41 protein-coding genes and 2 pseudogenes are annotated in these 42,826 nt (G+C 53.2%); 42 read left to right on the top strand and 1 reads right to left on the bottom strand.

Annotated elements, in window-relative coordinates; genetic code table 11:
• The 18 genes from AC13DJ_RS10765 to AC13DJ_RS10680 all read left to right on the top strand — a co-directional run.
• Positions 1–108: IS3 family transposase (locus AC13DJ_RS10765; protein ID WP_482932797.1), on the top strand; the 108-nt coding region annotated here is incomplete at its 5' end.
• Positions 109–172: 64 nt separating this feature from the next.
• Positions 173–652, top strand: coding sequence for a transcription/translation regulatory transformer protein RfaH (gene rfaH / locus AC13DJ_RS10760; protein WP_199456744.1), 480 nt, complete (start codon positions 173–175; stop codon positions 650–652).
• 482 nt (positions 653–1,134) lie between these two features.
• Positions 1,135–2,631, top strand: a complete 1,497-nt coding sequence (locus AC13DJ_RS10755; protein ID WP_482933738.1) for a capsule assembly Wzi family protein — start codon at positions 1,135–1,137, stop codon at positions 2,629–2,631.
• A gap of 28 nt (positions 2,632–2,659) precedes the next feature.
• Complete coding sequence (locus tag AC13DJ_RS10750; RefSeq protein WP_482933737.1) at positions 2,660–3,778, top strand: polysaccharide export protein; 1,119 nt, start codon at positions 2,660–2,662, stop codon at positions 3,776–3,778.
• 11 nt (positions 3,779–3,789) lie between these two features.
• The gene (locus AC13DJ_RS10745; protein WP_288370590.1) at positions 3,790–4,233 is read left to right on the top strand and encodes a low molecular weight protein-tyrosine-phosphatase; all 444 of its coding nucleotides are present in this window, start codon (positions 3,790–3,792) and stop codon (positions 4,231–4,233) included.
• A gap of 5 nt (positions 4,234–4,238) precedes the next feature.
• On the top strand, positions 4,239–6,440 hold the full coding sequence (locus tag AC13DJ_RS10740; protein WP_482933736.1) for a polysaccharide biosynthesis tyrosine autokinase: 2,202 nt from the start codon (positions 4,239–4,241) through the stop codon (positions 6,438–6,440).
• Between the two features lie 360 nt (positions 6,441–6,800).
• On the top strand, positions 6,801–8,111 hold the full coding sequence (gene wbpA, locus AC13DJ_RS10735; protein WP_482933735.1) for a UDP-N-acetyl-D-glucosamine 6-dehydrogenase: 1,311 nt from the start codon (positions 6,801–6,803) through the stop codon (positions 8,109–8,111).
• Positions 8,112–8,128: 17 nt separating this feature from the next.
• A complete protein-coding gene (locus AC13DJ_RS10730) occupies positions 8,129–9,079 on the top strand; it encodes a Gfo/Idh/MocA family oxidoreductase (protein ID WP_482933734.1) in 951 nt (316 codons plus the stop codon).
• A 175-nt stretch (positions 9,080–9,254) separates the two neighbouring features.
• On the top strand, positions 9,255–9,830 hold the full coding sequence (gene wbpD, locus AC13DJ_RS10725) for a UDP-2-acetamido-3-amino-2,3-dideoxy-D-glucuronate N-acetyltransferase (RefSeq protein ID WP_482933733.1): 576 nt from the start codon (positions 9,255–9,257) through the stop codon (positions 9,828–9,830).
• Between the two features lie 117 nt (positions 9,831–9,947).
• Positions 9,948–11,030, top strand: a complete 1,083-nt coding sequence (locus AC13DJ_RS10720) for a DegT/DnrJ/EryC1/StrS family aminotransferase (RefSeq protein WP_482933732.1) — start codon at positions 9,948–9,950, stop codon at positions 11,028–11,030.
• Between the two features lie 79 nt (positions 11,031–11,109).
• Positions 11,110–12,393, top strand: a complete 1,284-nt coding sequence (locus tag AC13DJ_RS10715) for a lipopolysaccharide biosynthesis protein (RefSeq protein ID WP_482933731.1) — start codon at positions 11,110–11,112, stop codon at positions 12,391–12,393.
• An 11-nt stretch (positions 12,394–12,404) separates the two neighbouring features.
• The gene (locus AC13DJ_RS10710; protein WP_482933730.1) at positions 12,405–13,595 is read left to right on the top strand and encodes a UDP-N-acetylglucosamine 4,6-dehydratase; all 1,191 of its coding nucleotides are present in this window, start codon (positions 12,405–12,407) and stop codon (positions 13,593–13,595) included.
• 7 nt (positions 13,596–13,602) lie between these two features.
• A complete protein-coding gene (locus AC13DJ_RS10705) occupies positions 13,603–14,751 on the top strand; it encodes a LegC family aminotransferase (RefSeq protein ID WP_482933729.1) in 1,149 nt (382 codons plus the stop codon).
• Positions 14,748–15,386: a PglD-related sugar-binding protein gene (locus tag AC13DJ_RS10700; RefSeq protein ID WP_482933728.1), complete on the top strand. Its 639-nt coding sequence runs from the start codon at positions 14,748–14,750 to the stop codon at positions 15,384–15,386. The genes AC13DJ_RS10705 and AC13DJ_RS10700 overlap by 4 nt, the downstream gene beginning before the upstream one ends.
• On the top strand, positions 15,383–16,387 hold the full coding sequence (neuB, locus tag AC13DJ_RS10695; RefSeq protein ID WP_482933727.1) for an N-acetylneuraminate synthase: 1,005 nt from the start codon (positions 15,383–15,385) through the stop codon (positions 16,385–16,387). Before AC13DJ_RS10700 ends, neuB begins: the two co-directional genes overlap by 4 nt.
• The gene (gene neuC / locus AC13DJ_RS10690) at positions 16,384–17,556 is read left to right on the top strand and encodes a UDP-N-acetylglucosamine 2-epimerase (protein ID WP_482933726.1); all 1,173 of its coding nucleotides are present in this window, start codon (positions 16,384–16,386) and stop codon (positions 17,554–17,556) included. Before neuB ends, neuC begins: the two co-directional genes overlap by 4 nt.
• Positions 17,557–17,574: 18 nt before the next feature.
• Positions 17,575–18,630, top strand: a complete 1,056-nt coding sequence (locus AC13DJ_RS10685) for a nucleotidyltransferase family protein (RefSeq protein ID WP_482933725.1) — start codon at positions 17,575–17,577, stop codon at positions 18,628–18,630.
• Positions 18,551–19,330, top strand: a complete 780-nt coding sequence (locus tag AC13DJ_RS10680; RefSeq protein ID WP_482933724.1) for an acylneuraminate cytidylyltransferase family protein — start codon at positions 18,551–18,553, stop codon at positions 19,328–19,330. The genes AC13DJ_RS10685 and AC13DJ_RS10680 overlap by 80 nt, the downstream gene beginning before the upstream one ends.
• 44 nt (positions 19,331–19,374) lie before the next feature.
• Here the strand turns inward: AC13DJ_RS10680 and AC13DJ_RS10675 are convergent.
• Positions 19,375–20,511 (bottom strand): annotated as a pseudogene (locus tag AC13DJ_RS10675) (IS3 family transposase).
• 300 nt (positions 20,512–20,811) lie between these two features.
• Here AC13DJ_RS10675 and AC13DJ_RS10670 point away from each other — a divergent pair.
• The 24 genes and pseudogenes from AC13DJ_RS10670 to AC13DJ_RS10555 form a co-directional block, all read left to right on the top strand.
• Positions 20,812–22,158 (top strand): hypothetical protein, encoded by a 1,347-nt coding sequence (locus AC13DJ_RS10670; protein ID WP_482933723.1) that lies wholly within the window; start codon positions 20,812–20,814, stop codon positions 22,156–22,158.
• Positions 22,155–23,423: a hypothetical protein gene (locus AC13DJ_RS10665; protein ID WP_482933722.1), complete on the top strand. Its 1,269-nt coding sequence runs from the start codon at positions 22,155–22,157 to the stop codon at positions 23,421–23,423. The genes AC13DJ_RS10670 and AC13DJ_RS10665 overlap by 4 nt, the downstream gene beginning before the upstream one ends.
• Positions 23,424–23,544: 121 nt before the next feature.
• Positions 23,545–24,489: an IS5 family transposase gene (locus AC13DJ_RS10660; RefSeq protein WP_482933721.1), complete on the top strand. Its 945-nt coding sequence runs from the start codon at positions 23,545–23,547 to the stop codon at positions 24,487–24,489.
• 235 nt (positions 24,490–24,724) lie between these two features.
• Positions 24,725–25,276, top strand: coding sequence for an adenine nucleotide alpha hydrolase family protein (locus AC13DJ_RS10655; protein ID WP_482933720.1), 552 nt, complete (start codon positions 24,725–24,727; stop codon positions 25,274–25,276).
• Positions 25,257–26,378, top strand: a complete 1,122-nt coding sequence (locus AC13DJ_RS10650; protein ID WP_482933719.1) for a glycosyltransferase family 4 protein — start codon at positions 25,257–25,259, stop codon at positions 26,376–26,378. Before AC13DJ_RS10655 ends, AC13DJ_RS10650 begins: the two co-directional genes overlap by 20 nt.
• A 6-nt stretch (positions 26,379–26,384) precedes the next feature.
• Positions 26,385–27,458, top strand: coding sequence for a non-hydrolyzing UDP-N-acetylglucosamine 2-epimerase (gene wecB / locus AC13DJ_RS10645; protein WP_482933718.1), 1,074 nt, complete (start codon positions 26,385–26,387; stop codon positions 27,456–27,458).
• On the top strand, positions 27,455–28,696 hold the full coding sequence (locus AC13DJ_RS10640; protein ID WP_482933717.1) for a glycosyltransferase family 4 protein: 1,242 nt from the start codon (positions 27,455–27,457) through the stop codon (positions 28,694–28,696). Before wecB ends, AC13DJ_RS10640 begins: the two co-directional genes overlap by 4 nt.
• 40 nt (positions 28,697–28,736) lie before the next feature.
• Positions 28,737–29,678 (top strand): UDP-glucose 4-epimerase family protein, encoded by a 942-nt coding sequence (locus tag AC13DJ_RS10635; RefSeq protein WP_482933716.1) that lies wholly within the window; start codon positions 28,737–28,739, stop codon positions 29,676–29,678.
• Positions 29,675–30,232, top strand: a complete 558-nt coding sequence (locus tag AC13DJ_RS10630; RefSeq protein WP_482933739.1) for a sugar transferase — start codon at positions 29,675–29,677, stop codon at positions 30,230–30,232. The genes AC13DJ_RS10635 and AC13DJ_RS10630 overlap by 4 nt, the downstream gene beginning before the upstream one ends.
• A 15-nt stretch (positions 30,233–30,247) precedes the next feature.
• Positions 30,248–31,414, top strand: a complete 1,167-nt coding sequence (locus AC13DJ_RS10625; RefSeq protein WP_482933715.1) for a nucleotide sugar dehydrogenase — start codon at positions 30,248–30,250, stop codon at positions 31,412–31,414.
• A 52-nt stretch (positions 31,415–31,466) separates the two neighbouring features.
• A complete protein-coding gene (locus tag AC13DJ_RS10620; protein ID WP_482933714.1) occupies positions 31,467–32,483 on the top strand; it encodes a DUF2235 domain-containing protein in 1,017 nt (338 codons plus the stop codon).
• 191 nt (positions 32,484–32,674) lie between these two features.
• On the top strand, positions 32,675–32,857 hold the full coding sequence (locus tag AC13DJ_RS10615) for a type II toxin-antitoxin system HicA family toxin (protein ID WP_476131134.1): 183 nt from the start codon (positions 32,675–32,677) through the stop codon (positions 32,855–32,857).
• A 39-nt stretch (positions 32,858–32,896) separates the two neighbouring features.
• The gene (locus tag AC13DJ_RS10610) at positions 32,897–33,322 is read left to right on the top strand and encodes a type II toxin-antitoxin system HicB family antitoxin (RefSeq protein WP_474540291.1); all 426 of its coding nucleotides are present in this window, start codon (positions 32,897–32,899) and stop codon (positions 33,320–33,322) included.
• Positions 33,323–33,444: 122 nt separating this feature from the next.
• Positions 33,445–34,572, top strand: a complete 1,128-nt coding sequence (locus AC13DJ_RS10605; RefSeq protein ID WP_482933713.1) for a Fic family protein — start codon at positions 33,445–33,447, stop codon at positions 34,570–34,572.
• A 133-nt stretch (positions 34,573–34,705) separates the two neighbouring features.
• Positions 34,706–34,969: a type II toxin-antitoxin system ParD family antitoxin gene (locus tag AC13DJ_RS10600; protein WP_474540264.1), complete on the top strand. Its 264-nt coding sequence runs from the start codon at positions 34,706–34,708 to the stop codon at positions 34,967–34,969.
• A gap of 59 nt (positions 34,970–35,028) precedes the next feature.
• Positions 35,029–35,148, top strand: a complete 120-nt coding sequence (locus tag AC13DJ_RS10595) for a type II toxin-antitoxin system mRNA interferase toxin, RelE/StbE family (RefSeq protein ID WP_474540290.1) — start codon at positions 35,029–35,031, stop codon at positions 35,146–35,148.
• A 45-nt stretch (positions 35,149–35,193) separates the two neighbouring features.
• Positions 35,194–35,418, top strand: coding sequence for a hypothetical protein (locus tag AC13DJ_RS10590; protein ID WP_474540263.1), 225 nt, complete (start codon positions 35,194–35,196; stop codon positions 35,416–35,418).
• Positions 35,408–35,779 carry a type II toxin-antitoxin system VapC family toxin gene (locus tag AC13DJ_RS10585; RefSeq protein WP_474540262.1) on the top strand — a complete coding sequence of 124 codons (372 nt, stop codon included), beginning with the start codon at positions 35,408–35,410 and terminating at the stop codon, positions 35,777–35,779. The genes AC13DJ_RS10590 and AC13DJ_RS10585 overlap by 11 nt, the downstream gene beginning before the upstream one ends.
• A 124-nt stretch (positions 35,780–35,903) precedes the next feature.
• Positions 35,904–36,269: a GxxExxY protein gene (locus AC13DJ_RS10580; protein ID WP_289103057.1), complete on the top strand. Its 366-nt coding sequence runs from the start codon at positions 35,904–35,906 to the stop codon at positions 36,267–36,269.
• 41 nt (positions 36,270–36,310) lie between these two features.
• Positions 36,311–37,927 (top strand): phosphoglucomutase (alpha-D-glucose-1,6-bisphosphate-dependent), encoded by a 1,617-nt coding sequence (gene pgm / locus AC13DJ_RS10575; RefSeq protein WP_482933712.1) that lies wholly within the window; start codon positions 36,311–36,313, stop codon positions 37,925–37,927.
• A gap of 300 nt (positions 37,928–38,227) precedes the next feature.
• Positions 38,228–40,228: a polysaccharide biosynthesis protein gene (locus tag AC13DJ_RS10570; protein WP_482933711.1), complete on the top strand. Its 2,001-nt coding sequence runs from the start codon at positions 38,228–38,230 to the stop codon at positions 40,226–40,228.
• Between the two features lie 60 nt (positions 40,229–40,288).
• Positions 40,289–41,740: an MBL fold metallo-hydrolase RNA specificity domain-containing protein gene (locus AC13DJ_RS10565; RefSeq protein WP_476131346.1), complete on the top strand. Its 1,452-nt coding sequence runs from the start codon at positions 40,289–40,291 to the stop codon at positions 41,738–41,740.
• A 57-nt stretch (positions 41,741–41,797) separates the two neighbouring features.
• Positions 41,798–42,439 carry a type IV toxin-antitoxin system AbiEi family antitoxin domain-containing protein gene (locus AC13DJ_RS10560; protein WP_476131344.1) on the top strand — a complete coding sequence of 214 codons (642 nt, stop codon included), beginning with the start codon at positions 41,798–41,800 and terminating at the stop codon, positions 42,437–42,439.
• Positions 42,436–42,648: pseudogene (locus tag AC13DJ_RS10555) on the top strand (nucleotidyl transferase AbiEii/AbiGii toxin family protein); the annotation flags it as partial. The gene AC13DJ_RS10560 and the pseudogene AC13DJ_RS10555, both read left to right, overlap by 4 nt.
• Between the last annotated feature and the right edge of the window lie 178 nt (positions 42,649–42,826).

Below are 42,826 nucleotides of genomic sequence, written 5' to 3'. Positions count from 1 at the left end.
CACGGTATTGAGCAGTACATTGACTACTATAACCACCACCGGATCCGGCTGACACTCAATGGCCTGACTCCGGTGGAGTACAGAGAGCAGGCTGCCGCTGCAGCCTGATTAAACTGTCCAAGTTTTAGGGGTCACTTCATATCGGGGGTCTGACCCCGGATTGGGGAATGGGATGACCTGGTACGCGTTACAACATAAGCCTGCGCAGGGCGATCGGGCGGTTCAGCATTTGCAGAACCAGGATGTTGCCTGTTTCTACCCGAAGATTGAGGTGGAGAGGGTGAAGGGCGGCAAGCGGGCGAAGCGGCTGGAGCCGTTGTTTCCGGGGTATGTGTTTGTGAACCTGGAGCAGACGAACCCTATGTGGGCGAAGCTGCGGTCTACCCGGGGGGTGATTCGGGTGGTGAGTTTTGCCAATAAGCCGGCGGCGATTGCGGATGAGGTGATTGATCACATCAAGGCCAGCATGGATAAGGTGGCGGAGCAGGGTGGTATCAAGCCGGGGCAGGCGGTGGAGCTGGATGATGGGCCGTTTAAGGGCATCGGGGCTATTTTTCAGGCTTATGATGGGGAAGAGCGGGCGATTGTGTTGATTTCGTTTATGCAGAAGCAGCAGCGGGTTAGTGTGCCGGTTTCGGCGATTCGGGCTTAGGTGGTGATGGGCGCTGGCTCTGGAGTAGGCAGGGAGTCTGACCCGTAGGGTCAGACCCCTTTGTCAGACCCCTTTGTAGCCTGCAGGGTAAGTAGCACCTAGCTTGCGGGCTACTCAGGGGTCGGGCCCTACGTGGCCTGACCCCTCCCTTCTGAAACTCCGGGTCAGGTCCCTGGTGCATTTGGTGTAGGCAGGGAGTAGGCGCGGAGCACGGAGTAGGCAGGGAGTCTGACCCGTAGGGTCAGACCCCTTTGTCAGATTCCTTCGCAGATTCCAGTTTGCAATTTTTTACATTGTTTTTGAGGTGTAAGTCCTTGATTTTGGATAATTGGCCAAAGGTGTCACTTGCTTGTAACACCGGAACCCGTACAATCGCGCCGGTTTTCGAGTAATTCCTCATAACCCTGACAAGGAGTCAGTTGGGAAATCCTCCCTCCGGCACAGCCGCTGCCCTCTTGTCCAAACGTTGAACAAGCCTTCGTATGCCCTCAAAACACTGGACCCTGGTCGGTGGGGCGGTAGCGTGCCTGACGGCGCTTTCTTACACCGCAACTACCCACGCAGCCCCCTGGATTGAACCCGGCGACAGCCGCGCGCGTTTTGCCCTGCAGAAGCTGGCAGACCGCGGCCATTTCGACCGCACGGTATCCACCTGGCCGGTGATGTGGAGCACGGTGGCGCGAGACATCAACCCCAGCGTTACCTCAGACCCAACTGCCACCGCAGGCGCTATGGCCTATCTGAATGCCGAACAGCAGGCACAGTTCCGTTCTGGCACCAAAACTGAACTCACCCTGGCAGGCAGTACCGAGCAGCCCCTGGTACAAGGCTTCGGCAATGCGCGGCAGGAAGAAGGTCAGGCCACACTGGACTGGCAATGGCAGGGCGAACACTTTGCCATCGGCCTGTCACCCACCGTGGTGGCTAACCCCACAGACGACGAACAATACCGCTACGACGGCAGCTACCTGGCCGGTACACTTGGCAACTGGGTATTGGGCGCTGGCGCCATCGAGCGCTGGTGGGGCCCGGGCTGGCAGTCCAGCCTGATTCTCTCCAACAACGCCCGGCCCATGCCCGCCGTATGGCTCAACCGCAAGCGGGACCTGGCGCCAGGCTCCAAATGGCTCAGCTGGATCGGCCCCTGGAACCTTACCGTGTTCGCCGGCCAGTACCAGGACAAGCGCACCATCGATAACGCCAAGCTCATCGGCATGCGCTTCACCTTCCGGCCTGTGCAAGGCCTGGATATCGGCCTGTCCCGCGCCATTCAGTTTGGTGGAGAAGGGCGCCCGGAAGACTCTTCCACACTCTGGAATGCCCTCATTGGTAAAGACAACGGCCAGCTCGGCCCTGATAAAGAACCGGGCAACCAGCTGGCCAGCGTAGACGCCCGCTACGGCTTCGCATTGGGCAACCAGTCCATGGGCCTGTACGCCCAGATGATGGGCGAAGACGAAGCCGGCGCCTTCCCCGCCCGCAAATCCTGGCTGCTGGGTACAGACTGGACCACCGGTCTGTTCAACACAGACCAGCAGTGGTTCCTGGAATACACCAACACCACGGCAGACGATTTTCTTGGCGATGCCATGCCCAACGTCACCTACGAGCACAGCATCTACAATACCGGCTACCGCCACTATGGCCGCAACATGGCCAGCAGCTTTGAAAGCGATGCGGAAGCTGTCACCCTGGGCGCCTGGCAGTTCTTCGATAACGGCACCAACCTCTCTGCGTCACTCAGTTACGCCGAACTCAACGCAGATGGCCGCGCGCGTGCATCCACGCCGGACAAGGATAGTCAGTACTTTATCCCGGCCAATCGCCAGAAAACCGGCATCCTGAACCTGGGCTACAGCGCCCCGTTCCTGCAAGGCCGCCTGGCCCTGAGCGCACAGGCAACCGACAAAAAGATCGAACTCGTAACCGGCGAGCAAGACCAGTGGTCTGCAAGCGCCAGCTGGACCTACCGATTCTAACGCACCTGAAATGGAAACCTCGCACCGGATGAAATCGTTAATCACACTGGTAATGGTACTTAGCCTTGGCGGTTGCGCCATGATTCCCGGCGCCCATATACCCTCTGGCAGCTCCGGCTGGAAAGCCAGCGACGACAATCAGCCTGCAGACCTGGAAGAGATGGTTAACATTCACACCATCACCCCCAAACTGCTCCAGGAACAAATGGCAAAGCCGGAAACTACGCCGGTGTTCAACCACCAGCTGGAACTGGAAATCCAGGATTACGACTACACCGTAAACCGCGGCGACATACTCAGCATCACCGTATGGGACCACCCGGAACTCACTATTCCCGCCGGATCAGACCGCAGCCCGTCTGAAGCCGGCAACTGGGTGCACAGCGACGGCACCATCTTTTACCCCTACGTGGGCGAGATCAAAGTCGCCGGTTTGAAAGTGACCGAAATCCGCGACATCCTGCGCGAAGAACTCACCAAATACATCGCCTCGCCACAGGTAGACGTAACCGTGGCCTCGTTCCGCTCAAAGCGCGTGTACATGACAGGCGAACTGAAACAGCCCGGCACCCAGCCCATCACCAACGTACCGCTCACCCTGCTGGAAGCTGTCAGCAACGCCGGTGGCCTGACCGATACGGCCGACTGGACCAAAGTAACCCTCACCCGCAACGGCGAAACCAAACGCTACTCCCTGCGGGACCTGTACCGCCAGGGCGACACCCGGGAAAACATCCTGCTGCGCCCCAACGACATCATCCACGTAGCCCGTAACGACGCCGCCAAAATCTTTGTGCTGGGTGAAGTCGCCAAGCCGACCAGCCTGAACATTGGCCGCTCCGATATCACCCTGGCCGAGGCCCTGACCGACGCAGGCGGATTTGCCCAGGCCACCGCCGATGCCAGCGGCATCTTCGTGCTGCGCCAGGCCGCTGAAGGTAGCGACAAAATTGCCGACGTGTACCAACTGCACGCCCGCAACGCCACCGCCCTGGTGCTGGCCGACCAGTTCACCCTGCAAGCGCGGGACATCGTGTACGTAACCGCCGCGCCCATCGCTCGCTGGAACCGCTTGATCGCACAGATTCTGCCAAGCATACAGACCTTGTACTACGGCTCCATCACCCAACGTGAAATGGTCTACTAACTGCAACAACCATGTTTAACAATATCCTTGTTGTATGCGTAGGCAACATCTGCCGCAGCCCCATGGCCGAGTACCTGCTCAAAGCCAGGCTGCCGGCCGATAGCGGCAAACAGGTCCATTCCGCCGGCATCGGCGCGCTGGTGGACAAACCGGCCGACGCCACCGCGCAGGAGCTGCTGCAAGAGCAGGGCATAGACGCAAGCCCCCACCGGGCCCGGCAAGTAACACAAGAGATGCTGGCCAGGGCAGACCTGATACTGGCCATGGAAGACGGCCACCTGAAGCGCCTGCACGAAATCGCCCCGCAAATCCGCGGCCGCGCTTTTTTGCTGGGCAAATGGCAGAACAACCAGCCGGTACCAGACCCCTACCGGCAACAGCGCCCCGCTTTCGAACACGCCTACAAACTGATCGACCAAGCCTGCGACAGCTGGCTCAAATACCTGGGTAACTGAATTACATGACAGACAACACAACAACCAGCATCGCAACCCCGCAAGACGACGAAATAGACCTGCTGGCCCTGATCGGCACCCTGTGGGACGGCAAATGGCTGATTGCCGCCGTAACCGTAGTGTTCACCGCCATCGGCGTGTTCTACGCCCTGATCCAACCGCCGGTATACCGCGCCAACGCCCTGATCCAGGTAGAAGAGAAAACAGGCGGCCTGCCGGGCATGGAAGACCTGGGCGGCCTGCTGGAAACCACCTCCAACGCCAGCACTGAAATCCAACTGATCAAAAGCCGTCGGGTACTGGGCCAGGTCGTCGACAACCTGAACCTGGACATCGTCACCAGCCCGGATTATTTCCCCGTAGTAGGCGCCACCCTGGCCCGCCGCTTCGGTGGCCAACCCGGCGAACTGGCCGAACCCAAATGGGGCGAAGGCTACGCCTGGGGCGGTGAAAAACTCACCATCACCCGCATGGACGTACCGGGCGGGTCCGGCGCCTTCACACTGGTAGCCGGCAGCAACAACAGCTGGCAGCTGTTTAACGAAGACGAAGAGCTGGTACTGGAAGGCCAAACCGACACCCCGGCAGACGCCAACGGCTACGGCCTGATGGTTGCCGAACTCATTGCCCGCCCCGGCACCCGCTTCAACGTAAGCAAACGCAGCCAATACGCCGCCACCATGGACCTGCAAAGGGGCGTATCCGCTAGCGAAAAAGGCAAAGGCTCCGGCATCATCGAGCTGGCCTACGAACACACCAACCCCGCTATGGCCGAACAGGTGCTGGCCGAAGTGGGCCAGAACTACGTCCGACAGAACGTAGAACGGGCCAGCGCCGAAGCCGCCCAGTCCCTGGAATTCCTGCGAAGAACCCTGCCGGAAGTAAAGCAGGAACTGGAAGCCGCCGAAGAGAAGTTCAATAACTACCAGGTGCAGGAAGAAACCATCGACATCAGCGCCGAAGCCTCGGCAGTGCTGGAGCAGATCGTCAACCTGGAAGCCCAGATCTCTCAGCTGGAATTCCAGCGCGCCGAAATTGAACAACGCTTTCAGCCCACCCACCCGCGCTACCGGGCCTGGGCCTCGCAAATGGCGGAACTCAAAGGCCGCCGCGCCGAACTGGACGCCCGCATCGGCCGCCTGCCAGAAACCCAGCAAGAACTGGTACGCCTGCGCCGTGATGTGGAAGTCGGCAACAAAATCTACCTGCAAATGCTCTCTAACATCCAGCAACTGGACATCGCCCGCGCCGGCACCGTAGGCAACGTACGGGTAGTGGACGACGCCGTTGTAAACACCCAGGCCCCGGTAAAACCCAAGCGCGCCCTGATCGCCGCCGTAGCCCTGCTGCTGGGGGGCATGATCGGCACCGGCATCGTACTGGTACGGGCCATGCTGAACCGCGGCATCGAGAACCCGGACGACATCGAAAAGCTCGGCCTGCCGGTATACGCCACCGTGCCGCTGTCTGGCACCCAGGAACAGATGGCCAAAAAGAAACGGAGCCGCAAAGAACTCACCGCCGGAGTGCTGGCCCTGGAAAACCCCGCCGACCTGGCCGTAGAAAGCCTGCGCAGCCTGCGCACCAGCCTGCACTTCGGCATGATGGACGCCCGCAACAACATCCTGATGATCTCCGGCCCCAGCCCTGGCGTGGGCAAAACCTTTGTCTCCGTCAACCTGGCCGCCGTCATGGCCATGGCCAACCAACGGGTACTGCTGGTAGATGCTGACCTGCGCCGCGGCTTCTCCCACGATGTGTTCGGCGTAAGCAACCACAAAGGCCTGTCGGACCTTTTGGCCGGCAAAGTAACAGTAGAAGAAGCCACCGAACACAGCGGCGTAGAAGGCCTGGACTTCATCAGCCGTGGCACCGTGCCGCCCAACCCGTCTGAACTGCTGATGAGCAAACGCTTTGACGAGTTCCTGAAACAAGCCAGCGAAAACTACGACCTGGTGATTGTGGATACCCCGCCCATCCTGGCCGTGACAGATCCGGCTATCGTAGGCAAACACGCCGGCACCACCATGCTGGTAGCACGGTTTGGGGCTAACCCGGCGAAAGAGCTGGAACTGACCAAGCGGCGGCTTGAGCAGAATGGCATTGAGGTGAAGGGAGTGATTTTTAACGCCGTTGAGAAGAAAGCCTCCAACTACGGCTATGGCGGCTACGGTTACTACAACTACGCCTACAAGTCTGCGAAGTAGGGCCTAGCTGATAAGGGGCCCTTATCAGTTTTCAAGGGGACAATATAATCAATGAGTTAGCTTTTCGAATTTCCAACGTCGGAAACAGAGTTTCCAAGCTTTCTCAGAGAATCAGCACTAAAACCTATTTCCAGCTTTGGAAACTCCAGTAGCCCATTTCCAGCAATGTAAAAGCTATTTCCACGGAAAGTCCCCAATTTTGGCCGATTTTCAGTTTCCAGTACTGGAATACCCTTTTTCAAATTTGAAAATTAAGTCACCGGCGAGCGGCCCTGCATCACTCCAGTGCCATGCACCCAAGTGCCGGCAACGACTCTCAGATATCAGCAACAAACTCGAAACCAAAACACAGAGAACCCCATGACCACCCTGGAAACCACTCTCTCAAAGCTCAAAAACAAAGAAGCCATCATCGGTATCGCAGGTCTCGGCTATGTAGGTCTGCCGCTCATGCTTCGTTACACCGCTATCGGTTACAAAGTCGTGGGCATTGATATCGATACCGACAAAGTTGAATCCTTGAATGCCGGTAAAAGCTACATCGAGCACATCAACTCCGAAAGTATTGCTAAGGCTCGGGACAGCGGCTTTGAAGCCACCACCGATTTTGCCCGCGCCAGCGATTGCGATGCGCTGATTCTGTGTGTGCCTACACCCCTGAACAAATACCGCGAGCCAGACATCACCTACGTCACCAAGACGATGGACGCGCTCATGCCCCATTTGCGCAAGGGCCAGGTGATCTCGCTGGAAAGCACCACCTACCCGGGCACCACTGAAGAAGAGTTGTTGCCAAGGGCAGAAGAGGGCGGCCTGAAAGTGGGTGAGGACCTTTTCCTGGTTTACTCACCCGAACGCGAAGACCCCGGCAACCCGGATTTTGAAACCCGCACCATCCCCAAAGTAGTGGGTGGCCACACCCCGGCCTGCCTGGATGTGGGCGTGGCACTGTATGAGCCGGCAATCGATCAGGTGGTTGCTGTCAGCTCCACCAAAGCCGCAGAAATGACCAAACTGTTGGAAAACATCCATCGCGCGGTCAACATTGGCCTGGTCAATGAAATGAAAGTTGTAGCCGATCGCATGGGCATCGACATCTTCGAAGTGGTCGACGCCGCCAAAACCAAACCCTTCGGTTTCACTGCCTACTACCCAGGACCAGGGCTGGGCGGCCACTGCATTCCCATTGACCCGTTCTACCTCACTTGGAAAGCCCGCGAATACGGCCTGCACACGCGCTTTATCGAGCTCTCCGGCGAAGTAAACCGTGGCATGCCGGAATACGTGGTTGGCAAACTCATGGACGGTCTGAACGATGCCGGGAAGGCCTTGAAGAGCAGCCGTGTACTGGTACTGGGCATCGCCTACAAGAAAAACGTGGACGACATGCGAGAATCACCCTCGGTGGAAATCATGGAAATGATCGAAGCCAAAGGCGCAAACGTGGCCTATTCAGACCCCCATGTACCCAAATTCCCGAAAATGCGCGAGCATAGCTTCAGCCTGTCTAGCGAGCCGTTAACGGCCGAAAACCTCGCCAGCTTTGACGCTGTAGTTCTTGCCACCGACCACGACCGCTTCGATTACGAGCTGATCAAACAAAACGCCAAGCTCATCATCGACAGCCGCGGCAAATACCGCGCACCGGCCGCCCACATCGTCAAAGCGTAAGTACAGGATTCAGAACCATGAAAAACTTCGCACTCATCGGCGCTGCCGGCTACATCGCCCCGCGCCACATGAAAGCCATCAATGAAACCGGGAATCACTTGAGCGTGGCCTATGACACGAACGACTCCGTTGGCATCATCGACAGCATCTCGCCCAACAGCGAGTTCTTCACCGAGTTCGAACGCTTCCAGGAACACGCCTGGCAGCTCAAGCGCAACCCGGAAACCGCGCTGGACTACGTAGCCGTCTGCTCACCCAACTACCTGCACCACCCGCACATTGCCGCCGGCCTGCGTTTGGGGTGTGACGTCATCTGCGAAAAGCCCCTGGTGCCCACGCCAGCTATGTTGGATGAACTCGCCAAGGTCGAAAAAGAAACCGGCCAGCGCGTTTACAACATCCTCCAGCTACGCCACCACCAGGCCATTCAGGAACTGAAAGAAAAAGTCGCTAACGAGCAGAAAGATGGCAAGCACCAGGTAGACCTTACCTACATCACGTCACGCGGCAAGTGGTACATGGAGAGCTGGAAAGGCGACCCGCGTAAATCCTTCGGCGTGGCCACCAACATCGGCGTTCACTTCTTCGACATGCTGCACTTCATCTTCGGCAATCTGCAGAAGAACGTGCTGCACTACGCGGACGACTACAAAGCGGCCGGTTACCTGGAATACGAAAAAGCCCGCGTACCCTGGTTCCTCTCCATCGACGCCAACGACCTGCCGGAAGAAGTGAAGGGCAAACAAACCACCTTCCGAAACATCAGCTGCGACGGAGAACAGGTGGAATTCTCCAAAGGCTTCACAGACCTGCACACCATCAGCTACCAGGAAATCCTCGCCGGCCGAGGCTACGGCATCGAAGACGCACGCCACTGCGTGGAAACCGTGCACCACATCCGCACCGCCAAACCCGAAACCCCGGCGGAAGGCGAAGCGCATCCATTCCTGGCAAAATTAATTAAATAGCCACGAAATCCACTGAATACACGGAAAGAAGAAAGATCTGCCAGGAAATCCACAAAACCCACGAAAATATCAGTAAGTCATTTTTTCGTGTTCTTTAGTGGATTTAGTGGCTAAACAATTAGTGTTTTTCCTTTCCGTGTTCTTCCGTGGTTTCCGTGGCAAAAAAGGAGTTTTTATGCCCGTAAAAATCCACCCAAGTGCAATCGTAGACGAAGGCGCCCAGATCGGCGAAGGCTCCCGCGTATGGCACTTCGTGCACGTATGCGGCGGCGCCAAAATCGGCAAAAACGTCTCCATGGGCCAAGGTGTATTCGTAGGTAACAAAGTCACCATCGGCGACAACTGCAAAATCCAGAATAACGTCTCCGTGTACGACAACGTACACCTCGAAGAAGGCGTGTTCTGCGGCCCCAGCATGGTGTTCACCAACGTCTACAACCCCCGCTCACTCATCGAGCGCAAAGACGAGTACATAGATACCTTGGTGAAAAAAGGTGCCTCCCTGGGCGCTAACTGTACCCTGGTATGCGGCGTAACCATCGGCGAATACGCCTTCGTGGGCGCCGGCGCAGTGGTTAACAAAGATGTACCAGCCTACGCCCTCATGGTAGGCGTGCCCGCCAAACAAATCGGCTGGATGAGCGAATTCGGCGAACAGTTGGACTTGCCCCTAATTGGTGAAGCCGAAACCAAGTGTGAGCACACCGGCGCTAAATACATACTCCAAGGCAAAAAAGTCACAAAGAAATAATCTTTCTTCTTGTTCTTTGTTCGTGTTTTTTCGTGGTTTTAGTGGCTAAGAATATCTTTTAATCTTTTTCTTTCAGTGTTCTTCCGTGGATTCCGTGGCAAAAAAGGCTCTTAAAACATGCAGTTCATAGACTTGGCAGCACAACAAGCCAGAATCAAAGACAAAATCGACGCAAACATCCAGAAAGTCCTAGCCCACGGCAAATACATCCTGGGCCCGGAAGTGACTGAGCTGGAAGAAAAACTCGCTGCCTACACCGGCGCGAAGTACTGCATCACCTGCGGCAACGGCACAGACGCCTTGCAAATTGCCCAGATGGCCGTAGGCGTAGGCCCCGGCGACGAAGTGATCGTACCCGGCTTCAGCTATATTGCTACGGCTGAAACTCCTGCTGTGCTGGGCGCTAAACCGGTTTATGTAGACATAGACCCGAAAACCTACAACATGAACCCGGCCTTGCTGGAAGCGGCGATTACCCCCCGTACTAAAGCCATTATCCCCGTGTCCCTCTACGGCCAGTGCGCAGACTTCGACACCATTAACGCCATTGCCCAAAAGCACGGAATTCCGGTGATTGAAGATGGCGCCCAAAGCTTCGGTGCCAGCTATAAAGGCAAAAAATCCTGCAACCTCACCACCATTGGTTGTACGAGCTTCTTCCCCAGCAAGCCCCTTGGCTGCTACGGCGACGGCGGTGCCATATTCACCAACGATGAAGAACTCGCCACCGTACTGCGCCAGATTGCCCGCCATGGGCAGGACAGGCGGTACCATCACCTGCGCGTGGGGGTAAACAGCCGACTGGATACCCTGCAAGCAGCCATTCTGTTGCCAAAGCTGGAGCTGCTGGGCGAAGAAATTGAGCTACGTAACCGGGTTGCCCGGAACTATACTCGCCTGTTGAACGAAGCTGGGATTAACACCACGCCAGTTATTGAAGACCACAACACTTCCGCCTGGGCACAGTACACCATTCAGGTAGACGACCGTGAAGAAGTACAGGCGAGGCTTAAAGAAGCAGATATTCCCACAGCGGTGCATTACCCCATACCGCTGAACAAGCAGCCTGCAGTGAAGGATGATTCAGCTAAGTTGCCGGTGGGTGATGAAGCGGCTGAGCGCGTGATGAGTTTGGCGATGCATCCTTATATTACGGTAGATGATCAGTCAGGCCTGGCCCAGTTGTTGATTCAAAAATGAACGAGGAAATTGTTCCTACCTTGCCCATAGACGAATGCGACGTTTTTAAAAGAGTTTCTAGTCTAAACGCGGAATTGGGGTGGGCGTGTTAGTTAAATTAAAAGGCAGCACATTCCTGGCCGGGTCTGCTGTCTATCTTTTCTCGAATGTTCTGAACGCCGCCATCCCTTTCGCATTGCTTCCGGTACTGACGCGATATCTAACCCCGGAAGAGTACGGCGAAGTGGCAATGTTCCAAACCCTGTTAGGGGCACTGATGGCGTTTATCGGCCTTAGTCTACATGGCGCGGCAGGCCGAAAATTCTACGACGGGAATCTGGGGGAAAGCGATTTAAAAGAGTTCATCGGCTCTTGTCTACAGATCCTTGCAATAACTACAGCGCTTACCACTGCTGTGCTGCTCACGTTTCAAGGCCAGTTTTCTCAATGGTTAGGCCTGGATCAGAAATGGGTCCTGTTAGCGGCTCTGGTAACCGCCGGCAATGTAATTGCTCAAATTAGGTTGGGGCAGTGGCAGGTACGCAAAAAAGCCAAATCTTATGGAGCGCTCCAAGTCTCCATAAGTTTGCTAAATGTAGGGTTATCGTTAGCGTTAGTTGTGGTCTTTTTGCAGGGATCTGACGGTCGAATTGTGGGGCAGGGCGTGGCTGTAGCCATATTCGCTGTGCTTGCATTGTGGCTGTTAAAACGAGACAACCTGTTAAAGTTCACAATCTGGCGCCCTGACTACGTAAAAGAGGCCTTGAAATTCGGTGTCCCGCTGATCCCACACGTCGGCGGTATGTTCCTTTTAACGACCGTTGACCGTTTTGTGATCAACTCAGAGCTTGGCTTGGCTCAGGCTGGAATCTACATGGTGGCCGTGCAGTTTGGCATGGCTCTGTCTCTGGTTTTTGACGCGGTGAACAAGGCCTACGTCCCGTGGCTTTTCGAAAGGCTAAAGCGTGATAACGAAGACGAAAAGCAGCAGATAGTACGCTACACCTATGCTTGGTTTGTTTTCATTCTGGCGGGAGCTGCTCTCTCGTTCATAGTGGGGCCTTGGTTAATTGTTTTTGTGGCTGGCGATCAGTACGCGAAAGCGGGTGAAGTTATTGGTTGGTTAGTTCTAGGTCAGGTGTTTAATGGTATGTACCTGATGGTCACTAATTTCATATTTTTCTCAAAGCGCACAGGGCTTTTGTCTGTAGCGAGTATAACCGCAGGCGTTATCAATCTGGGCCTTTTAATCATTTTAGTTCGCTATCTTGGCATACAAGGGGCAGCTTACGCCTTCTGCGCATCGATGGCTCTCCGCTTTCTTCTCTCTTGGTGGGTCGCACAAAGAAGACATGCGATGCCTTGGTTTTCATTCAAATTTTGATGGAAATAAAAATGAACTCGGTTTTACAACTGATCGGCAGAGATAAAGAACTTTTTTCGGCCGATATCCAAAACAGCGAAGCAAAACTAACCGAGATCGTTAGTTCCTCCCGCTTCCTGGTCCTAGGCGGAGCCGGCTCCATAGGCCAGGCCGTCACCAAAGAAATCTTCAAGCGCAACCCCGCTAAACTCCACGTAGTCGACATCAGCGAAAACAACCTGGTAGAGCTGGTCCGCGATATCCGAAGCAGCTTCGGTTACATCCCAGGGGACTTCCAAACCTTCGCTTTGGATATCGGATCGGTCGAATACGACGCCTTTTTCAAGGCCGACGGCGGCTACGATTACATCCTCAACCTCTCCGCCCTCAAACACGTGCGCAGCGAGAAGGACCCTTACACGCTCATGCGCATGGTGGACGTAAACGTTTTCAACACCGACAAAACCGTTCGCCAAGCCGCAGAGGCTGGCGCAACTAAATATTTTTGCGTGTCTACCGACAAGGCAGCAAACCCGGTAAACATGATGGGCGCCTCCAAGCGGATTATGGAGATGTTCCTCATGCGCAGAAGCCTGCAAATGGACATTTCCACCGCCCGGTTTGCCAACGTGGCCTTCTCTGATGGCTCCTTGCTGCACGGGTTTAATCAGCGCCTGGAAAAGCGCCAGCCGATTGTAGCGCCCAACGATGTTCGCCGTTACTTCGTGACTCCGAAAGAATCCGGCGAGCTGTGCCTGATGTCCTGCATTTTTGGCGACAACCGGGACATTTTCTTCCCAAAACTCAGCGAGAAGCTCCACCTGATCTCCTTTGCTGATATCGCCGTGAAATATCTGGCGGAGAAGGGCTACGAGCCTGTTCTGTGCAATGATGAGGATGAGGCCCGGGAACTGGCGAAAACGCTCCCCGAGCAAGGAAAGTGGCCATGCCTGTTCACCTCCAGCGATACCACCGGCGAGAAAGACTTTGAAGAATTCTTCACCGACCAGGAAACGCTGGATATGGATCGCTTCGAGAACTTGGGCATTATCAAGAACGAGGCCAACTATAATGAGCAGTTGTTGGCGGAGTTTGAAGAACGGATTGCTGTGATGAAGGCAAACCTGGCCTGGAGCAAGCAGGACCTGGTTGACCTGTTCTACCGCATGATTCCGGATTTCGGACACAAAGAAACCGGCAAATATCTCGACAGCAAAATGTGAGGCAGCTTTGAGCGACCAACTGATTCGGTTTGTCAGAGACTATTTCGAAACAACAGAATTCATTCCGCTTCACGCCCCGGTATTTCCCGGCCGCGAGAAGGAATACGTGGCCGACACCATAGAGTCGACTTTTGTATCCAGCGTGGGTGGATACGTGGACCGATTCGAGCAGGATATGGCCAGTTATACCGGCTCGCCCAAGGCCGTCGCCACGGTAAATGGGACTGCAGCCCTCCACATTGCCTTGAAGCTTGCAGGAGTAGAGGCGGGCGACCTGGTGATTACTCAGCCGCTCACCTTTGTTGCCACCTGTAATGCCATCGCTTACTGCAACGCCGAGCCCTTGTTTATTGATGTGGACCAAGGAACTTTGGGGTTGTCTGCTAAGGCGTTGGAAGCCTGGCTGGAAGAAAATGCTAAGGTTGATGCAGAAGGCGTGTGCCGAGCTAGCGAGGACGGTAAAGCAATTCGTGCGTGTGTCCCTATGCATACCTTTGGCCACCCGGCGGATCTTGATGGCTTGTGTGAAGTTACCCAACGCTGGAACATTGCGCTGGTAGAGGACGCCGCAGAGTCACTGGGCAGCTTCTATAAAGGCCAGCACACAGGTACTTTCGGCGCCACGGGTACGCTCAGTTTCAATGGCAACAAGATTATGACCACCGGTGGCGGGGGGATGATTCTGGCGAGTGAGGCAACGGCAGCAAGAGCCAAGCACCTCACCACCACAGCCAAAAAGCCGCACACTTATGAATACATTCACGATGAGCTGGGGTACAACTACCGCTTGCCAAATCTGAACGCGGCGCTGGGCTGCGCTCAACTTGAGCAACTGGAGGCGTTCATTCAAGCGAAGCGTGCGCTTGCCAGTAGTTATGAAGCATTCTTCAGTGGCTCTTCACTGCAATTTATTACCGAGCCACCTGAATGTCGTTCCAACTACTGGTTGAATGGTGTTATCTGTGAGGCCAAAAAACAGCGGGATGAGCTGTTGGACTGCACCAACAGTCAAGGCGTGATGACACGCCCCATTTGGGCATTGATGAATCATCTCCCCATGTACCAACGTTGCCGTCGTGGTGATTTGACTACCGCTGAGTGGTTGGAAGAGCGGGTTGTGAATTTGCCGAGTAGTGTACTGGCGAGGCCTTCATGAGGGAGCGCATTGGAATATTTGGAACCTCTGGTATGGCCCGGGAGGCTGGCGATGTCGCCTGGGCCGTTGGGCTTGAGCCATTTTATATTGCCCGGGACGATCAGGAGCTTAAAAAGTGGTCTGGCGTCGACGAGGTTATCCTTGAATCAGAAATTGACAAAGTCGCGCATCACAGCTTTGTGATCGGGATTGGTGACAACATTATCCGGCACAAAATTGCCTCACGTTTTTCGGAAATGTTGCGCTTTTCTAACCTGATTCATCCCAGTGCGACCTTCGGCTATAAACAAAGAGAGGTTGTCGATACAGGGCGGGGAGTCATTATTGCGGCAGGCGCTCGCCTGACCAGCAATATATCCATGGGCAATTTTGTTCTCGTTAACCAGAATGCCACCATTGCTCACGACTGCATTATCGAGTCGTTTGTTCATGTTGCTCCCGGAGCCAATATCTCAGGCAATGTTCACTTGGAAGAGGGGGCTTGGGTCGGAGCCGGAGCAGTGATTAATCAAGGAAATGACATAGAAAAGCGAGTGGTTGGTAGGAATGCCATGGTGGGGTCTGGCGCTGTTGTGATCGCAGACTGCGAGCCCGAGACTGTATACGCTGGAGTGCCGGCTAAGAGGTTGAAATGAAAACGTTGGTAATAGCAGAGGCGGGTGTCAATCATAATGGCGACATGGCACTGGCAAAACAGTTAATTGCTGTGGCAGCGGATGCGGGCGCGGATTTTGTCAAGTTTCAGACGTTTATCGCCGAAAACATTGTTTCTCAGTCAGCACCAAAAGCTGACTATCAAAAAGGAACGACCGATCCTGAAGAATCCCAGCGGGAGATGATTCGAAAGCTTGAATTAACACGCGAGGATCACCTTGAGCTGATTGGTGAGTGCAGAAAACAGGGTATTGGTTTTTTTTCCACGGCGTTTGATAGAGACAGCATCAATCTCCTCGAAAATATTGGTGCTTTAGATTTTGTGAAAATTCCTTCGGGCGAGCTTACCAATTTACCATATCTCCGATATTTGACACGGCATGGCAAGCCTGTGCTTCTTTCAACTGGGATGGCAGCGCTCGGTGAAATTGAAGCTGCAATCGAAGCCATTGAAAACGCAGGAACTCCTCGCGAAAAGATAACCGTGTTGCACTGCACTACGGAGTACCCAACCCCCATGGATGAAGTGAATCTCAATGCCATGGTGAATATGGGAAAGGCTTTCGGCGTGTCTGTCGGTTATTCAGACCATACCCCGGGCATCGAAGTCCCGATTGCTGCTGTTGCCCTCGGGGCAACGGTTATTGAAAAGCACTTCACCTTGGATCGATCCCTGCCGGGACCGGATCATCGGGCCAGCTTGGAGCCTGACGAGCTCAAAGCCATGGTTTCAGGAATCCGTAATATTGAAAAGGCAATGGGGGATGGCGTTAAACGCCCGGGGCCAAGTGAGCTGAAGAATAAGCCCATTGCCCGAAAATCGCTGGTGGCAGCGTGTCCGATCCAGGCAGGGGAGCCATTCACTGAAGCGAATTTGATGGCTAAAAGGCCGGGGACAGGTATCTCTCCAATGCGGTGGGATGAGGTAATTGGCCGGCAGGCACCGCGTGATTTCGCTCCAGACGAGTTGATAGAGCTATGACTCGCAAGATTTGTGTAGTTACGGGAACAAGGGCGGAATTCGGCCTTTTGCGATGGCTAATGGATGAAATTGCGCAACATGCCCGGCTTGAATTACAGGTAGCTGTAACCGGGATGCATCTTTCGCCAGAATTTGGCTCCACGTATCAAGAGATCGAGGGTGCGGGATTTACCATCGACGCAAAAGTCGAAATGCTGCTCAGTGCGGACAGCGATACCGCTGTCACCAAGTCCATGGGGCTGGGAGTGATTGGGTTCGCTGATACTTATGAACGCCTCCAGCCCGACATGGTTGTTGTGTTGGGGGATCGCTTTGAAATATTTGCGGCCACCTCGGCAGCGTTGATTGCTGGTGTCCCTGTAGCGCACCTGCACGGTGGCGAAACGACAGAGGGTGCTTTTGATGAGGCTATCCGGCATTCGATTACCAAAATGTCTCACCTCCACTTCGTCGCCACAGAAGAGTACAAGAACCGGGTTGTCCAGTTGGGAGAATCTCCCGAGCGAGTCTTCAACGTTGGCGGAATGGGTATAGACGCCATCAAGCGCATCCGATTGCTCGACCGTGAAGCGCTGGAAGAATCCATGGATGTTCGGTTTGGAGATAAGAATCTCTTAATCACCTTCCACCCGGTTACTTTGGAAGGCAAGGGAAGCTCGACTGAGCAAATGCAGGCGCTGCTCGATGCCGTGGCCGAGTTGGGCGATACCCATCTGATTTTCACCATGCCCAATGCGGATACCGGTGGGCGAGAGTTGACGCGCATGGTCCGCGAATTTGTGGATGGCCGAGACAACGCCAGCGTATACAGTTCCCTTGGGCAGCTGCGTTATTTTTCCTGCCTGGCACAGGTTGATGGCGTTATTGGCAACTCATCAAGTGGCCTGTTAGAGGCGCCAGCATTCCAAATTGGAACGGTGAACATTGGCGACCGCCAAAAAGGCCGCTTGAAAGCCAAGAGCGTAATTGATTGTGAGCCCTCGAAGGCTGCGATCTCGGGGGCGATCAATAAGCTCTACAGTCCTCAGTTTAAGAATTCTCTGCAAGTGGTGTCGAATCCTTATGGTAATGGTGGAGCGAGTAAATCCATTGTTAAGGTTCTTGCAGAGCAACCTCTTGATGGTTTGTTGAAAAAGTCGTTCTACAATCTCCAAGTTCCTGGAATGTAACAATAAGTTGGATCCGTGATGAAACAATGGCGTAACGCCCTGGTTAACTGTGATGCTAGTCTGGAACAGGCCATCGAAGTGCTTGATAAAGCGGCATTGCGTATTGCTCTGATCGTTGATGAGGCGGGCACTTTGCTGGGTACGCTGACCGATGGCGATGTTCGCCGGGCTCTACTCCGGCATCTGCCGCTGGATACGCCTGTCCACGAGGTGATGAATGCCAACCCAAAGACAGCTGGAGAAGACTGGACGGAGAGCCGCATTCTGGTCGTGATGGAGCAGTACGAAGTGCTGCAGTTGCCACTTGTGGACAGTAACCAAAAGATTGTTGGTCTCGCCAATCTGCACGACTTACTCAACAAGCATCGCCATGACAACCCGGTATTTCTCATGGCAGGTGGTTTTGGTACCCGCTTGCGGCCGTTGACTAACAATTGCCCAAAGCCCATGTTAAAAGTGGGTGATAAGCCGATTTTGGAACAAATTCTACAGAACTTTGTGGATGCCGGTTTTCATCGGTTCTATATATCGACTCATTACATGCCAGAGGTTATTCGAGACTACTTTGGCAATGGGGAAAAGTGGGGGGTGTCGATAACCTATATTCACGAAGATGAACCGTTGGGTACCGGTGGTGCTCTGGGGCTTCTGCCGCATGATGAGATCGATCAGCCCCTATTCATGATGAATGGTGATTTGCTCACCTCGCTGAACATTCATAGTTTTCTGGAATTCCACGAGAATCACAACAGTGTTGCCACCATGTGTGTTCGTGAGTATGAACACCAGGTTCCTTACGGCGTGATCACCAGTGAAGGGGCACAGATCAAGTCCATGGTTGAGAAGCCCGTACACAAGTTTTTTGTGAACGCCGGCATTTACCTCCTCAACCCGGAATTGGTGAAGAGCGTAAAGCATGGAATGAGAGTTGATATGCCAACGTTGCTTGAGCAGCAGATCGATGCTGGAAAGCCCGTGAATATGTTCCCAATACATGAGTATTGGCTTGATATTGGTCGGATGGACGACTTCCAGCGCGCCCAGAATGAAGTGGAGGGCACGGTCAATGGCTGATTGTGGCGAGTTGCTCATAGTGATCCCCGCGAGGGGCGGCAGTAAACGACTCCCTCGGAAGAACGTGCTTCCACTGGCTGGAAAGCCTTTGATTTGTTGGACGATTGAATCTGCTTTACAGACTGGCTTGAAGGCGCGGATTCTTGTTACGAGTGATGACGAAGAGATATTGAATATTGCTAATCGCTATAAGAACCAAGGTGTAATTGCTCATAAACGTCCTGAAACTCTCGCGACTGACACAGCGACGACTGTCGATACTTTGATTGAGGCTGTTGAATCTGAGCAGAAAGCGGGCCATGCGCCGGATGCTTTGGTTCTTTTGCAACCAACTTCGCCACTTCGCATATCCAGGGATGTCTTGGAGGCGGTGCACATATTTGAGCGAGGAGGCTGTAAGGATACTGTCGTTAGTGTGTGCGAAGTTAACCACCCTACCGCCTGGGTTGGAGTGGTTGGGAGTGAGGGCCGATTTAATGGTGTCGATTTATCTGGCAAACGGTCTCAGGATTACCAAAAAGAGTATCGATTGAACGGAGCGGTTTACGTTGTTCGAACGGATCTTTTGCTGAATAGTTGTTCGCTGTTTACAAATAGTTTGAGGGCCTCCGTGATGCCGAGGGCGCGCTCTTTTGATATTGATGAAAAGGATGACTTTCGAATCTGTGAGGTTTTCGCTGGGGATTTAACAGGAGAATGAACAGACTCTTGGACTTCCTCCGATACCCATGATATATCCCAGCCTCAAACGGAGGCCATCTCAAAGGCCTCCGGGGTGACGCCACCCAGGTGGGTATGACTTCGGGCTCGGTTATAAAAGACTTCGATGTAGTCGAACATATCTGCTTTGGCCAGGTCAGGGTTTTGTAAATCCGTTTCCAAACGTGTTCATTCCTCAGGTTGCTGAAAAAGGACTCAGCCACCGCGTTATCTCAACAATTACCCCGCCGGCTCATGCTGGGGTCCAAGTTGTGGGCGCGACAGAACCGGTGCCAGTCATCGCTCCCGTATTGTGAGCCTTGGTCTGAGTGGACCGGGCCCTTTTCCTTCGGCCGCCGTCGCCAAACGGCCACCAGCAGCGCGCCCACCACCAGGCTACGTTGCAGGGTGGTTTTCATGGACCAGTCAATACACGACTTGAGAACAGGTTTACAACCACCGCGAGATACAACCAACCTTGCCGGTTGCGGAGGTAGGTGATGTCGGCCACCTATCGCTAATTGGGTTGGGGTTGCCGGGGTTCGAATTCCCTGTTGAGATGGTTGGGAGCCACGTGGATTGGCTTACCGTCTTACTAGCCTTTGTGGCGGTTCTTGTACCCCCGCTGGGCGCGGATGCCCTCTACCTGCATGAGGCGATGCACTCGGTTCTTACTGCATTGCTTCCGAAGATCTTTCAGGTCCAGGGTGATGTTCCGGTAACCGTAAACACAGCCACTCTCCAGCCAGGCCTGCTTGATCAATCCGACAAGCCTGCGGTTGGCTTTCGCAGGAGGACTTTCCGGGGTGTGGAGCCAAGCATAAAAACCACTGAAATGGACCTTGAGTAAGCGGCACATGGCCCGGACTCGGAATTGCCTCTGGTGAGCCCTGATGAAGCGATACTTTCCTCGGGCTCCTTGCCAACGAACGCCGCCTTTTTTAATATGCCGAGCTCCTCCGTCACTCGGCGCAACTTGGTCCGCAGCTGGCGAAGCTGATCCTGCTGGTCGTTGATCTGTTTGTGCTGGCTTTCGGGATCGCCGTAGAGCTTGATCCATTTGTACAGGCTGCCAAAGATGATCCGCAGCCTCCGGCATACGTCAGCCATCTTATACCCCTTGTCGGTGACCTGTATCACTGCCTCGATTTTGAATTCTTCGGAGTACCGTTTTGCGCTCATCATCAACACCTGTAGACGTGAATAGACATTCGCTGCTTACAGATAGTTTGCGGGCATCTCTGATGCCTAGGAAGCGATCTTTTGATGTTGATGAGAAAGTCGACTTTCGTGTTGGTAAAGGGTAAGTATATTTATATATACTGTTCATTTCTGATTTTCCAATGAACATGTTGTTATAATTTAACTGTCAAGAGTCAAAATTTTTACAAAACAAGCTATATGTGTTGTTTTTTCCGGTGCTCAAAATGCTAATTTTTTTTATCTTTCTTTATTTTCATTTTACAAAGTGGTGATGGTGTAATGGGGGGGGTCTACTACACACTAGTGTTTTTCTTAGCAATGTTTTATGTTGTTTTTTCTGGTCGCTGCGGGATTAGGTTGTATAGCTTCTCAAATATGTTTTTTATTCTCGTGTTCCTTATGGTCGGCTTGCCTGGTTACTACGTCAGCGAAGGAACCATAGACAGCTTAGTAGAAAGGAGAGCTTCTGGTGGAATGAATTGGCAGTTGTATTGGATTTATTTATATAGTTTTTTTTCCGCTGTCTTTGGTTTGATGCTGGGTAGCCTTGCTATAAGAAATCGCTACATTCACCTTAAGAAGAGGAAAAAAATTAATTTAAGGCTTCAAGTTTTTTTATTGGCTTCGTTAGTTTACTCAATTTTATACTTTGTTTGGTTGCCATATATTCCTATCGCTCATATTTTTGCTGGTGGAAGCGTAGTCGAAGCTGTAATTCAGCGTCTTCATATTACTCACGGCTTGGCATCTCTTGAGCCGCCATTCCTTTTTAGGTTTTGGCGAAATGTCCTTCAATACTTTTTACCCATCGCATTTCTGATTTTGCTGGCGAGAAGGCGGTATTTCACTAAATCACGTACAAATATTATTCTTATTTTTGCTCTTTTTTTGTACATTTCTTTTTGCTTAACTTTTACGCTTGAGAAGGCTTCTTTTGTCTATTTTTTGGTCTCAATATTCTTTGTTTTATCTATGGTAGAGCGAGACAAAATTTTAAATTACAAGGGCATTCTTGGTATCTTTAATGGTAAGCTTCTAGTTATCTTTACCTTCTCACTTTTGGCTCTGATGGTATTCTATGAGAAGTTTATGGGCGATTCTGATATAACCTATATATTTTCTAGAATATTTCGGCAAACTGCGTCTAATTATTTGCAGATGCAGTATTTTGATGAGCTAGGAGCGCTTGGGATTTCGGGACTAGATTCGAAGTTGTTGAATTTTTTTGGAGGAGAGAGCCGATCAATTAATTTTAGTAAGATGGCAATAGAAGAGATGTACCCGGCGAACCGAGCGGAGGATGTAAGTGGCGCTGCCGGAGGAATGTTTGGGACAAATTTAATCTTCATATTTGGGTATTATGGTGCCCCGTTAATTTTTCTATATTGTCTCGCACTTGGTGCCCTTGATAAGATTTTTATTAACAGTGTTTTGTTTCAAAAAAGTGAGGAGCTTAAGATAATATTAGTGGCTTTTTACTCTGTTTTTGTGGTTTGGTATTCCATGCGGGCCATGAGCTCCCCTTTAACGATTTTTTCTGTTGATTACTTTTTAAATCCGTCATTTATTATACTTTTGTTGACTCTTTACTTCTTTTCCTATTTTGGTCTTTCGAGGTACAAATGAGTTTCGATTTTATCAAGTTTCTCTATATTAGGGCTTTTCCAAAATATTCAGAGTGCGAAGTGCTTTTTGTAAGGCATGATAACAATTGTGGCTATAAGTATGAGGGCAAGAAATATTCGCCTCTTATTGATTCTATTGCTGAAGTTTGTGATCACTTAGGTATAAGGTTCTTGATGCTTGCTAAAAACTATAGTAAGGCTTATGGTGATCGCGCTGCCAATAGTCCCTACTGTTACAATCTCTATTTTCTTTTGGATAGAATATGCATCGAGTTTTTTCGCTATTTCGTGAATAAGAAAGATTTCTTTCGTTTAAATAAAAGGTTAAGAGTAAGGCGTTGGGAGAAGGTGCTTAAAGCTTCGAACCCTTATTGTGTCATAGCAATTCAGCCTGATAAATATTTATGCCTAGCCGGCCACAGGTTAGGTGTAAAAGTATATGATTTTCAGCATGGGGTGATTTCGTCTAGCCACAATTGGTACGGGCAGTTTAAAAAAATGGATTTTGATAAAAATGAGATGCCATATGGGGTTATATGCTGGGATGATTCCGCCTTTGAGTATATAAAAAATTTAAGCTCTGAAAAAAATATTAAATCTTACAAGGTGAGTAATCCCTGGATTTTGCGTTTTTGTAATCCGTCTTCCAATGATGATTTGGTTAATGATGCAAAATCAGCACTCCCAAATATTAGTGCGCACAAGAATATTGTTGTTGTTAGTTTGCAGTGGGGGTTACGGGAAACTTATTACAGCGGTGAGAAGTTTAATGGTTTGATGTGTCAGGCTCTTGTTGATGTAATTAATGAATCGCAAAAAGATATTCTGTGGTATTTGAGGTTGCATCCAGTACAAATGGACTCAGCGAACATTAAAGAAGTCGATGAACAGTTAATGGGGATGTTTGGCACTAAAGAAAATGTTTTTTGGAGATCTCCAAGTATTGCTCCCTTGCCAGCCGTTTTGAGTTCGGCTTCCTTGCACATTACCGATATGAGTTCTGTAGTTATAGAGGCATCAATGTTTGGGGTAAGATCAGCAATACTTAGTCCTCATGTTGTTAAAGGTGGTTTGTTGGGAGATCTTTTTGAGTCTGAAAGAAGCTCAGGCATTGCGTCGACAATTGAACAAAATCCCGAAAAAATCAAGAGATGGATTGAAGGTTCATTGGCAGAAAAACCAAGGCGGACGCCTTACCTAAACTCCAGGCATTTGATTCACTTCCTTAATGAAAATTGCCGAGGTTCTTATGACAAAAATAGTTGACTACGGGATGGGGAATTGTGGTTCAATTAAAAATATGTTTCGTTATCTAGGGAGACTCTGAATAAGTCCCCAAAATCAGCGATAATACGGCCATCGTCAACCGCATAGGATCGTTGCCACCATGGATCAGATCACCTTCTCCGAAGCCGAATACCAGACCAAAAAGCGCAAAACCCGCCGCGAGATCTTTCTGGAACGGATGGACAAGCTGATTCCGTGGAAGCAGTTGGAAAAGAAGGTAGCCCGTTATTACCCCAAGGGCCAGAACGGGCGGCCTCCCTATCCTTTGTCTGCCATGCTGCGCGTTCACTGCATGCAGTTGTTCTATAACCTCAGCGATCCGGCCATGGAAGACGCATTGTACGAGATCGAATCCATGCGCCAGTTCGCTGGCCTCAAGCTTGATCGTCTGCCCGACGAAACCACGATCCTTAAGTTCCGCCACTTTCTGGAGCAGCATGGTCTCGGCAAGGTGCTGTTCAAAGAAGTGAACAAGCACCTGGAGAAAAACGGCCTGATGCTGCGTGAAGGCAGCATTGTTGATGCCACCATCATCTCTGCACCCAGCTCCACAAAGAACAGTTCTGGCAAGCGCGATCCGGAGATGCACCAAACCCGAAAGGGCAACGAATGGCACTTCGGCATGAAGATGCACATTGGTGTCGACGACACGCTGGGCCTGATCCACAGCATCGATACCACCGCAGCCAACGTTCATGACATTGTGCCCTCCGGAAAATTGCTGCACGGCGAAGAACGTCGAGTCTTTGGTGATGCCGGCTACCTCGGCATACAAAAGCGAGGCGAGCACAAGCACCGAAAAAATGTGTCTTGGTTCATCGCCAAGCGCCCGGGTTCACGGAAAACCCTGGATGCTGACAAGCTGAAAGCCGAGAAACTCAAAGCCAGCATCCGCTCAAAAGTGGAACATCCGTTCCGGTACATCAAGCAGGTGTTCGGCTACAACAAGGTTCGCTACCGCGGTCTGTCGAAAAACAGCAACCGGCTGCACTTGTTGGCCGCGTTCAGCAATCTGCTGATCGGTGAAAAATACCTGCTGGCGTAGGGCCAGTGCGCCTGTTTTCCGCCAAAATGGCGGGAAACGGGCAGAAAACATACAAATAAATGGGGAGTTGCGTCTGATTTTTCCGTTTTCTGCTGGCTCAAACGGATGCTGGTGAAAATCGACGGTTATTCAGACCTTCCATAACAAAATAAATTATGTGATTAGTGGTGGCAATATTGCGACCGAGTGCGTTTTCCCTAAAAGCTGGCATCATGCCGCAAAGGATGCAATTAACATGAAAGCGATTCATAAAAGATTTGGTCAACTTCCGTTAAAGGATTACAAAACCATTAGTTTCTTTCAATACTACTTTTATTATCCGTTTATTAAAAATATGAAAGCTGTTCGGCCATTGAATTACTTGCCGTATAGTAAGGATTCGGCTTTGAGTGAACTCCGGGGGAAAGTTGGGTACAAACCTTATGGTCGAAAGCACGGTGAATCACGATTCACCAAGTTCTTTCAAAATCATTATTTGCCAACCAAGTTTAATATGGACAAGCGTAAGCCTCATTTCTCCAGCATGGTGCTGGCAGGCTTGATGACGCGTGCACAGGCGTTGGAAGAGTTAGCGAAGCCTCTTTATGACGAAAATGAGCTGCGGGAGGACAAACATTACGTAGCGAAGAAACTTGGCATTACCGTTGAACAGCTTGACGAGTATGTTTCTTCCCCTGGCCATGCGTATTCTGAATACCCAAACTGGGATTCTCGATACGCGTTTATGAAACGCATACAGTCGTTAGTTTCCAAGGTGTTGGGCCGTAATGTCACAAACTACTCTTAAGATCGCCCACCTAACTTCCGTCCACTCCCGCACCGACACCCGTATCTTTCTCAAGGAATGCACCTCCCTAACCAGCCAACGCCACAATGTTTCGCTGGTTGTCGCCGATGGCAAAGGCGATGAACAAGAAGCGGGCGTGGCTATCCATGATGTCGGCGCTCCCAAAGGCCGCCTGGACCGCATCCGCAACGCGCCAAGCAGGCTGCTTGCCAGGGCCTTGGAGTTAAACGCAGATATTTATCACCTGCACGACCCGGAGCTACTGCCAATTGGGCTTAAACTGAAAAAGCGCGGCAAAAAAGTTATCTTTGACGCCCACGAGGATGTTCCAAAGCAGATTCGTGGCAAGCATTATCTCAACAAGCCTGCCAAATGGCTGTTGTCCAATAGCTTTGCCGTTTATGAGAAGTACGCCTGCCGCAAGGTGGATGCCGTTATTGCCGCCACCCCCTATATCCGCGACAAGTTCACTGCCATGGGCGTACGTTCGGTGGATATCAACAACTATCCGCTGCTGGGTGAGCTGTCTTCGGGCACGGTGGATTGGTCCCGGAAGAAAGCCCAGGTGGCGTATGTGGGTGGTTTGGGAAAAGTTCGAGGCATTCATGAAATGGTTCAGGCCATGGCGTACACCCGGGCAGACGTTCAGTTCACTCTTGGGGGCAATTTCACGCAAACCAGCTTTGAAGAGCTGGTAAGAAGTGAAGCCGGATGGCAGCAAGTAGATTTTCGGGGTTGGCTTGACCGTGAAGGAGTTAAAGCAGCGCTGAATGAATCTGTCGCTGGTCTGGTAACCCTTCATCCAATCATCAATTACCTGGATGCGCTGCCCGTGAAGATGTTTGAATACATGGCGGCCGGCTTGCCGGTGATTGCATCGAACTTCACCCTCTGGAAACAAATTATAGAAGGCAACCAATGCGGCCTCTGTGTCGATCCGCTCGACCCCAAAGCGATTGCTGAAGCGATTGATTATCTCGTTACGCATTCAGAAGAGGCGGAGCAGATGGGGCGTAATGGCCAGCGTGCTGTGAATGAGCGGTACAACTGGGGCATTGAGGAGCAAAAACTGCTCGAATTTTATAAATCACTGACTGACTGATTTACCATGCAACGAATACTGACAATCATCGGTGCACGCCCGCAATTTATCAAAGCCAGCGTGGTCTCGCGCGCCATCCAGCAAGCATCTGACATCGAAGAAATCATGCTGCACACCGGCCAGCATTTCGACGCCAACATGTCGGATATCTTCTTCAATCAGCTCAATATCCCGCGTCCCGATATCCAACTCGATATCCACGGTGGCAGCCACGGTGAAATGACCGGCCGTATGTTGGTTGAAATCGAGCAGACACTGTTAAAACACAAGCCGGATCGGGTATTGGTGTACGGCGATACCAACTCCACCTTGGCTGGTGCTCTGGCCGCAGCCAAGCTGCATATCCCTATCGCTCATGTAGAAGCAGGTCTGCGCAGTTTCAACATGCAAATGCCGGAAGAAATCAACCGTATTCTCACTGACCAGATCAGCGACCAGTTATTCTGCCCCACAAACACAGCGGTTAAGAACCTGGAAAACGAAGGTTTCGCTAACAAGCCAGTACAAGTGCTGAAACCCGGCGATGTCATGCAAGATGCGGCGCTACTGTTCGCGGAAAAAGCGATTACTCCGGCCGGTGGCGACTTGCCGGAGCGTTTCATCCTCGCTACCTTGCACCGCGCTGAGAACACCGACAACCCGCAGCGGCTCGCCAATATTGTTAATGCGTTGAACAAACTCCACCGCGATCAGGCACCGGTGGTGCTGCCTCTTCACCCACGCACCCGTAAGCTAATTGACCAGCAAGGCTTGGAATTGAACGCTCATGTGATCGATCCGGTGGGTTACTTCGAAATGGTTTGGTTACTTGACCATTGTGAGCTGGTGCTTACGGATAGTGGTGGCGTGCAGAAAGAAGCTTTTTTCTTTGGCAAAGCCTGTGTGACTATGCGCAACCAAACAGAATGGGTGGAGCTTGTAGAAGCTGGCGCGAACGAGCTTGTTGGGGCAGATGAAGAAAAAATTATTGACGCTGCCGGGCGGAACCTTGGGCGGCGGGTTAAGGATGTTGAGCAGTTATATGGGGGCGGGGAGGCTTCCCAACGAATTGTGGATGAGCTTGTGAAGGCGGGTGCATGACTAAGACGGTTTGGATTGTAAACCAGTATGCATCAACGCCAGATTACGGTTATGCAGGTCGCCATTATTACCTGGGTAAAGAGCTCGCTAAACTGGGGTATAAGGTGTATCTAATCACCTCTGGCTCCCACCATCTGTTACGTGAGCAGCCGTCGGTAAACTCCCGATTTGAACTGGAGCAGGTAACAGATGGTTTCAACATGGTATGGTGTGATTTGCCAAAATACAGCCAGGCCCATAGCAAGACCCGAATTTTAGGATGGTTCTTGTTCCCTTGGCGAATTCAAAAGCTCGCCAAGTTAATTCCAGATTCTCCCGATGTGGTTCTCTGCTCCTCGCCCTCGTTGCTTTCCTTTCTGGGCGCAAAACAGCTTGCCAGGAAATTCAAATCAAGGCTGGTGTTTGAGGTGCGGGATATTTGGCCTCTCACGTTAATAGATATCGGAGGCTATTCGCCTAGACATCCGTTTATCCGTTTACTGCAATGGGTGGAAGATAAAGCATATAGAGACTCGGATCGGGTGGTTTCCAATCTCAAAAACTCAGTTGAGCACATGGCCAGCCGTGGAATGAAGCGGGAGAAATTTGCCTGGGTACCGAACGGTTTTTGCCGGGATGAGGTTTCATTGAACACTCCGTTGAATCAGCGTGCTCAAAGCCAGCTGCCAGAAGGCAAGTTTTTGATCGGTTACACCGGTACTCTTGGGGTGGCCAATGCATTGGATACTCTGATTGAGGCTGCAGAGCAGTTGAGGGAATATCAGAGCATAGCATTTGCGCTGGTTGGGGATGGGAAAGAAAAGACAAACCTGGAGCGCATGGTGGCGGAGAAGGGGCTGACCAATGTCTTTTTTATAGACCCGATTCCCAAGGGGGAGATTCAGGCTATGCTGGCTCATTTTGACGCATGTTATATTGGGTGGAGAAAGGACTCTCTATATCAGTTCGGCATCGGAGCTAACAAGATACCGGAGTATTTATTCTCTGGTAGGCCTGTAATTCATTCCTACTCTGGTGCCTGTGATCCAATTTCTGAGTCTGGTGCTGGCCTTCAAATTCCTGCGGAAGATTTTGGGGCGCTTGCGGGCGCTGTATTGGAGGTATACCGGATGCAGCCAGAAACACGTAGCGAAATGGGTAAAAATGGTCGACGCGCTGCCGAGAAGGAATATGAATACTCCCAGTTAGCAAAAAAGCTAGCTCATGTACTGTTCGAACCAGAAAAGCCTGTTGCTTGATGATGATTTATGGTGCTGAATTCGCTCCTGTGGGGTAGGTATGAATGTGTTACTAACGGGCGCTACTGGCTTTATCGGTAGCAGGTTGGCCCGGGTATTGGGCGAGACTACAGGCACCGACTTGGTTTGTGCTGTTCGTCGAAAAAACAATGAGCTACCAGGGCGTCAAGTGGTTGTGCGTAGCCTTGATAGCCAAACAGACTGGGTATCTGCCTTGATTGGCCAGGATTTGGTCATTCATGTGGCAGCTAGAGCCCACATTCTGCAAGATGAGGTTGTTGATCCTCTCTCTGAGTACCGGCGAGTGAACGTGCAGGGGACGCTCAAACTTGCACGGCAAGCAGCTGAAGCCGGGATTCGCCGGTTTCTTTTTGTCAGCTCTATAGGCGTCAACGGAAATATAAATACCCGGCCTTTTAGAGAGAGTGACGAGCCTGCACCGGCAGAACCCTATGCGCAATCCAAATGGGAAGCGGAGCAGGGGCTCTGGAAAATTGCAAAGTCTACCGGTATGGAAATTGTGATCATTCGCCCTCCTTTGGTGTATGGCCCGAATGCCCCTGGTAACTTTGGCAGTTTGATGAAATGGGTTGGGCGAGGAATGCCTCTTCCTCTGGGCGCTATCCACAACAAGCGTTCACTCGTGGCTTTGGACAACCTGGTGGATTTAATCGTTACGTGCATTGATCACCCCGCTGCGGCCAACCAGGTGTTTCTTGCCGGTGATGGCCAGGATGTTTCCACTACTGAGTTGTTGCATGGAGTTGGCCGGGCCGTGGGTAAGCCCGCCAGGTTGGTTCCCGTGCCTGCGGGTATGCTGATGTTCGGTGCCGGTTTGCTGGGGAAGAAAGCCGTTGCCCAGCGGTTACTGGGTTCCTTGCAGGTGGATATTTCCAAGGCACGTAATCTATTGGGCTGGGAGCCGCCACTGTCTGTGGAGGAAGGGCTTCGGCGTTGTTTTGTTTCGGAGAATGCTTCTTGATTCGTTTATTTGATTTTTTCTTTTCGTTATTTGGTTTGCTGTTTGGCTTTCCGGTGCTGTTGCTTCTGGTGGTTATTGGCTTTTTCGATACCGGCTCTCCGGTTTTTTGCCAGGAGCGGGTAGGGCGCAACAAAAAGCCGTTCACTCTGGTTAAGTTCCGCACCATGAAAAAAGACACCGCCTCTGTCGCCAGCCACCTGGCCAGTGCCAGTGCGATTACGCCTTTCGGGCACTTCCTTCGCCGCACTAAACTAGATGAGTTGCCGCAGCTGTGGAATGTGCTGAAGGGCGAAATGAGCCTCGTGGGGCCCCGACCTTGTTTGTTCAATCAGGAAGAGTTGATTACCGAGCGTGAGCAGCGTGGTGTGCTGGCTGCCCGGCCGGGTATTACCGGGCTGGCGCAGGTGAATGATATTGATATGTCTACGCCTATGTTGTTGGCGGAGACGGACCAGAAGATGCTGGAGAGCCTGACAGTGGGTGCTTACTTCAAATATATCTTCATGACTGTGGCGGGTAAGGGTGCTGGGGATCGCGTACCAGGGAAAGATTAATTTCAGGAGTATTAGATGAAAATCGCCATTGCTGGTACCGGCTATGTAGGCCTTTCCAACGCCATGCTGCTGGCCCAGCACAACGAAGTGGTTGCTCTGGATATTGATCCGGAGAAAGTCGAGTTGCTGAACAACCGCAAGAGCCCGATTATTGATGCGGAAATATCCGATTTTCTGGCCAATAAGGAATTGAACTTCACCGCCACGCTGGATAAAGAGCAGGCGTATCAGGGGGCGGATTTTGTGGTGATTGCCACGCCCACCGATTACGACCCGCAGACCAACTACTTCAACACCAAAACCGTGGAATCGGTGATTCAGGATGTCATGGCCATTAACCCGGGCGCGGTGATGGTGATTAAATCCACGGTGCCGGTGGGTTATACCAAAGAGATTTGTGAGCAGTTTGAAACCAACAATGTGATCTTCTCGCCGGAGTTTCTGCGCGAAGGCAAGGCGCTGCACGACAACCTGTACCCCTCGCGCATTATTGTCGGCGAGCGTTCCGAGCGTGCCGAGGTGTTTGCCGGGCTGCTGAAGCAGGGCGCGGTAAAAGAGGACGCGCCGGTTCTGTTTACCGATAGCACCGAGGCCGAGGCCATCAAGCTGTTTTCCAATACGTACCTGGCCATGCGCGTGGCCTACTTCAACGAACTGGACACCTACGCCGCCCGGCATGGTCTGAACTCCCGGCAGATTATCGATGGCGTGGGGCTGGACCCGCGTATTGGCGATCACTACAACAACCCCTCGTTTGGTTATGGTGGTTATTGCTTGCCGAAAGACACCAAGCAGTTGCTGGCCAACTATGAAGATGTTCCCAATAACCTGATCAAAGCGATTGTGGATGCTAACCGTATCCGTAAGGACTTTATCGCGGACGATATTCTTGCCCGCAATCCGAAGGTGGTGGGTGTGTACCGTCTGGTGATGAAATCCGGCTCTGACAATTTCCGTGCTTCCGCCATTCAGGGAATCATGAAGCGCATCAAGGCCAAGGGTGTTGAGGTGATTGTTTATGAGCCGGAGCTGAAGGAAAACGAGTTTTTCCACTCCCGGGTTATTCGTGATTTGGATGCCTTCAAGCAAGAGGCGGATGTGATTGTTGCCAATCGCCGGAGTGAGAACCTCGCGGACGTTGAAGGCAAGGTGTATACGCGGGATTTGTTTGGTAGTGACTGAGTGTCCGTGGCCGAAAAGGAATTTCGATTAACTCCAAGGAACAGGAGGCACCATGAAAAACATCATCATTTGTTCAGACGGAACCTGGCAATCGCCGGAATCCGACACGTCCACCCACGTTCTGCGCCTGGCTGAGGGCATTGCCCCGGAGGATGCGACTGGTAACAAGCAGGTGGTGTTTTACGACTGGGGTGTGGGTTCGGAGGGAGACAAGTTCTCTGGCGGTATTACCGGCAAGGGCATCGACAAGAACATCCAGGATTGCTACCGCTTTGTGGTGCATAACTACGAGCCGGGGGATGCGCTGTATTTGTTCGGGTTTAGCCGCGGGGCCTATACGGTGCGCTCGCTGGCGGGGCTGATTCGTAACTGCGGGATTTTGCGGCGCGAACATGCCGAGAAGGTGGGCCATGCCTATGCCCTGTACCGCAACCGCGGCCCGGCCTCTGCCCCCGGGCGGGAGAAGGCGGAGACCTTCCGCAGGAACTACGCGGTGGCGGATGTCAGCCGTATTCATTTTATCGGGGTGTTCGATACCGTCGGCGCCCTGGGCATTCCCGCGCCGTTTCTGGGTACCCTGGGTACCAGCCGCTACCTGTTCCACGACACCGAGCCCAGCCGCATCATCAACCACGCCCGCCATGCGGTGGCGATAGACGAGATGCGCCAGGATTTCGAGCCAGCACTATGGAGCCCCAAACCGGGGATTGATCTGCAGCAGGTGTGGTTTGCCGGTGTGCATACCGACATCGGCGGCGGCTACCCGGACCACGCCCTGGGCGATATCCCCGGCGAGTGGATGGCCCGCGAAGCCCAGGCCTGCGGCTTGGGCCTGGAACCCCACTTCCTGCTGCGCCTGAACCCGGATTATGCGGGGCGGCAGCATAATGAGTACAAGGGCTTCTATAAGGCCATGGGCCGCAAGCACGTGCGGGCGGTGGAGCCGGTAGTGCATGAAAGCGTACGGCGGCGGTGGGAGGATGATTCGGTGCCGTACAAGAGCCCTGGTTTGGCGGAGTTGGTTGGGCGTTTGGGGTGGGACGGGATTGCTGTGGTGGGTGACTGCTAAAGACTTTTTTTGCCACTAACTAAAGGACACGAAAGGATAAAAAGTGTTTCTTATATGTTTTTTATAGGTTTTTCGTGTTCTTTCGAGATGGATTTCGTGGCAATAAATACCCCCACCCCTGAAAAGGTGGTTATGGTGTTGATAAAAACATCTTAGTGGTTATAGTAGCCACTAAAGGCAAAGGGATTTGCATGAAGAGTTCTGAAGTTAGAAAAATGCTTGAGAAAGATGGGTGGGAGTTGGTTCGTGTGACAGGTAGCCACCACCACTTCAAACATCCCGAAAAACCAGGATTGGTAACGTTGCCCCACCCGAAGTCAGATATTCCGAAAGGCACTCTAAGAAGTATTTGGAAACAGGCGGGGTGGAAGTAAATGTTTCGGCATAGGATGCCAAAAGCAGAGGTATTGGCTATGCGTTTTCCAGTTGCACTTCATACAGATGACGGCAAGCAATTTGGCGTAAGTGTGCCGGATATTCCGGGGTGTTTTTCTGCCGGTGATAGTGAAGATGAGGCTTTGGACAACGCCAAGGAGGCGATTTTGGGGCATCTGGAGTTGCTGGCGGAGATGGGGGAGGAGATCCCCTCTGCCCAGGCGATTGCTGTGCATCGGTGTAATCCTGACTTCGACGGGGCTATCTGGGGCTTTGTTGAGGTGGATATAACACCGTTTCTTGGTAAGGCCGAAAAGATCAATATCACTGTGCCGAGTCTGGTGTTGAAGCAGATTGACCGGTATGTGCAGGAGCACCCTGCCGAGGCTCGCTCCCGCTCGGCGTTTCTTACCGAGGCTGCTCTTGAGCGGATGCGAAAGGGGCATTCCTCGGTTGGTGCGTGATAAGGATAAGGATCTTTTTTTGCCACGAAATCCACGGAACGGGAGGCCCAGTTTCGGTTGAGCCGTTATGTTTTTCTATCGGCTCATATTTCATGCTAAGGTGAGCCGATAGGTTTCTTCTAATGGCTCATTCGATGTATACATGGCAACTGGACAACTGGCCCGCTTACAGCTTTGATCAGAAATCTGCAGAGCTCTGGACGAGTAAGGCTCTTGCGGCGTCTCATAAGATTCTTGGGGCGATGGCGGTTGTGCCGGAAAGCCTTGGTAGCGAAGCGAAGTTGGACCTTCTGGTCAGCGCTGCGATCGAAACCAGTGCGATTGAGGGCGAATCGCTTAATCGCGAGGATGTGCGCAGCTCCATCAAGAATCATTTTTTGAGCCCCAATGAGAAGATAGCGGTACATGACCCGGTAGCGGCAGGTATCTCCGCTCTGATTCTTGAAGTGATAGACCTTTACGAAGAACCATTAACAGCGGAACGCCTGCACCACTGGAATGAACTGGTGCTTCCGGCGCACAATTCTGGCCCGTTTCTGGGCCCGGCCGGCATGGCGGGGCAGTGGCGTACCCATCCAGATGCCATGCAGATAGTCTCTGGCCCTGTTCACAATCCGACGATTCACTTCGAGGCCCCGCCTTCTGTGCGTGTGCCCGAGGAAATGCAGCGGTTCCTGGATTGGTTTGAGGATGGCTCCCGCGCCTTACCCGGTGTGGCGCGTGCGGCAATTGCTCATCTGTGGTTTGAAACGATTCACCCCTATGAAGACGGTAATGGCCGGGTGGGGCGGGCTGTTGCGGATGTGGCTGTGTGCCAGATGCTGGGGCAGCCGCTGATGATGAGCCTGGCGACGGTGTTAAGCCGACATCGGAAGGCTTATTACCAGCAGCTTAACAAGGCGTCGAAAGATACGCTGGATGTGACGCCTTGGGTTAATTGGTTTGGCGAGCGGGTTGTTGAGGCGTTGGAAGGTGCGTTTGATGTTATTCAGTACGTGGTGAAAAAGGCCCGCTTCTGGGACGGGCTCGACACTGAATCGCTGAATGACCGACAACTTAAGCTGATTCGCAGGATGCTGGGCCAGGATGCGCCGAGCTTTGAAAATGGGATCAATGCGGCGAAATATCAGAATTTAACGCGTTGCTCCAAAGCCACGGCTACCCGGGATCTCCAACACCTGGTTGCGGAGGGCGTGCTGGCGCCCATTTATAGCAAAGGGCGCTATGCTCGGTATAAGCTGGACTTGTGATTAGTTGGGTTAAAGATTTTTTTTGCCACGGAAGGACACGGAAAAAAGATTAAAGAAAAGTATTTTTCGCTTACCGTTTATGCTTTTAAAAGCTTGCTATTCTGCACCAATAGTATGATGTTGGGGGTGCTTTATGACGACTGTTCGCAAGACAATCACTTTGACAGATACCCAGAGCAACTGGGTTAAGTCTCGGATCGCTCGTGGTGATTTTACAAACGATAGTGAGTACTTTCGCGATTTGATCCGAAGGGATCAGGAGCGCAGTGCCGGGCTGGAGCAATTGCGGGCAGCACTGCTAGAGGGGGAGGAAAGCGGTTTTAGTCATCGCACACTGGAGGAGATTCGTCGGGCAGCCAGGGAGACGGCGCTTGAGAGGATGCGAAAGGGGCATTGAAAGACTAGAGAAAGGAATTTCAATTAACTCCAGGGAAGGGGGCACCGCGCGGAGTCGCTATCGACCACGCTCTGACCGGCAACTGGCATGGTTTCAGGGATTGCCACATCAAGCCAGACCTGGTTTTGATCTACAGAGTTGATAACGGCACGCTGCCCCCCTGTCACCTTCATCATTGATAAACTGCTAGACTGTCCGTTACCGGTTTGAAGAGGAGTTGAGAGATGTACGCCATTGAATTCGAGGCCGACATCAAAAAAGGGCTGGTGCGAATTCCAAAGGAGTATTCGCAATTGTCGGACGGCCATGCTCGCGTGATTGTGATGGTCCGGGAGGAGGTTGTTCCTTCGTCCAAGGAGGCGCCACTGGATTTTAGCGATCTCGATATTGATGCGTTCAAAGGAAAGGACGCGGTAGCTATTCAAAGGGAAATGAGGGATGAGTGGTAAGTATTTGCTGGATACCAATGCTGTAATTTACGCGTTGAACCAAAAGCTGAGACTTCCTCCCGCGCATTATGCGGTTTCTGTAATCACCAAGATGGAGTTGCTGTCTTGGCCATCACTGACAGGAAGTGATGAGGCAGCTCTACAGGCGGTATTAAAAAATCTCACCGTATTCGAGTTACTGAGCTCCGTTCAGGAGACTGCGATCAAAATTCGTCGAAACACCTCCCTTAAACTCCCGGATAGCATAATTTCTGCGACTGCCATAGTGGGCGGCTATGTGTTGGTTACTGACGATGTAAAGTTGTCGGCCCGGCATGTTGGAACTGTCGTTAGTTTGGCTGAGGTCGTTGGAGGTGGCTGACTTTGGTTGGTGATTATTGAGAGATTCTTTTGCCACGGAAGAAAAGAACTGAAAGCCTCTTAGCCACGGACACTCACGGACACTCACGGACAAGTGATTTCACGGACAGAAATTAGAGGTTGTTATGCTCAGGGATGAGGAGCTGACTTATCGCATTCGCGGTGCTGTTTATGAAGTTAATAAGGTACTGGGGCCTGGGTTTCTGGAGGCGGTGTACCAGAATTCGTTAGCCTATGAGTTGCGCCAGCGCGGGCTGGAGGTGCAAGCCGAGGTACCGGTAGTTGTTAACTACAAGGGCCAGCCCGTTGGCGAGCATCGCCTGGATCTTTTGGTTAACCGTGCGATTGTCTTAGAACTGAAAGCCCAGCTAAGGCTGCCATTGTCAGCCGAGCCGCAGCTGATTAATTACCTGAAGGCCACCGGCCACAGAACCGGCTTGCTAATAAACTTCACCTTTCCCAAAGCCACAATCAAAAGAATCGTACTATAGGCTGTGTTACCAGTGACCGCTCTTTTCGTCCGTGAGCGTCCGTGAGTGTCCGTGGCCAAAAACAGGAATCCTCCCAAGCTATGAACAAAGTACTGGCAGCCTACAAAGAACACACCCCCAACCCCCAGAACCCCGCTGAACGAGTTACCTTCGGCACTTCCGGCCACCGCGGCACGTCGTTAAACCGCAGTTTCAACCGCTACCACATCCTGGCCATCACCCAGGCGGTAGTGGACTGGCGGAACAAGCAGGGCATTTCCGGGCCAATGTATGTGGGCAAAGACACCCATGCCCTGTCTGGCCCCGCGATGGATTCGGTGTTGGAGGTGTTGGCGGGTAACAGCGTGGTGACGCGGGTGGATTCTGCCGGGGGCTTTACGCCCACGCCGCTGGTGTCCCACGCCATTCTGGTGCACAACGCTGATAAGCCGGCGGCATTGGCGGATGGGTTGATTATTACGCCGTCTCACAATCCCCCGGAGGATGGCGGGATAAAATACAACGGCCCGGACGGCGGCCCGGCAGGTACGGAGGCTACCGGCTGGATTGAGCGGCGGGCTAATGAGCTTCTGGAAGCCGGATTGGCGGGTGTGAAGACGTCTCCGCGCCGGCAGGCGGTGGTGGCGGCCGAGCCCTGGGATTTTGTGCAGGAGTACGTGCAACGGCTGGGGCAGGTGGTGGATATGGAGGCGATTGCCCGCAGCGGCCTGAAACTGGGTGTCGACCCCATGGGCGGCGCGGCGCTGGCGGTTTGGGATGCCATTGCCAAGCACTATGGCCTGGACCTGGAAGTGGTGAACCGCAAGCAGGACCCGGATTTCGCCTTCATGCCCCCAGACCACGACGGCAAGATCCGCATGGATTGCTCCAGCACTGCCGCCATGGCCAACCTGCTGACCATCAAAGGCCGTTTCGACCTCGCCTTTGGCAATGACCCGGATGCCGACCGCCACGGCATTGTCGACGCCGCCGGCCTGATGAACCCGAACCATTACCTGGCGGTGTGCATCGATTACCTGCTCAGCCACCGGCCGCAGTGGGGCGCGGGGCTGAAGGTGGGTAAAACCCTGGTGTCGTCTTCCATTATCGACCGCGTGGTAGCCGGCCAAGGCCGGGAGTTGTACGAAGTGCCCGTGGGCTTCAAATGGTTTGTGGAAGGCCTGCACACTGGCGAGCTGGTGTTCGGCGGCGAAGAAAGCGCCGGGGCGAGTTTTCTGACCTTTGATGGCCAGCCCTGGAGCACCGACAAAGACGGCATTATTTTGTGTCTGCTGGCGGCGGAGACTCGCGCCAAGACCGGTAAGTTGCCCAGTGAGTATTATGCGCAGCTGACGGAGAAATACGGCGCGCCGGTGTATCGCCGTAAAGACTTCCCCGCCACCGCTGAGCAGAAGCAAAAGCTGAAAACCCTGAAGCCGGAGGATTTGCCGTTTACCGAGCTGGCCGGGGACCCGATTGTGGAAGCCATGACGGTTGCGCCGGGCAATGGTGCGGCGATTGGTGGGCTGAAGGTGACGACCCGCAATGGGTGGTTTGCGGCGCGGCCTAGTGGGACTGAAGACCTGTGTAAGATTTATGGGGAGAGTTTTTTGGGGGAGGGGCATTTGGAAGAGATTTTGGTGGAGGCCGAGACTTTGCTGGGTACCGAAGGGGTCTGACCCTACGGGTCAGACTCCCTGACCATCCGCCAAAGTTTGGAGTGAGAGGGGTCTGACCCCTGCGGGGTCAGACCCCTTTGCCGACTCCGAAGATGCCCCGAAGGGGTCTGACCCTACGGGTCAGACTCCCTGACCATCTGCCAAAGTTTGGAGTGGGAGGGGTCTGACCCCTGCGGGGTCAGCCCCCTTTGCCGGGCCCCAAAGTTTGACAAAGCTTAACAACCTCCCCACTCCCCGCTAACGCAAAAAGCTGTCACAATTCCGGAAGAACAATTTTCCCGCAGTAACCAGGATGCTCGCATGTTCAAGGAACGTTTGATTCGCCTTAGCTATGCCCAGAAGCGTTCGCTTCAGATCGTTGTGGATGTTTTGTTGATCTGGACAGCCCTGTATCTGTCGCTTTACTTGCGGATGGCGGGCGAGGGCTGGGTGTGGCCGCAGGGGAATCAGCCCTGGTTGTTTGTGTTGGCGCCGATGATGGCGTTGCCGGTTTATATTGTGACCGGTATGTACCGGGCGGTGATGCGACATTTTGGTGGCCAGGCGCTGTATACCATTTTCAAGGCGGTTACGCTCGGGTTCCTTACGCTGATTGCTGTGGTGGTTGCGGCCAAGGCAACGGGTTGGGATTTGCTGTTCCCTCGTTCTTCTATGGTGTCGTACTGGTGGTTGAGCCTGTTGCTGATCGGCGGTTTGCGGCTGGCGGCGCGGCAGTATTTTATGGGTGACTGGCTGCTGGGAGGCGGCACCATTATCGGTAACAAGCGGGTGGAGACCGATGGTGGCCTGCCCATTGCCATTTATGGCGCGGGTGCGGCGGGTAACCAGTTGCTGGCGTCTTTGTGGGTGGGGCGTCTGTATAAGCCCATGGCGTTTATCGACGACGATCCGAGCCTGGTGGGCCGCAGCATTGCAGGTTTGCCGGTGTATTCGTCCCGCCAGGTGCCGAAAATGCTGGATAAAACCGGCGTGAAGGAAGTGTTCATGGCCATTCCTTCGGCCACCCGCGCCGAGCGGCAGGAGATTCTGAACAACCTGGCCCGCTTCCCCGTTCATGTTCGCTCCATTCCCGGCATTATGGATATCGCCAGCGGCAAGGTGAAGGTAGATGACCTGCAGGAAGTAGACGTGGCCGACCTGCTGGGGCGGGACCCGGTGCCGCCGGTGGATGACCTGTTCGGCCGCTGCATTGAAAACCAGGTGGTGATGGTAACCGGCGCGGGCGGCTCGATTGGTAGCGAGCTGTGCCGGCAGATTGTGAATGTCGGCCCGAAGGTGCTGGTGCTTTATGAGCATAACGAGTACGGGTTGTATGCGATTCATACCGAGCTGGAAGGCTGGGTGAAATCCCAGAAGCTGGATGTGCAGCTGGTGCCGATTCTGGGCTCTATCCGCAACGGCTCGCGCCTGCGGGATATTATGACGGTGTGGGGTGTGGATACTGTTTACCACGCCGCGGCCTACAAGCACGTGCCCATGGTGGAGCACAATGTGGCCGAGGGCATTCTGAACAATGTGTTCGGCACCCTGAAGGTGGCCCAGGCGGCGATTATCTGCAACGTGCCTAACTGTGTGCTGATATCGACCGACAAAGCCGTGCGCCCCACCAATGTGATGGGCGCCACCAAGCGCCTGGCGGAAATGGTGCTGCAGGCCCTGAGTGCGGAGCAGGCGCCCAAGCTGCTGGGTGACGATTCCGCGGTTAGCCGGGTAAACCGCACCCGCTTTACCATGGTGCGCTTTGGCAATGTGCTGGGCTCGTCTGGCTCGGTGATTCCGCTGTTCCGCGAACAGATCCGCCGCGGCGGCCCGGTAACGGTGACCCACAAAGACATTACCCGCTTTTTCATGACCATCCCCGAAGCGGCCCAGCTGGTGATACAGGCCGGCTCTATGGGGCAGGGCGGTGATGTGTTTGTACTCGATATGGGCGAGCCGGTGCGGATTGTCGAGCTCGCCCGCCAGATGATTATGCTCTCCGGCCTTACCGTTCGTGACGAGGCCAACCCCAACGGGGATATCTCCATCGCCTTCAGCGGCCTTCGCCCCGGCGAAAAGCTGTATGAAGAACTCCTGATAGGGGATAACCCCGAGACCACCTCCCACCCCAAAATCCACCGCGCCAACGAAGATTTCCTGCCCTGGCCCGAACTGCGTGCCATCCTGCTTGCCCTGCAAGACGCCGTAGAATCCGATGCTTATGAGGATGTGCGGGAGTTGTTGTTGAGTACGGTGCAGGGGTATGCGCCTAGTAATGGGATTGTGGATTTGATTTGGGAGAAGCGGGGGAACTTGGGGTGACGGTTTGGTACCCGATGGCTGCCTGAACTTTTTGTGAAACCATTAAACAAGGATTGTTGAATGATTGAGATTTTGCACCATGGAGCGGTGAATGGGGTGACTGGCTCTTGCCATGAGCTTCGGGTTATGGATGCTGGCATCCTCATAGACTGCGGCCTGTTCCAGGGCCAGGAAGAAAAGCAGCGCGCCAATGCTGGCGACCTCGCCATCGATTTCCCCATCTCCCACATCCGCGCCCTGGTGGTCACCCACGTCCACATAGACCACGTAGGCCGCATTCCCCACCTTCTGGCCGCCGGCTTTGATGGCCCTATCATCTGCTCCGAGCCTTCCTCCATCATGCTGCCGGAAATTCTGGAAGATGCCCTGAAGATTGGCTTCACCCGGGATCGTTCGTTAATCAACCGCGTGTTGGATTTGATCCGCTCCCGTATTGTGCCGGTGCCTTATGGGCAGTGGCATGAGGTATTTGATGAGGGTGAGTGTTCGCTTTCGGTGCGCTTGCAGAGGGCTGGGCATATTCTTGGTTCAGCGTATGTGGAGTGCGATGCCAGGGCCGGGAATCATGAAGAGCGTGTGGTGTTCAGCGGGGATTTGGGTGCGCCTCACTCGCCGCTGCTGCCGGAGCCGGTTTCGCCTGAGCGGGCAGACCGGTTGGTGATTGAAAGCACTTACGGCGATAAAGATCATGAAGGTCGGGAAACCCGGCGGTATCGGTTGAAGCGGGTGCTGGAACATGCGCTGGCAGATGGGGGTACTGTGCTGGTGCCGGCGTTTAGTATCGGGCGGACGCAGGAGTTGTTGTATGAGATTGAGGGGTTGATTGCTGAGTTTGGTGATGAGCCTGTTGCTGAGCTTGGTGCCGGAGGGGTCAGTCCACGTAGGGGCAGACCCCAGTCAGGCTCCAGTGAAGGGCTCACCTGGGACCAACTAGAGATAGTTGTAGATTCGCCCCTGGCCGCCGAGTTCACCAAAATCTACCGCGACCTCAAACCCTTCTGGGACGCCGAGGCCCGCGCGCTGGTGAAAGCCTGCCGCCACCCGCTTTCCTTCGAACAGCTCACTGTGATCAACTCCCACGAAGACCACCTGAATGCCGTAGAATACCTGGCCAAATCCCACCGCCCCTGCGTGGTGCTGGCCGGTTCCGGCATGTGCGCCGGGGGCAGGGTGGTGAATTATCTGAAAGCTATGCTGGGTGATGCCCGTAACGACGTGTTGTTCGTCGGCTACCAGGCCGCGGGAACCCCGGGCCGGGATATTCTCACCTATGGCCCTCGTGGTGGTTGGGTAGAACTGGATGGCGAACGTTACGACATCCGCGCCCAAGTTCACCAGGTCGGCGGCTACTCCGCCCACGCGGGGCAGAGTGATTTATTGCGGTTTGTCGAAGGTATTCCTCAAGCGCCCAAGGAGATTCGTGTGGTGCATGGGGATGATGATGCCAAGGCGCATTTTAAACGCCTTTGTGAGGATCGGGTTTCTGGTTCGTCAGTGCTCATTCCTGGGTGAGCGTAGATTTTGCTTAGGTAATCGACAAGTAGTCGATTTGGTGTGTAATATTTACGCATGGACCTTGAGCGGAAGTTACAAACATTCGGGAGCATTCCTTTCAACCATGCTTCACTCTTGTCTTTGCTTGGCGAATACCGCAGGCCGAACGACAAGATAGCGAAGCTGGTAGCGGAGGAGGTTCTGGTGCCCTTGAAAAAGGGGGTTTATGTTCTGGGCCCGGCTTTGCGCCGGGAGCCACTGAGTTTGCCGCTGATTGCGAATAATCTTTACGGTCCTTCGTGTGTGTCGCTTGACTGGGCGCTTGCCTGGCATGGCTTGATTCCTGAGGGTGTTTGGGGGGTAACGTCGGTTACGTCGCGGCGTGCTAAAAGTTACCGAACACCGGTTGGGAGCTTTTCTTATCAGCATGTTCCCGTTGAATTGCTCTATGTTGGCGCGAGGATCGAGCGTGTTGAAGGTGGTGCCGGGTGCCTGGTTGCGGGGCCAACCAAGGCGCTGTGTGACAAGCTTTTACTCACACGCAATCTCCGGTTGTTTTCAGCAGGGGCAATGGAAGCGTTTCTGGAAGAGGATTTGAGAGTAGACAGGGAGTGTTTGGAGGAAGTTGATATGGATGTTTTGAGTGTTTACCGGGGGGGCGGGCACAAGGCGGCCTTGATTGAGCTCCTGGGGCAGGTGCTGGAGAGCTGGCGATGAGCGTGATTGATCAGATGCTGGCCCGGTATCCGGTGGGTGAAGGGCAGATGGACCTCGCGCTACGTGAGGTCATGCAGGAAATTGCTCTGGCTGGTTTGTATCGTGGTGGCTTTTTTGACAACGCGGCGTTCTATGGTGGAACGTGCCTGCGGATATTCTATGGGCTTCCGCGCTTCTCCGAGGACTTGGATTTTTCGCTGCTTCAAGCGGATCCGGATTTTTCCTTAGAGCCGTTTTTCCGGGCTATGAGTTATTGTCAAATCTGGTGTATGACCATCAGGCAGCGTTCCTGCCAGATTGATCTTCCACCTGTATTCCATCCTGAAACTGCACGTTGTCCACGACCAGCTTCAGTTGGTCAAACCCCTTGATTCGCTTCCAGCGTTT

The organism is Marinobacter sp. L-46, from assembly GCF_056859535.1.
The sequence above is the reverse complement of the archived record's forward strand: the minus strand, read 5'-3'. Positions and strand labels throughout refer to the sequence as shown.

Excerpts from the sequence above, each read along its gene's own strand:
- rfaH (WP_199456744.1), top strand. The coding sequence starts at position 173 with ATGACCTGGTACGCGTTACAACATAAGCCTGCGCAGGGCGATCGGGCG.
- AC13DJ_RS10755 (WP_482933738.1), top strand. The coding sequence starts at position 1,135 with ATGCCCTCAAAACACTGGACCCTGGTCGGTGGGGCGGTAGCGTGCCTG.
- AC13DJ_RS10750 (WP_482933737.1), top strand. The coding sequence starts at position 2,660 with ATGAAATCGTTAATCACACTGGTAATGGTACTTAGCCTTGGCGGTTGC.
- AC13DJ_RS10745 (WP_288370590.1), top strand. The coding sequence starts at position 3,790 with ATGTTTAACAATATCCTTGTTGTATGCGTAGGCAACATCTGCCGCAGC.
- AC13DJ_RS10740 (WP_482933736.1), top strand. The coding sequence starts at position 4,239 with ATGACAGACAACACAACAACCAGCATCGCAACCCCGCAAGACGACGAA.
- wbpA (WP_482933735.1), top strand. The coding sequence starts at position 6,801 with ATGACCACCCTGGAAACCACTCTCTCAAAGCTCAAAAACAAAGAAGCC.
- AC13DJ_RS10730 (WP_482933734.1), top strand. The coding sequence starts at position 8,129 with ATGAAAAACTTCGCACTCATCGGCGCTGCCGGCTACATCGCCCCGCGC.
- wbpD (WP_482933733.1), top strand. The coding sequence starts at position 9,255 with ATGCCCGTAAAAATCCACCCAAGTGCAATCGTAGACGAAGGCGCCCAG.
- AC13DJ_RS10720 (WP_482933732.1), top strand. The coding sequence starts at position 9,948 with ATGCAGTTCATAGACTTGGCAGCACAACAAGCCAGAATCAAAGACAAA.
- AC13DJ_RS10710 (WP_482933730.1), top strand. The coding sequence starts at position 12,405 with ATGAACTCGGTTTTACAACTGATCGGCAGAGATAAAGAACTTTTTTCG.
- AC13DJ_RS10700 (WP_482933728.1), top strand. The coding sequence starts at position 14,748 with ATGAGGGAGCGCATTGGAATATTTGGAACCTCTGGTATGGCCCGGGAG.
- neuB (WP_482933727.1), top strand. The coding sequence starts at position 15,383 with ATGAAAACGTTGGTAATAGCAGAGGCGGGTGTCAATCATAATGGCGAC.
- neuC (WP_482933726.1), top strand. The coding sequence starts at position 16,384 with ATGACTCGCAAGATTTGTGTAGTTACGGGAACAAGGGCGGAATTCGGC.
- AC13DJ_RS10685 (WP_482933725.1), top strand. The coding sequence starts at position 17,575 with ATGAAACAATGGCGTAACGCCCTGGTTAACTGTGATGCTAGTCTGGAA.
- AC13DJ_RS10680 (WP_482933724.1), top strand. The coding sequence starts at position 18,551 with ATGAGTATTGGCTTGATATTGGTCGGATGGACGACTTCCAGCGCGCCC.
- AC13DJ_RS10670 (WP_482933723.1), top strand. The coding sequence starts at position 20,812 with ATGGGGGGGGTCTACTACACACTAGTGTTTTTCTTAGCAATGTTTTAT.
- AC13DJ_RS10665 (WP_482933722.1), top strand. The coding sequence starts at position 22,155 with ATGAGTTTCGATTTTATCAAGTTTCTCTATATTAGGGCTTTTCCAAAA.
- AC13DJ_RS10660 (WP_482933721.1), top strand. The coding sequence starts at position 23,545 with ATGGATCAGATCACCTTCTCCGAAGCCGAATACCAGACCAAAAAGCGC.
- AC13DJ_RS10655 (WP_482933720.1), top strand. The coding sequence starts at position 24,725 with ATGAAAGCGATTCATAAAAGATTTGGTCAACTTCCGTTAAAGGATTAC.
- AC13DJ_RS10650 (WP_482933719.1), top strand. The coding sequence starts at position 25,257 with ATGTCACAAACTACTCTTAAGATCGCCCACCTAACTTCCGTCCACTCC.
- wecB (WP_482933718.1), top strand. The coding sequence starts at position 26,385 with ATGCAACGAATACTGACAATCATCGGTGCACGCCCGCAATTTATCAAA.
- AC13DJ_RS10640 (WP_482933717.1), top strand. The coding sequence starts at position 27,455 with ATGACTAAGACGGTTTGGATTGTAAACCAGTATGCATCAACGCCAGAT.
- AC13DJ_RS10635 (WP_482933716.1), top strand. The coding sequence starts at position 28,737 with ATGAATGTGTTACTAACGGGCGCTACTGGCTTTATCGGTAGCAGGTTG.
- AC13DJ_RS10625 (WP_482933715.1), top strand. The coding sequence starts at position 30,248 with ATGAAAATCGCCATTGCTGGTACCGGCTATGTAGGCCTTTCCAACGCC.
- AC13DJ_RS10620 (WP_482933714.1), top strand. The coding sequence starts at position 31,467 with ATGAAAAACATCATCATTTGTTCAGACGGAACCTGGCAATCGCCGGAA.
- AC13DJ_RS10615 (WP_476131134.1), top strand. The coding sequence starts at position 32,675 with ATGAAGAGTTCTGAAGTTAGAAAAATGCTTGAGAAAGATGGGTGGGAG.
- AC13DJ_RS10610 (WP_474540291.1), top strand. The coding sequence starts at position 32,897 with ATGCGTTTTCCAGTTGCACTTCATACAGATGACGGCAAGCAATTTGGC.
- AC13DJ_RS10605 (WP_482933713.1), top strand. The coding sequence starts at position 33,445 with ATGGCTCATTCGATGTATACATGGCAACTGGACAACTGGCCCGCTTAC.
- AC13DJ_RS10600 (WP_474540264.1), top strand. The coding sequence starts at position 34,706 with ATGACGACTGTTCGCAAGACAATCACTTTGACAGATACCCAGAGCAAC.
- AC13DJ_RS10590 (WP_474540263.1), top strand. The coding sequence starts at position 35,194 with ATGTACGCCATTGAATTCGAGGCCGACATCAAAAAAGGGCTGGTGCGA.
- AC13DJ_RS10585 (WP_474540262.1), top strand. The coding sequence starts at position 35,408 with ATGAGTGGTAAGTATTTGCTGGATACCAATGCTGTAATTTACGCGTTG.
- AC13DJ_RS10580 (WP_289103057.1), top strand. The coding sequence starts at position 35,904 with ATGCTCAGGGATGAGGAGCTGACTTATCGCATTCGCGGTGCTGTTTAT.
- AC13DJ_RS10570 (WP_482933711.1), top strand. The coding sequence starts at position 38,228 with ATGTTCAAGGAACGTTTGATTCGCCTTAGCTATGCCCAGAAGCGTTCG.
- AC13DJ_RS10565 (WP_476131346.1), top strand. The coding sequence starts at position 40,289 with ATGATTGAGATTTTGCACCATGGAGCGGTGAATGGGGTGACTGGCTCT.
- AC13DJ_RS10560 (WP_476131344.1), top strand. The coding sequence starts at position 41,798 with ATGGACCTTGAGCGGAAGTTACAAACATTCGGGAGCATTCCTTTCAAC.